Annotated in this window: 42 protein-coding genes and 2 tRNA genes; 38 read left to right on the top strand and 6 right to left on the bottom strand. The window is 68.5% G+C overall.

Going from position 1 to position 40,539, the window contains the following annotated elements; genetic code table 11:
* Nucleotides 1–95: 95 nt before the first annotated feature.
* Nucleotides 96–1,616: a fumarate hydratase gene (locus SPK54_RS11060; protein WP_330947955.1), complete on the top strand. Its 1,521-nt coding sequence runs from the start codon at nt 96–98 to the stop codon at nt 1,614–1,616.
* Nucleotides 1,613–2,008, top strand: coding sequence for a hypothetical protein (locus SPK54_RS11055; protein ID WP_330947954.1), 396 nt, complete (start codon nt 1,613–1,615; stop codon nt 2,006–2,008). Before SPK54_RS11060 ends, SPK54_RS11055 begins: the two co-directional genes overlap by 4 nt.
* An 18-nt stretch (nt 2,009–2,026) precedes the next feature.
* On the opposite strand, the gene phaR is transcribed toward SPK54_RS11055, so the two are convergent.
* A complete protein-coding gene (gene phaR / locus SPK54_RS11050) occupies nt 2,027–2,527 on the bottom strand; it encodes a polyhydroxyalkanoate synthesis repressor PhaR (protein ID WP_330947953.1) in 501 nt (166 codons plus the stop codon).
* Between the two features lie 234 nt (nt 2,528–2,761).
* Here phaR and SPK54_RS11045 point away from each other — a divergent pair, with 234 nt between their 5' ends.
* Nucleotides 2,762–3,559: a tRNA threonylcarbamoyladenosine dehydratase gene (locus SPK54_RS11045; protein ID WP_330947952.1), complete on the top strand. Its 798-nt coding sequence runs from the start codon at nt 2,762–2,764 to the stop codon at nt 3,557–3,559.
* A gap of 159 nt (nt 3,560–3,718) precedes the next feature.
* Here the strand turns inward: SPK54_RS11045 and SPK54_RS11040 are convergent, their stop codons facing one another.
* Both SPK54_RS11040 and SPK54_RS11035 read right to left on the bottom strand, forming a co-directional pair.
* Nucleotides 3,719–4,480 carry a TatD family hydrolase gene (locus SPK54_RS11040; RefSeq protein WP_330947951.1) on the bottom strand — a complete coding sequence of 254 codons (762 nt, stop codon included), beginning with the start codon at nt 4,478–4,480 and terminating at the stop codon, nt 3,719–3,721.
* A gap of 7 nt (nt 4,481–4,487) precedes the next feature.
* Nucleotides 4,488–4,712, bottom strand: coding sequence for a DUF6116 family protein (locus SPK54_RS11035; protein ID WP_330947950.1), 225 nt, complete (start codon nt 4,710–4,712; stop codon nt 4,488–4,490).
* Nucleotides 4,713–4,868: 156 nt separating this feature from the next.
* Here SPK54_RS11035 and SPK54_RS11030 point away from each other — a divergent pair, with 156 nt between their 5' ends.
* The 5 genes from SPK54_RS11030 (at nt 4,869) to SPK54_RS11010 (ending at nt 10,650) form a co-directional block, all read left to right on the top strand.
* Nucleotides 4,869–5,630, top strand: a complete 762-nt coding sequence (locus SPK54_RS11030) for a glycine zipper 2TM domain-containing protein (RefSeq protein WP_330947949.1) — start codon at nt 4,869–4,871, stop codon at nt 5,628–5,630.
* Nucleotides 5,631–5,843: 213 nt separating this feature from the next.
* Nucleotides 5,844–7,007, top strand: coding sequence for an acyl-CoA dehydrogenase family protein (locus tag SPK54_RS11025; protein WP_330947948.1), 1,164 nt, complete (start codon nt 5,844–5,846; stop codon nt 7,005–7,007).
* A gap of 132 nt (nt 7,008–7,139) precedes the next feature.
* Nucleotides 7,140–7,685, top strand: coding sequence for a GNAT family N-acetyltransferase (locus SPK54_RS11020; protein ID WP_330947947.1), 546 nt, complete (start codon nt 7,140–7,142; stop codon nt 7,683–7,685).
* Complete coding sequence (locus tag SPK54_RS11015; RefSeq protein WP_330947956.1) at nt 7,685–8,335, top strand: glutathione S-transferase family protein; 651 nt, start codon at nt 7,685–7,687, stop codon at nt 8,333–8,335. The genes SPK54_RS11020 and SPK54_RS11015 overlap by 1 nt, the downstream gene beginning before the upstream one ends.
* Nucleotides 8,336–8,382: 47 nt before the next feature.
* The gene (locus SPK54_RS11010; RefSeq protein WP_330947946.1) at nt 8,383–10,650 is read left to right on the top strand and encodes a thiamine pyrophosphate-dependent enzyme; all 2,268 of its coding nucleotides are present in this window, start codon (nt 8,383–8,385) and stop codon (nt 10,648–10,650) included.
* A gap of 45 nt (nt 10,651–10,695) precedes the next feature.
* Here SPK54_RS11010 and SPK54_RS11005 read toward each other — a convergent pair whose 3' ends face one another.
* The 3 genes from SPK54_RS11005 to SPK54_RS10995 form a co-directional block, all read right to left on the bottom strand.
* A complete protein-coding gene (locus SPK54_RS11005) occupies nt 10,696–12,354 on the bottom strand; it encodes an acetolactate synthase large subunit (RefSeq protein WP_330947945.1) in 1,659 nt (552 codons plus the stop codon).
* A gap of 3 nt (nt 12,355–12,357) precedes the next feature.
* Nucleotides 12,358–13,965, bottom strand: a complete 1,608-nt coding sequence (locus SPK54_RS11000; protein ID WP_330947944.1) for an FAD-dependent oxidoreductase — start codon at nt 13,963–13,965, stop codon at nt 12,358–12,360.
* A 159-nt stretch (nt 13,966–14,124) separates the two neighbouring features.
* Nucleotides 14,125–14,871: a folate-binding protein gene (locus SPK54_RS10995; RefSeq protein WP_330947943.1), complete on the bottom strand. Its 747-nt coding sequence runs from the start codon at nt 14,869–14,871 to the stop codon at nt 14,125–14,127.
* 136 nt (nt 14,872–15,007) lie between these two features.
* Between SPK54_RS10995 and SPK54_RS10990 the strand changes: the two genes are divergently transcribed.
* The 30 genes from SPK54_RS10990 to SPK54_RS10845 all read left to right on the top strand — a co-directional run bounded on the left by SPK54_RS10990 (nt 15,008) and on the right by SPK54_RS10845 (nt 40,521).
* Nucleotides 15,008–15,199 carry a DUF1674 domain-containing protein gene (locus SPK54_RS10990; protein ID WP_330947942.1) on the top strand — a complete coding sequence of 64 codons (192 nt, stop codon included), beginning with the start codon at nt 15,008–15,010 and terminating at the stop codon, nt 15,197–15,199.
* A 47-nt stretch (nt 15,200–15,246) separates the two neighbouring features.
* Nucleotides 15,247–15,657, top strand: a complete 411-nt coding sequence (gene sdhC / locus SPK54_RS10985; RefSeq protein WP_330947941.1) for a succinate dehydrogenase, cytochrome b556 subunit — start codon at nt 15,247–15,249, stop codon at nt 15,655–15,657.
* On the top strand, nt 15,654–16,049 hold the full coding sequence (gene sdhD, locus SPK54_RS10980; RefSeq protein WP_330947940.1) for a succinate dehydrogenase, hydrophobic membrane anchor protein: 396 nt from the start codon (nt 15,654–15,656) through the stop codon (nt 16,047–16,049). Before sdhC ends, sdhD begins: the two co-directional genes overlap by 4 nt.
* Before the next feature lie 6 nt (nt 16,050–16,055).
* The gene (gene sdhA / locus SPK54_RS10975; RefSeq protein ID WP_330947939.1) at nt 16,056–17,843 is read left to right on the top strand and encodes a succinate dehydrogenase flavoprotein subunit; all 1,788 of its coding nucleotides are present in this window, start codon (nt 16,056–16,058) and stop codon (nt 17,841–17,843) included.
* An 83-nt stretch (nt 17,844–17,926) separates the two neighbouring features.
* The gene (locus SPK54_RS10970) at nt 17,927–18,709 is read left to right on the top strand and encodes a succinate dehydrogenase iron-sulfur subunit (protein WP_330947938.1); all 783 of its coding nucleotides are present in this window, start codon (nt 17,927–17,929) and stop codon (nt 18,707–18,709) included.
* A 42-nt stretch (nt 18,710–18,751) separates the two neighbouring features.
* Nucleotides 18,752–19,009, top strand: coding sequence for a succinate dehydrogenase assembly factor 2 (locus SPK54_RS10965; RefSeq protein ID WP_330947937.1), 258 nt, complete (start codon nt 18,752–18,754; stop codon nt 19,007–19,009).
* Nucleotides 18,960–19,412 carry a hypothetical protein gene (locus SPK54_RS10960; RefSeq protein ID WP_330947936.1) on the top strand — a complete coding sequence of 151 codons (453 nt, stop codon included), beginning with the start codon at nt 18,960–18,962 and terminating at the stop codon, nt 19,410–19,412. The genes SPK54_RS10965 and SPK54_RS10960 overlap by 50 nt, the downstream gene beginning before the upstream one ends.
* A gap of 23 nt (nt 19,413–19,435) precedes the next feature.
* Nucleotides 19,436–20,680, top strand: coding sequence for a lipoprotein-releasing ABC transporter permease subunit (locus SPK54_RS10955; RefSeq protein WP_330947935.1), 1,245 nt, complete (start codon nt 19,436–19,438; stop codon nt 20,678–20,680).
* Nucleotides 20,673–21,377 (top strand): lipoprotein-releasing ABC transporter ATP-binding protein LolD, encoded by a 705-nt coding sequence (lolD, locus tag SPK54_RS10950; protein WP_330947934.1) that lies wholly within the window; start codon nt 20,673–20,675, stop codon nt 21,375–21,377. The genes SPK54_RS10955 and lolD overlap by 8 nt, the downstream gene beginning before the upstream one ends.
* Before the next feature lie 302 nt (nt 21,378–21,679).
* On the top strand, nt 21,680–24,064 hold the full coding sequence (locus tag SPK54_RS10945) for a DNA internalization-related competence protein ComEC/Rec2 (protein WP_330947933.1): 2,385 nt from the start codon (nt 21,680–21,682) through the stop codon (nt 24,062–24,064).
* Between the two features lie 18 nt (nt 24,065–24,082).
* Nucleotides 24,083–24,715: a MotA/TolQ/ExbB proton channel family protein gene (locus SPK54_RS10940; RefSeq protein WP_330947932.1), complete on the top strand. Its 633-nt coding sequence runs from the start codon at nt 24,083–24,085 to the stop codon at nt 24,713–24,715.
* A 5-nt stretch (nt 24,716–24,720) separates the two neighbouring features.
* Nucleotides 24,721–25,164 (top strand): biopolymer transporter ExbD, encoded by a 444-nt coding sequence (locus SPK54_RS10935; protein WP_330947931.1) that lies wholly within the window; start codon nt 24,721–24,723, stop codon nt 25,162–25,164.
* Nucleotides 25,161–26,912: a lipid A export permease/ATP-binding protein MsbA gene (gene msbA, locus SPK54_RS10930; protein WP_330947930.1), complete on the top strand. Its 1,752-nt coding sequence runs from the start codon at nt 25,161–25,163 to the stop codon at nt 26,910–26,912. The genes SPK54_RS10935 and msbA overlap by 4 nt, the downstream gene beginning before the upstream one ends.
* Complete coding sequence (lpxK, locus tag SPK54_RS10925) at nt 26,909–27,979, top strand: tetraacyldisaccharide 4'-kinase (RefSeq protein ID WP_330947929.1); 1,071 nt, start codon at nt 26,909–26,911, stop codon at nt 27,977–27,979. Before msbA ends, lpxK begins: the two co-directional genes overlap by 4 nt.
* A gap of 272 nt (nt 27,980–28,251) precedes the next feature.
* Nucleotides 28,252–29,037 carry a 3-deoxy-manno-octulosonate cytidylyltransferase gene (gene kdsB, locus SPK54_RS10920; RefSeq protein WP_330947928.1) on the top strand — a complete coding sequence of 262 codons (786 nt, stop codon included), beginning with the start codon at nt 28,252–28,254 and terminating at the stop codon, nt 29,035–29,037.
* Nucleotides 29,030–29,509: a low molecular weight protein-tyrosine-phosphatase gene (locus tag SPK54_RS10915; protein WP_330947927.1), complete on the top strand. Its 480-nt coding sequence runs from the start codon at nt 29,030–29,032 to the stop codon at nt 29,507–29,509. The genes kdsB and SPK54_RS10915 overlap by 8 nt, the downstream gene beginning before the upstream one ends.
* Before the next feature lie 4 nt (nt 29,510–29,513).
* Nucleotides 29,514–31,382: an excinuclease ABC subunit UvrC gene (gene uvrC / locus SPK54_RS10910; RefSeq protein ID WP_330947926.1), complete on the top strand. Its 1,869-nt coding sequence runs from the start codon at nt 29,514–29,516 to the stop codon at nt 31,380–31,382.
* Between the two features lie 9 nt (nt 31,383–31,391).
* Nucleotides 31,392–31,964 carry a CDP-diacylglycerol--glycerol-3-phosphate 3-phosphatidyltransferase gene (gene pgsA, locus SPK54_RS10905; protein ID WP_330947925.1) on the top strand — a complete coding sequence of 191 codons (573 nt, stop codon included), beginning with the start codon at nt 31,392–31,394 and terminating at the stop codon, nt 31,962–31,964.
* A gap of 47 nt (nt 31,965–32,011) precedes the next feature.
* Nucleotides 32,012–32,087 (top strand) — tRNA-Gly (locus SPK54_RS10900).
* A 123-nt stretch (nt 32,088–32,210) separates the two neighbouring features.
* Nucleotides 32,211–32,284: transfer RNA gene (locus tag SPK54_RS10895), tRNA-Cys, on the top strand.
* 176 nt (nt 32,285–32,460) lie between these two features.
* Nucleotides 32,461–33,732: an integrase arm-type DNA-binding domain-containing protein gene (locus tag SPK54_RS10890; protein ID WP_330947924.1), complete on the top strand. Its 1,272-nt coding sequence runs from the start codon at nt 32,461–32,463 to the stop codon at nt 33,730–33,732.
* 73 nt (nt 33,733–33,805) lie between these two features.
* The gene (locus SPK54_RS10885; protein WP_330947923.1) at nt 33,806–34,465 is read left to right on the top strand and encodes a hypothetical protein; all 660 of its coding nucleotides are present in this window, start codon (nt 33,806–33,808) and stop codon (nt 34,463–34,465) included.
* Nucleotides 34,466–34,569: 104 nt separating this feature from the next.
* Complete coding sequence (locus SPK54_RS10880) at nt 34,570–34,788, top strand: helix-turn-helix domain-containing protein (RefSeq protein ID WP_330947922.1); 219 nt, start codon at nt 34,570–34,572, stop codon at nt 34,786–34,788.
* Entirely contained in the window at nt 34,785–35,237 is a 453-nt protein-coding gene (locus SPK54_RS10875) for a hypothetical protein (protein WP_330947921.1), read from the top strand. Before SPK54_RS10880 ends, SPK54_RS10875 begins: the two co-directional genes overlap by 4 nt.
* The gene (locus SPK54_RS10870) at nt 35,234–37,165 is read left to right on the top strand and encodes a DUF927 domain-containing protein (RefSeq protein WP_330947920.1); all 1,932 of its coding nucleotides are present in this window, start codon (nt 35,234–35,236) and stop codon (nt 37,163–37,165) included. Before SPK54_RS10875 ends, SPK54_RS10870 begins: the two co-directional genes overlap by 4 nt.
* Nucleotides 37,162–37,665 (top strand): hypothetical protein, encoded by a 504-nt coding sequence (locus SPK54_RS10865; protein WP_330947919.1) that lies wholly within the window; start codon nt 37,162–37,164, stop codon nt 37,663–37,665. Before SPK54_RS10870 ends, SPK54_RS10865 begins: the two co-directional genes overlap by 4 nt.
* Before the next feature lie 42 nt (nt 37,666–37,707).
* Nucleotides 37,708–38,139 carry an HAD domain-containing protein gene (locus SPK54_RS10860; RefSeq protein ID WP_330947918.1) on the top strand — a complete coding sequence of 144 codons (432 nt, stop codon included), beginning with the start codon at nt 37,708–37,710 and terminating at the stop codon, nt 38,137–38,139.
* 628 nt (nt 38,140–38,767) lie between these two features.
* On the top strand, nt 38,768–39,367 hold the full coding sequence (locus SPK54_RS10855; RefSeq protein WP_330947917.1) for a type IV toxin-antitoxin system AbiEi family antitoxin domain-containing protein: 600 nt from the start codon (nt 38,768–38,770) through the stop codon (nt 39,365–39,367).
* Nucleotides 39,364–40,221 carry a nucleotidyl transferase AbiEii/AbiGii toxin family protein gene (locus tag SPK54_RS10850; protein ID WP_330947916.1) on the top strand — a complete coding sequence of 286 codons (858 nt, stop codon included), beginning with the start codon at nt 39,364–39,366 and terminating at the stop codon, nt 40,219–40,221. Before SPK54_RS10855 ends, SPK54_RS10850 begins: the two co-directional genes overlap by 4 nt.
* Before the next feature lie 9 nt (nt 40,222–40,230).
* Nucleotides 40,231–40,521: a type I restriction-modification system subunit M N-terminal domain-containing protein gene (locus SPK54_RS10845; RefSeq protein ID WP_330947915.1), complete on the top strand. Its 291-nt coding sequence runs from the start codon at nt 40,231–40,233 to the stop codon at nt 40,519–40,521.
* Nucleotides 40,522–40,539 lie beyond the last annotated feature (18 nt).

Below are 40,539 nucleotides of genomic sequence, written 5' to 3'. Positions count from 1 at the left end.
AGCAAGTCTGCCCGGTCGGCCGTGCGCCTTTCCCCTCAGTTGGGAGAAGAACCTTAAAATACCCCCAGCTTCCCCCGCCATGACACCGGAACGCCGTGACCATCATCAAGCAGGACGACCTGATCCAGTCCGTCGCCGACGCGCTGCAGTACATCAGCTACTACCATCCGGTCGACTACATCAGGAGCCTTGCCGCCGCCTGGGAGCGCGAGGAGTCGCCCGCCGCCAAGGACGCGATGGCGCAGATCCTGATCAACTCGCGCATGTGCGCGGAAGGCCATCGTCCGATCTGCCAGGACACCGGCATCGTCACCGTGTTCCTGGAAGTGGGCATGGACGTGCGCTGGGAGGGTTTCACCGGCTCGCTGGAAGATGCGGTAAACGAGGGCGTGCGCCGCGCCTACCTCGATCCCGACAACAAGCTGCGTGCCAGCGTGCTGGCCGATCCGGCCGGCAAGCGCATCAATACGAAGGACAACACGCCCTGCGTCATCAACGTCAAGATCGTCGCCGGCGACAAGCTCGACGTGATCGTGGCGGCCAAGGGCGGCGGCAGCGAGGCCAAGAGCAAGTTCGCGATGCTCAACCCGTCCGATTCCATCGTCGACTGGGTGCTCAAGACCGTGCCTACCATGGGCGCCGGCTGGTGCCCGCCGGGCATGCTGGGCATCGGCATCGGCGGCACCGCCGAGAAGGCGATGCTGCTGGCGAAGGAATCGCTGATGGAGGAGATCGACATCCAGGAGCTGATCGCGCGTGGGCCGTCCAATCGCGTCGAAGAGCTGCGCATCGAGCTGTTCGAGAAGGTCAACGCGCTGGGCATCGGCGCGCAGGGCCTGGGCGGCCTGACCACGGTGCTGGACGTGAAGATCAAGGACTTCCCGACCCACGCCGCCAACCTGCCGGTGGCGCTGATCCCCAACTGCGCGGCCACCCGCCATGCGCACTTCACCCTGGACGGCAGCGGCCCGGTGGCGCTGGACCCGCCGTCGCTGGAGGACTGGCCCAAGCTCACCTACAGCCCGCAGAATGCGCGCCGGGTGGACCTGGATACGATCACCCGCGAGGAGGTGCAGACCTTCAAGCCGGGCGAGGTGCTGCTGCTCAACGGCAGGATGCTCACCGGCCGCGATGCCGCCCACAAGCGCATCGTGGACATGCTGAACAAAGGCGAGCCGCTGCCGGTCGATCTGGCCGGCCGCTTCATCTATTACGTCGGCCCGGTCGATCCGGTCCGCGACGAGGTGGTCGGTCCGGCTGGCCCCACCACCGCCACCCGCATGGACAAGTTCACCGAGCAGGTGCTGGCGCAGACCGGCCTGCTGGGCATGATCGGCAAGGCCGAGCGTGGCCCGGTTGCGCTGGAGGCGATCCGCAAGCACCAGTCGGTGTACCTGATGGCGGTCGGCGGCTCGGCCTACCTGGTGTCGAAGGCGATCAAGGCGGCGAAGGTGGTCGGTTTTGCCGACCTCGGCATGGAGGCGATCTACGAGTTCGAGGTCAAGGACATGCCGGTGACGGTGGCGGTGGACAGCACCGGCACCTCGGTGCACCAGACCGGCCCGCGCGAATGGCAGGCGAGGATCGGCAAGATTCCGCTGGCGGTGCTTGGGTGAGCGGTTCCCGCATCGTCGAAGGTCCGGGGTTCAAGATCCGCTACGACGTCGAGCCGGGCTATCTGCGCGCGCACGTGTACGAGGGCACCGATTCGCTGCACGTGTCGCTGGCGATGTGGCGGATGCTGGCCGAGGAGTGCCGCGCGGTGGGGGCCGACCGCCTGCTGGTGCTGGAGGAGCTGGACTCGACGGTCGGCGTCGCGGAGGTGGTGCAGATCATCGATTCGATGGTCGATGCCGGTTTCCGGATGTTTCGGACCGCCTTCGTCGAGCTGCTGGACGATATCCAGGGTAGTGAACACGGCGAGATTCTTTGCCTGGAGCGCGGCATCGTCATCCGCACCTTCTCCGACGAGGACGAAGCCCGGCGCTGGCTGCTTTACGGGGATTGACCCACTGGCGCGGCGTCGTCAGCGCGGCTTGCGCGCGGCGCCGGCCTTGTCCTTGGCGGCCGGTGCTGCGGTGGCGCTGCCCAGCCCGTTGCCGAGGTTCTGCTGGAAGTCCTTCCACAGCGCCATGTTGCGCTCGGTCAGCTGGTTGAGCATCGCCCATGGCGTCTGGCCCAGCATCCCGCCCATCTGCGAGCGGAACTGCTGCTGCTGTTCCAGGAACAGCTGCATCGAGCGTTCCAGGTAGTTGCCCATGAAGCCCTGCAGCGAGTCGCCGTAGAAGCGGATCAGCTGGCTGAGCAGCTGGGTGGACAGCATCGGCTGCCCGTCCTGCTCGTGTTCGGTGATGATCTGCAGCAGCACCTGCCGGGTCAGGTCCTCGCCGGTCTTGGCGTCGCGCACCTCGAAGGATTCGCCGTCCACGATCAACTGGCGCACGTCCTCGATGGTGATGTAGCTGGAGATCTCGGTGTCGTAGAGGCGGCGGTTCGGATACTTCTTGATGACGCGGATCGCGGACATTGAGCACGGACTCGGGACGGCACTGCAGCCAGCATGGCGCAGCGCAGCACGGGTTGCAACTCCCGCGCCGCGCTCAGGAGACGCCGGAATTTTTCCGGCAAGTTGCGGATTTGACGGCGTTTGCCGTCGTCCCCTGCGGACCGGGCGCGCGCTTCGCCGGGCGGCCCCGGACGCGTGTCGACGCGGTGGCGGCCGGAAGGCATGGACCCGGGACCGCCCGATTAAACTTGCCGAATGGAAACCGCATTGAAAGACCGCTTCGGCGGTATCGACCGTTTGTACGGCAGCGGCGCCTTGGCGCGCCTGTCGCGTTGCCACGTCACCGTGGTCGGCATCGGCGGCGTCGGCTCGTGGGCGGTGGAGGCGTTTGCGCGCAGCGGCGTGGGCAAGCTGACCCTGATCGACGCCGACGACCTGTGCGTGTCCAACACCAACCGCCAGCTGCCGGCGCTGGAAGGCCAGTACGGCCGCGCCAAGATCGAGGCGATGGCCGAGCGCTGCCGCGCGATCAACCCCGGCATTGCGCTGGAACTGGTGCCGCAGTTCCTCACGCCTTCGAACATGGGCGAGCTGCTGGAGGCGCCGGGTGAGCTGGTGCTGGACGCCTGCGACAGCTTTCGCACCAAGGTGGAGGCGATCGCGTACTGCCGCCGCCGCAAGCAGCCCGTGGTCACCGTGGGGTCTGCCGGCGGCCGCAGCGACGTGACCCAGATCCGCGTGCGCGATCTGTCGCGTACGGAGCACGACGCCATGCTCTCGCTGATCCGCAAGAAGCTGCGCGGCGAGTTCAATTTCCCGAAGAACCACGACCGCTACTTCGGCGTGCCCGCGGTGTATTCGCTGGAGAACGTGCGCTATCCGCAGGCCGACGGCAGCGTCTGCGGCCTGCGACCGAAGCTGGGCAAGGACGATGCATTGAAGCTCGACTGCGGGGCGGGGCTGGGCGCTGCCACCCACGTCACCGGGGCGTTCGCGTTCGCGGCGGTAGGCAAGGCGATGGAGATGCTGCTGAAGCCGATGAAGTCGGGTTGAGCTTCCTGTGGCCCGCAGCCGGACGCGGGCCGGTTGGTCTCGACTGATGTCCGTTCGGTTCCGAGCGGCCTTGCCGGGCCCGACGCTCGCAAGTCGCTCCCCGATACTCGCTTGGTTGCGAGCGCCGGGCCCGGCAAGGCTGGGCAGTGAGTCGCGCTTTCAGAAGCCGAACAGCCGTTGCGCGTTGGCGCTGGTGGCGGCGGCGATTTCCTCCCGCGGCACCTGGCGCAACGTGGCAACGACGTCGAGGGCTTCCCGCAGATGCGCCGGCTCGTTGCGCTCACCGCGATGCGCCGCGCCGGGCTGATCGGGCGAATCGGTTTCCAGCAGCAATTGCTCCAGCGGCATGGTGGCGACGATACCGCGCAGCCGGTTCGCACGTTCGTAGGTAACCGGGCCGCCGATGCCGAGCAGGAAGCCCAGCCTGTGCAGTTGCGCGGCCTGTTCCGCGCTGCCCGAGAAGCTGTGCACCACGCCACGCACCCCCGGGAAGCGGCGGATCGCGGCGATCACCGCGTCCACCGCCCGCCGCGCGTGCACGATCACCGGCAGGTCGAACTCAGCGGCCAGCGCCAGCTGGCCGTCGAAATAGTACTGCTGGCGCGCGGGGTCCAGCCCTTCCACGAAATGGTCCAGCCCGCATTCGCCGACCGCTGCGGGGCGTTCGCGCCGGATCCAGTCGTGCAGCTGCCGCAGATGCTCCGGGCGGTGCCTGGCCAGATACATCGGATGCAGGCCGTAGGCCGGGTGCAGCCCGGGAAACTGCGCGCATACGGCTTTCAGCTTCGGCCAGCCCGCGGCGTCCACGGCGGGCACGATCTGGACGTCCACGCCCGCAGCCAGAGCGCGCGCATGCGCATCGGCGCGGTCGGCATCGAACTCGGCCGCGTCGAAATGGCTGTGGCTGTCGACCAGCCGCATGGGACCATCAGCGCCGGCTGGCCCGCCCCGCGATGGGCGGCGGCGCGTCGGGCTTCTTCTTCCAGCGCGACAGCAGCAAGGTGCCCAGGCCGAGCAGGATCTCGTCCGCGAACGGAATGAAGTCCGGAACCGCCAGGTCGAGCAGGAACAGCGCGCCAGCCAGCAGGAACAGGCGCGGGAAGCTCAGCCTGCCGAACCAGCGCAACAGCGGCGAAACGAAGGGATTGGCCATGGCAAAAAACTAACATGCACGCCGCGCGCACATCGTGTGTGCGAAGCTGAACACAGCCCGGCGCAGGGCCGGCGCGCTCCGGATCGATTCAGATTGACCGTGGTGCAATCGAACTCGGAACAGGGACCCCCCTCAACCTTCAGCGGGAGAAGAACCATGCCGAAGAACAATACCCTTGCCGTTGCGCTGGCCGCGCTGCTGGTTGGCGGCGTGGCCACCGCGGGTTACATCAACAGCCGCAGCAACGATGCCATTACCGCGCCCGGGGTGTCAGCCAGCACTCGCGCGCAGGTCGATTTCGCGGAGGTGACCGCCGTGAAGCCGGTCACCCAGCGCGAGCCGATGTACGCCACCGTGATCGGCAGCGAGCCGATCCGGGAATCCAATACGACCAGCACGCCGCGAGAGGTCTGCGAGAACGTGACGGTGCAGGAGCGCCTGCCGGAGCGTGACGGCAACGTCGGCGGCACCGTCGCCGGCGCAGTCATCGGTGGCCTGGTCGGCAATCAGGTCGGCGGCGGCAATGGCCGCAAGCTGGCCACCGTGGCTGGCGCGGTGGCTGGTGGCTACGCGGGCCGCGAGGTCGACCGGCGCCACGTCGGCGGCCAGGTGGTAAATCGCACCGATCGCCGCTGCCGCACCGTCAACAGCACCTCCACCAGCGCCCGCACCGTGGCGTGGAACGTGACCTATCGCAACCCCGACGGCACCACCGGCAGCATGCGCACCGACAGCGAGCCCGGCGAGCGGATCGCCCTGGGGGATGCCGAGCGGACGGTGGGATATGACGTGACCTACCGCTGGAATGGCCAGCAGCGCACCGTGCGCATGGACCAGGATCCGGGCACGCAGCTTCCGGTGATCGATGGCCGGGTAGTGACCCAGACGGCCTCGGCTGAAGGCACGACGCTGCGCTGATCCCACGTAGTTCAACCATGCAGTTGCCATGGCGGGGCCGGAGCGATCCGGCCCCGCCTGCGTTTGGCTGCCGGCAAAATGGCGATGCCGGCGAAACGCACGGCTTTTGCGGAAAGCCCGTCGTTACGCCTGGGCGGGATTGGCGAATCGTACGTACCGATTGCGCGGCATGCGCGATTACAATGGCGGTTCGTCCAATTCGACCGTCAAAACATGGCCCTGCATCCGTACGATCTCTACGACGTCCGCTCCCTGCTGAGCGAGGAAGAACGCGCGGTGCAGGACACCGTGGCGCGCTTCACCGACGAACGCGTGCGCCCGATCATCGGCGAGGCCTTCGACGCGGGCCGCTTCCCGAAGGAACTGGTGCCGGAGATCGCCGAAATGGGCCTGCTGGGTTCGTCGCTGCCGGAGAAGTACGGCTGCGCAGGCCTCAACGGCGTCAGCTACGGCCTGATCTGCCAGGAGCTGGAGCGCGGCGATTCCGGCATCCGCAGCTTCGTCAGCGTGCAGAGCTCGCTGTGCATGTATCCCATCTACGCCTACGGCAGCGAAGAGCAGCGCATGCGCTGGCTGCCGGACATGGCCGCGGGCAAGGTGATCGGCTGCTTCGGCCTGACCGAGCCGCACGGCGGTTCCGACCCGGCCAACATGAAAACCCACGCCCGCCGCGACGGTGACGACTGGGTGATCAATGGCAGCAAGATGTGGATCACCAACGGCAACCTGGCCGACATCGCCATCGTCTGGGCGCAGACCGACGAGGGCATCCAGGGCTTCGTGCTGGAGAAGGGCATGCCCGGCTTCACCGCGCAGGAGATCAAGCACAAGATGTCGCTGCGCGCCTCGGTGACCAGCGCGCTGTTCTTCGACAACGTGCGCGTGCCGGACAGCAGCCGCCTGCCGAACGTGAAGGGCCTGAAGGGGCCGCTGGGCTGCCTCACGCAGGCGCGCTACGGGATCACCTGGGGCCCCATCGGGGCGGCCATTGCCTGCCTGTCGGAGGCCGTGGACTACACCAAGGAACGCATTCTGTTCGGCCGCCCTGTGGCGGCGACGCAGAGCGCGCAGATCAAGATGGCCGACATGGCCCGCCGCATCACCTTGGCCCAGTTGCTGTCGCTGCAGCTCGGCCGGTTGAAGGACGCCGGCACCATGCAGCCGCAGCAGGTCTCTCTGGCGAAGTGGAACAACTGCCGGATGGCCATCGATATCGCCCGCGAATGCCGCGACCTGCTGGGCGGCGCCGGCATCACCACCGAGCACGCGGCGATCCGCCATGCGCTGAACCTCGAATCCGTCATCACCTACGAAGGCACCGAGACCGTGCACCAGCTGGTGATCGGCCGCGAGCTGACCGGCATCAACGCGTTCTGATTCCGTTACCTCCTCCGCGCCCCGCGGAGGCGGTGTGTTTCACCGAGCGGCTTGGTTCCCGGACGCCGGCTGGACAACCGGCCCTGTCACAGCGGCCCGCCTTCGCGGGAGGGACGAGCGGAGGATTTCGGCATGGCGCAATTCCCGATGATCGAAACACCGCGCCTGCTCCTGCGCGTGCCGGAGATCGGCGACTTCGTGCGCTACGCCGAGACCCTGGCGCACCCGAGCGCATTGCATATCGGCGGTCCGATGGGGCGGCACGAGGCTTGGCGGCGTTTCCTGCAGATGCCGGGCGCATGGCATGTGCAGGGCTTCGCGATGTTTTCGGTGATCGTAAAGGCCAGCGGCCGCTGGATGGGCCAGGCCGGCCCGTGGTGTCCGGCGGACTGGCCGGGGACAGAGATCGGCTACAGCTTCCATCCGGATGCGCGCGGCAAGGGCTATGCGACCGAGGCCTGCGCTGCCGCGATGGACTACGCGTTCGACGTACTGGGCTGGGACGACGCGATCCATTCCATCGCGCCAGCCAACGCGGCGTCGCAGGCGGTGGCGATGCGGCTGGGGTCGCGCAATCGCGGACCGGGCACGCTGCCGCCGCCGCTGGATCAGCATCCCATCGAGATCTGGGGCCAGACCCGCGACGAATGGCGGGCCAACCGGGAGCGTTTCGCATGATGCGCGTCCACGGGTTTTCGCCGTCCGGCAACTGCCACAAGGTGCGCCTGCTGCTGGCCCAGCTGGGGCGGCAGGAAGGCCGCGATTACCGCTGGATCGAGACCGACAGCGCGCGCGGCCAGACGCGCACGCCGGAGTACCTGGCCAAGAATCCCAACGGCAAGGTGCCGATGCTCGAACGCGACGACGGGCGCATCCTCGTCGAATCGAACGCCATCCTGTGCTGGCTGGCGGAAGGCAGCGGCTTGCTGCCGGCCGATCCGTGGCAGCGGGCGCAAGCGCTGTCGTGGATGTTCTTCGAGCAGTACAGCCACGAGCCCTACATCGCCGTGGCCCGCTTCATCTGCGGCTGGACGCCGCTGGACTCGCCGCGTCGCGCCGGGTTGCCGGTGCTGCGGCAGTGCGGGCATGCGGCGCTGGCGGTCATGCAGCGGCACCTCGCGTCCACGCCGTGGTTCACCGGCGACGATTACGGCATCGCCGACATCGCGCTGTTCGCCTACACCGGCGTCGCCCCGCACGGCGGCATCGCCCTTGACGCCTATCCGGCGGTGCGCGACTGGCTGGCCCGCGTCGCGGCCACGCCGGGGTTCGTCCCGTTGCCGGCGCCGGATGCCGAGGCGCAGGCACGCATCGACCAGTCCAACTGATTTCCCATCCATCGACCTGCCCATCGCGACGGGCAGGGGAGACCCGCATGTTCGCCACCGTTCCCAACCCCATCCCGGCCCGCATGAAGGGCCTCAACCGCGCCGAGATCTGCGACGTCAACTTCCAGGAGTTCGTGCGTGGCTGGAACGGCGCGGTGCAGCCGAAGCCGGCACCGGACGAGGCGATCCTGGACGGCAGCGCGCTGGACGCCCGCGGCTTCCGCGAGCTGTTCGAATCGCAGCTGATCTCGCGCCACCTGGACCTGATGGCGCGCGTGCTGCGGGTGCAGAACAAGGTCTTCTACACGATTGGCTCCAGTGGCCACGAAGGCAACGCGATGGTCGCGCGCGCCGCCCGCCACACCGACCCGGCGTTCCTGCACTACCGCAGCGGCGGCTTCATGGCCGAGCGCTTCCGCAAGCTGCCGGGCATGGATCCGATAATGGATTCGGCGCTGTCGTTCGCCGCCAGCGCGGAAGACCCGGCCAGCGGCGGCCGCCACAAGGTCTGGGGCAGCAAGCCCTTGTGGGTGCTGCCGCAGACCTCGACCATCGCCTCGCACCTGCCGAAGGCACTGGGCACCGCGGTGGCGATCGAGGCCGGCAAGCGCCTCGGCGTGGGCCTGCCGATCCCGGACGATTCCATCGCGATCTGCTCGTTCGGCGACGCGTCCGCCAACCACGCCACCGCGCAGACCGCGTTCAACGCGGCCAGCTGGACGGCCTACCAGAAGCTGCCCGCGCCGGTGCTCTACGTCTGCGAGGACAACGGCATCGGCATCTCGGTGAAGACGCCGACCGGCTGGATCGGCGAGAGCTTCCGCAACCGCCCCGACCTCGATTATTTCTTCGCCGACGGCCTCGACCTTGCCAATGGCTACGGCGACGTGCGGCGCGCGGTCGAGCATTGCCGCACGACCCGTCGCCCGACCTTCCTGCACCTGCGCACCAACCGGATCATGGGCCACGCCGGCACCGACTTCGAGATCGAGTGGCGCAGCATCGAAGAGCTGTGCGCGGTGGAGGCGGCCGATCCGCTGCTGCGCTCGGCTGCGATCGCGCTAGAGTCCGGTGCGATGACCAAGGACGAGATCCTCGCGCTGTACGAGGAGACGCGCAGGAAGTGCTTCGCCGCCGCCGAGGACGCCGACAGCCGCCCGCGCATCGAGACGCTGGAACACGTGATGCGTCCGCTGGCGCCGTACACACCGGACAAGGTGCAGGCCGAGGCCACCCGCGCGCCGTCGCATGAGGCCCGCGTCAAGGCGTTCGGCGGCGAGGACAGGCTGCCCGAGAAGCAGGTTCCCAAGCACCTGGCCATCCAGATCAACCAGGCCCTGCACGACCTGTTCGCCAAGTACCCGGAAACGCTGCTGTTCGGCGAGGACGTGGCCCAGAAGGGCGGCGTGTACACGGTCACCAAAGGCCTGCACAAGGCGTTCGGCAACCGCCGCGTGTTCAACACGCTGCTGGACGAGACCATGATCCTGGGCATGGCCCAAGGCTTCGCCAACATGGGCATGCTGCCGATCCCCGAGATCCAGTACCTGGCCTACCTGCACAACGCCATCGACCAGTTGCGCGGCGAGGCCTGCTCGCTGCAGTTCTTCAGCGACGACCAGTTCCGAAACCCGATGGTGGTGCGCATCGCCGGCCTGGGCTACCAGCGAGGTTTCGGCGGACACTTCCACAACGACAACTCGGTGACCGCGCTGCGCGACATCCCGGGCCTGGTGGTCGGCTGCCCGTCGCGCGGCGACGACGCCGCGATGATGCTGCGCACGCTGGCGGCGCTGGCGAAGGTGGACGGGCGCGTCACCGCCTTCCTCGAGCCCATCGCGCTGTACATGACCAAGGACCTGTACGAAGCGGGCGACGGCCAGTGGCTGACCGAGTACCCGGCGCCCGACCAGGCGCTGGTGCTGGGCGAGGAGCGCGTCTACAACGCGGATGCCACCGACTGCGTGATCTTCAGCTTCGGCAACGGCATGCCGATGAGCCTGCGCGCGGCGCGCCAGATCGAGCAGCAGCACGGCTGGAAGGTGCGCGTGGTCGACCTGCGCTGGCTGGTGCCGCTGAACCACGCGGCCATCGCCAAGCATGCGGGCGAGTGCGACCGCATTCTGGTGGTCGACGAAGGCCGCTTCAGCGCCGGTATCGGCGAGGGCGTGCTCACCGCGATCACGGAAGGCGGCTTCGGCGGCAAGCCGATCAAGCGCGTAGTGGGCGCGGACACCTACACGCCGCTGGCCGGCGCGGCCTTCCTGGTGATCCCGAAGGACGAGGACATCGTCGCGGCGGCCGCCGCGCTGTAATCCCGGGCGCGCGGCCCGGCGGCCGCGCGTGACGGTGCGACCGGGTCAGGGCGCGATCTTGCGCTTCAACGCCCGCGCCACCGGCAGCGGCAGGTTCGGCAGCGAGTGCAGCAGCCACGGCAGCACGCGGCGCTTGGCGCCGCCCAGCGACTCCGGCACCACCGCCTCGATCAAGTGCGGGCCGGGGTGCGCCAGCGCGTACGCCAGCGCCTTGCAGAACGCCTCCGCCGTGTCCGCGCGCGCGGCGTGCACGCCCATGCCCTGCGCCAGCCGGCAGAAGTCCAGCACCGGACCATGCAGGTCGAGCTGCGCCTTGGCCTTGCTCCCCGGCGTGGCCTCGGCACCCACCCGCTCCAGCTCGACGTTGAGCACTGAATACGACGCGTTGTTGAACACGATGGTGGTGACGTCGAGGTGCTCGCGCGCCATCGTCCACAGCGCCTGCAACGTGTACATCGCGCTGCCGTCGCCGACCAGCGCGATGACCGGGCGGTCCGGGCAGGCGATGGCTGCGCCCACCGCGTTCGGCAGGCCCTGGCCGATCGCGCCGCCGGTGAGGGTGAGCAGGTCGTGGCGAGGCGCGCCTGCGGTCATCGCGCCCAGCAACAGGCCGGAGGTGATCGCCTCGTCGACGACGATGGCCCGCTCCGGCAGCAGGTGCCCCACGGCCTTGCAGACCTTGGCGGCGGTCAGGCGGCCGCGCGGGCGCGACGGGCGCGTGGCCGGCTGCAGCGCGGGCACGGCCTGCACGGCGCCCAGCGCGCCGGCGAGTTTCTCCAGGCTTGCCGTCGCATCCTGCGCCGGCGTCGCCAGCACATGCACGGTGCAACCTTCCGGAACCAGCTCGCTGGCCTTGCCGGGATAGGCGAAGAACGACACCGGCGGTTTGGCATCCACCAGCACCAGGTGTTCGATGCCGGTGAGCTGCAGCGTGGCCAGTTCCGCCAGATAGGCGATGCGCTCCACCGCAGGCAACCCGGCGCCGCGTTCCAACCGGGTCGGGAAGACTTCGCAGAACAGCTTCACCCCGCACTGGCTGGCGATGCGCGCGGCGGCCAGCAGCGCCGGTTCGCGCAGCGCCTGCCCCCCCAACAGCAGGGCGGTCTTGCCACCACCCTGGACGGCACCCGCGATGGCGGCAACGGTGGCGTCGTCGGCAGGCAGCGGCGCGGGCGGCGGCGGAGGCGGGCAGGGCATGGCGCCTTCGCCCCAGCTGACGTCGGCAGGCAGGATCAGCGTGGCCACCTGGCCCGGCAGGCCGCGTGCGGCCCGGATCGCGTCTGCGGCATCGGTGCAAAGTGCCGGCGTACTTTGCGAAGTGCGCACGAAACCGGGCGAGACGTTGCGCGCCACCGTCTCGATGTCGGACTGCAATTGCGCGTCGAACGGCACGTGGTAGGTGGCATGGTCGCCCACGATGGTCACCACCGGCACCTTGCCCTTGCGCGCGTTGTGCAGGTTGGCGAGGCCATTGCCAAGCCCGCAGCCCAGGTGCAGCAGGGTGGCGGCCGGCTTGCCGGCCATCCGCGCATAGCCGTCGGCCGCGCCGGTGGCCACGCCCTCGAACAGCGCCAGCACCGCGCGCATGCGCGGTTCGGAATCCAGCGCCGCGACGAAGTGCATCTCGCTGGTGCCGGGGTTGGAGAAGCAGACTTCGATGCCGGCGTCGGCCAGCGTTTTCATCAGGGCTTGCGCGCCGTTCATGGCTCAGGCTCCGGTGGCGATGGAGCGCGCGGCGGCGCGCGCGGTGAGGATGCAGCCGGGCAGGAAGGTGCCCTCCAGCGAACGCCTGCCGCAGGCGCCGCCGCCGCCGAAGCCGGCCGCTTCGCCCACGCAGTACAGGCCTGGGATCGGCGCACCGACGGCGTCCAGCACGCGCGAACGCAGGTCGGTGCGCAGCCCGCCCAGGCTCTTGCGGGTGATCAGCTGCATGTGGATGGCGATGAACGGCCCGGCGCCGGGCTGCTGCAGCGGCGCGGGCTTGCAGGTGCGCAGGCGGTCCGGCCCCCACTGGCGCGCGTGCAGGATGCGGCGGATCTGCAGGTCGTTTTCGGGATTGGCACCCGCGGCGAAATTCGCGTCGAAGGCATCGGCGGTGGCCTGCAGCGTGGCCGGATCGACGTCGTGCGAGCAGGTCAGGGCGTTCATCCGGTCCGCCAGCCCGGCCAGCGTGTCGTCGACCAGGAAGTGCGCGCTCTCGCGCTGCATCTGCCGCACCAGCCGATGGTTGCCCAGCAGCGTCTCCTTGAGGAAGCGCAGGAACTGCCTGTCGCGGATGCGTGGGTTGTGCTCCGCGCCGGAGATCGCGAACTCCTTTGCCGCGATGCGCCAGTTCAGCAGGTGCCAGGTCCACGGCTTTTCCTGCTCGGCCACGCGCTGGCACAGCCAATGCGTGTCGAAGCCGGTCACCAGCGGTTCCGGGCCGATGCGCCGGCCGGCGTGATCCAGCCACAGCGCCGATTTGCACGGGATCGCCGACAGCCCGTGACCGTCGAAATGCGGGAACGGATGCGGGAAGCCGGCGGCGTAGTTCCACATCTCGCCGGCGCGGACCAGCTGCGCGCCCAGTCCTTCGGCGGCGTGGTGCATGCGGCCGTCGGCGTAGGGGTGCGCACCGTTGAGCATCGACGCAGGCATCGGTCGATCCGCCGGCCAGTTGCGGCGCGCCTCCTCGTGGCCCCCGTTGATGCCGCCGGTCGCCAGCACCACGACGGCCGCGTCGATGCGGACCTCATTGCCGGTGGCTTCATCGACCGCCATCGCGCCGGTCATGCGGCCATCGGCGGTTTCCAGCGCGGTGACGCGGTGACGATGCAGCAAGGTGAGCTTGCCACCCGCGCCGGCATCATGCAGCGCCGCGATCATCCGCCGGGTCAGCTCACGCGAGGTGCCCCAGACGACGTGGTAGCGCGGCACCGAATTGCCTTCGCCATCGCGGCCGCGCTCCACCCAGTTCACCGCCGGCATGAACGTGATGCCGTGCGCCAGCAGCCAGTCGTGCACGTCGGGGCGCGAACGCTCGACGTAGTGGCGCGCCCACTGCACGGCGTGCGTGTCCTGCGGGTCGAGTTCGCCGAAGCGCATCCAGTCGTGCAGTGCGATCTCGGGCGTGTCGATGATCTTGCGGCGCGCCTGCAAAGGCGTACCCACCAGCGCCATGCCGCCGAACGCCCATAGCGCCAGCCCCCCGAAGCGCGCCGGGGTGTCGTGGTCCACCAGCACCACACGCTGGCCGGCGCGCAGCGCTTCCAGCGCCGTCACGATGCCGGCAAGGCCGCCGCCGACGACCAGCACATCGGATTTCAACAATGCCATGCGGCTCTCCCCCCGGATGCCAGGGCCGCGTGCCGGTGGCCGCGGCCGCCGCCACCATAGCGGTTCGGGCGGGGAATTGGCGACGCGGTGACTGCCCGCGCGCGGCGTGCGGTGCCGCAGGCGGAGACCCACGGCCGCGACCGGGAAGTCGCCGGAGGGTCAGCGCGCCAGGCCGTCCAGCAGCGGGCGCCGATGCAGCGGCAGGCCGGCCGCGGAAATGTCGGTACCCGCATGCTCCAGCGGCACCACCGCCAGCGACAGGTTGCCGGCGCTGGCGATGAGGGTGCCGATGCCGCGACCGTCTTCGCTCACCTCGCTGCCCACGGGCAGGGGCGCCTCGCTTTCGAACAGGCCAAGACCGCGCTTGGCCTGGCCGAGGAAATGGGTGCGGGCGACGATTTCCTGGCCCGGGTAGCAGCCCTTGCTGACGCTGAAGGCGCGAAGCCGCTCCAGCGACAGCTGCTGCGGCGTCCACTGGCCGGCCTGCGAGGCCGGCAGGCGGGGCAGCCCATGGGCGAGGTCGAACGCATCCCAGTGGGCACAGGCGCCGGTGTCGTCGGGGGCGGCGATAGGGCCGATGCGCAGGCTTCGCGGCGCGTCTTCGCCGCCCATGTCCAGCTCGATCCAGCCTTCCCCGAGTGGGGCGAAGCGGTTCCCCGCCGCGTGCGACGGCGCCGAGAACCGGCCTGCTACTGAAACGTCCTTCGGACTCAGCGTGACCTTGCTGCGGAACACATAGCGCTGCAGTTGCGCGGCCAGCTCGGCCGGGTCTGCATCGGGCAGCAGCAGCCACAGGGTTTCCGCGTCCAGCCGCAGCAGCGCAAACAGCGCGGTCACGCGCCCCTTCGCGGTCAGCCAGCCGTTCCACTGCCAGTGGCCATCGGGCAGCGCGGCCACGTCGTTCATGCACTGCGCCTGCGCGAATGCGATTGCATCGCGTCCGCATATGGACAGCAGGCGATGGCCGGGCAGCCGGAATTCGTGATCTGGCGCGGGTCGTGGCTTGTCGTGCATCGGTTGCGGGGCGTAAACTGAGCGGGTTGTGAATACGTCGATCATAGGCCAAACCAGCCCCGCACCCGAGTCCGCGCCTGCCCAGGCCGCGCCCGGAACGCTCCCGCCGCCGCCGGTTCCGGACGTTCAGCCCGTCGCCGAAGAGCATGGCGGACGCGGTGGTCTGGATCCCACCCGTTACGGGGACTGGGAAAAGAACGGCCGCTGCATCGACTTCTGATCCACCGCCACGCGGCGCAAGCCGCCCAGCCCGGAGAAAGCACCCCCATGGCTGCTCCAGAACCTCGCGTCCGCGAACGTCCGCTGTCACCGCACCTGCAGGTCTACCGCTGGCAGGTACAGATGGTGACGTCGATCCTGCACCGCGCCACCGGCGTGATCCTCTCCGTCGGCGCGCTGGCCCTGGTCTATGGGCTGCTGGCGCTGGCCGGCGGACCCGCGCGCTGGAATGCATTCGCCCTCTGCCTCGCTTCGCCGCTGGGCAAGCTGCTGATGTTCGGTTTCAGCTGGGCGCTGGCCTACCACCTCATCAACGGCATCCGCCACCTGCTGCAGGACGGGGGGCTGGGTTTCTCGATCCCGGACTTCATCCGCAGCAGCTGGATCTCGATCATCGGCAGCGTGGTGTTGACCGTGCTGGCCTGGGGCATGGTGCTGACGCGCTGGGGGCAGGCATGAACGGAAACGCGAAGGATCTGCGCACGCCGCTGAAGCGCGCGTACGGCTTGGGCTCGGCGAAGGATGGCACCCACCATTTCATCTGGCAGCGCATCACCGCCGTGGCCACCGGACTGTCCGGGCTGTGGCTGCTGGGCATGCTGCTGAGCATGCGCACCGCCGAATACGCATTCGTGCACGGGCTGGTGGCCGATCCGGTCAACGCCACCGCGCTGATCGCCTTCCTGATCGGCATTTTCTGGCACGCCAAGCTCGGCCTGCAGGTGATCGTCGAGGATTACATCCATGCGCCGCTGGCCGGCGCCGTCGCCCACCTCGCCATCCTTTTCATCTGCGCGCTGGCGGCCATTGCCAGCGTGCTCGCGGTGCTGCGCATCGCGCTCGGGAGCTGATCCGCGATGTCCGCCTACAAGATCCAGGAACACAAGTTCGACATGATCGTGGTCGGGGCCGGCGGCGCCGGCCTGCGCGCCACCTTCGGCCTGGCCCAGAAGGGCCTGCAGACTGCCTGCATCAGCAAGGTCTTCCCGACCCGCAGCCACACCGTGGCGGCGCAGGGCGGCATTTCGGCCGCGCTGGGCAACATGGGCGAGGACGACTGGCGCTTCCACTTCTACGACACCATCAAGGGGTCGGACTGGCTGGGCGACCAGGACGCGATCGAATACATGTGCCGCGAGGCGATCCCGGCGATCATCGAGCTGGAGCACCAGGGCGTGCCGTTCAGCCGCACCGAGGATGGCAAGATCTACCAGCGTCCGTTCGGTGGCATGACCACGCACTACGGCAAGGGCACCGCGCAGCGCACCTGCGCCGCCGCCGACCGCACCGGCCACGCGATCCTGCACACCCTGTACCAGCAGGCGCTGGCGCACGACGCGCGCTTCTTCATCGAATACTTCGCGCTCGACCTGATCATGGACGAAGAGGGCGTGTGCCGCGGCGTGCTGGCGCTGGACATGGCCGAGGGCACGCTGCACCTGTTCCGCGCCCAGGGCGTGGTGCTGGCCACCGGCGGCTACGGCCGCGCGTATTTCTCCGCGACCTCGGCGCACACCTGCACCGGCGACGGCGGCGGCATGGCCCTGCGCGCCGGGCTGGGCCTGCAGGACATGGAGTTCGTGCAGTTCCATCCCACCGGCATCTACGGCGCCGGCTGCCTGATCACCGAGGGCGTGCGCGGCGAAGGCGGCATCCTGCGCAACAGCAACGGCGAGCGCTTCATGGAACGCTACGCGCCGAACGCCAAGGACCTGGCCTCGCGCGACGTGGTGTCGCGCTCGATGACCATCGAGATCCGCGAAGGCCGCGGCGTGGGCGAGCACAAGGACCACATCTTCCTCGACCTGACCCACCTCAACCCGGCCGACATCCACGAGAAGCTGCCGGGCATCGCCGAGAGCGCGCGCATCTTCGCCGGCGTGGACGTGGAGAAGCAGCCGATCCCGGTGATCCCGACCGTGCACTACAACATGGGCGGCATCCCGACCAACTACCACGGCGAAGTGGTGCAGCTCGCCGGCGGCAACCCCGATGCCGTGGTGCCGGGCCTGTACGCGATCGGCGAGGCCGCCTGCGTGTCGGTGCACGGCGCCAACCGCCTGGGCTCGAACTCGCTGCTCGACCTGGTGGTGTTCGGCCGCGCGGTGGCGAACCGCTGCGCGGAGACCATCAAGCCGGGCGCGCCGCACAAGGAGCTGGCCGGTGACGCCTGCGACCGGTCGCTGGCCAACCTCGACAAGCTGCGCAACGCCCACGGCGACACCCCGACGGCGGTGATCCGCAACAACATGCAGCGCGCGATGCAGCGCGATGCCGCGGTGTTCCGCACCGGCGAGACCCTGGCCGAGGGCGTCAAGGCAATCAGCGACATCCATGCCAGCTTCGCCGACGTCAAGGTGGCCGACCGCTCGCTGGTCTGGAACTCGGACCTGGTGGAAACGCTGGAGCTGCAGAACCTGCTGGGCCAGGCGCTGGTGACCATCGTCTCCGCCGAGAACCGCAAGGAATCGCGCGGCGCCCACGCCCGCGAGGACTTCCCGGAGCGCGACGACGACAACTGGCACAAGCACACCATCTGCTGGGCCGACGACGCGGGCAACACCCGCATCGACTACAGGCCGGTGCACATGTACACGCTCAGCAGCGACGTCGAAGTGGTGCCGCCGAAGAAGCGCGTCTACTGACCCTGTAGGGGCGGCCGCGGCCGCCACCGCAAGCAAACCGAGCGTCGCGCCTTGGGCGCGCCTACGAAGCAGGAATCCAGCAAATGGCCGAATTCAACCTCCCGAAGAACTCCCGGATCCAGAAGGGCAAGCACTTCCCGGCGCAGGGCGCCAAGCAGCCGCGCACCTTCAAGATCTACCGCTGGAATCCCGATGACGGCCTGAACCCGCGCACCGACACCTACGAGGTGGACATGGCGGCGTGCGGGCCGATGGTGCTGGACGCGCTGATCAAGATCAAGAACGAGATCGACCCGACCCTGACCTTCCGGCGTTCGTGCCGCGAGGGCATCTGCGGTTCGTGCGCCATGAACATCGACGGCACCAACACGCTGGCCTGCATCTGCGCGACCGACAGCGTGAAGGGCGGCGAGGTGGCAATCTACCCGCTGCCGCACATGCCGGTGGTCAAGGACCTGGTGCCGGACCTGACCCACTTCTACGCCCAGCACGCCAGCATCCGCCCGTGGCTGCGCACGCAGACGCCGGCGCCGACGGATCGCGAGCGCCTGCAGAGCAAGGAAGACCGCGCCAAGCTGGACGGCCTGTACGAGTGCATCCTGTGCGCCTGCTGCAGCACGGCCTGCCCCAGCTACTGGTGGAACGGCGACCGCTACCTCGGCCCGGCGATCCTGCTGCAGGCCTACCGCTGGATCGTGGACAGCCGCGACGAGGACACCGGCGCCCGCCTGGATGACCTCGAGGATCCGTTCAAGCTCTACCGCTGCCACACCATCATGAACTGCGCGCGGACCTGCCCGAAGGGCCTGAATCCCGCCAAGGCGATCGCCGAGATCAAGAAGCTGATGCTGGCGCGCAAGGCCTGATGGAAGCTCGCCCATCCGCAACTGCGGAAGGGCGTTCGCCGCATGGACAATCTTGACGACGACACCGAACTGAAGAAGCTGCGCTGGCGCTGCCGGCGCGGCATGCGCGAACTCGACCAGCTGCTGGAACGCTGGCTGGATCGCGCCTGGCGCCAAAGTCCGACCGGCGAGCGCGCCGTTTTCCTGCGGCTGCTGGACACCGAAGACGACAGACTCTGGCGCTGGTTCCTTGGCCATGAGGTGCCCGGCGATGTCGAAATCGCGGCGCTCATCGAACGCATCCGCGCCCTGCCGGCTTGACCCGGCGCCCTCGCGCTGGCTGACCGCCGCGCTGCTCGCACTGGCGCTGCTGGCGCCGCTCTCGCTGCTCGCCTCCGACCTGCCCGCCGTCGTGGCCCTGCCGTTGGCGCTGCTGGCTGGCATCCGGGGCGTCCGCGAGCTGCGCCGGCATGCGCGGCAGCCGCCGCGTGCGCTGGTGGTTCCGGCCGGTGCCGGCGTAGCCCGCTGCGACGAAGTGCCCATGGCGTCGCTGCACGTGCGCTGGCGCGGACCGCTCGCCTTCCTGCGCTGGCGCGATCCCGACGGACGGGTCCAGCGCCTGGTGTTCTGGCCGGATACCCTGCCGGCCGCCGCCCGGCGTGAACTGAAGCTGGCGATGCACAAACGCGAGGCTGCCGGTGGCGGCGCATCGATGGCAGGATAGGCGGTCACTGCAAAGGGCCTTCGATGTTCAAACCCATCCCCGTCGCCATCGGCCTGCGCTACCTGCGCGCCAAGCGCCGCAACGGCTTCATCTCGTTCATCTCGCTGGCCTCGATCCTTGGCATCGCGCTGGGCGTCACCGCGCTGATCACCACGCTGGCGGTGATGAGCGGGTTCCAGAAGGAAATCCGCGACCGCATGCTGGGCATGGCCGCGCACGCCACCGTCAGCGGTTATGGGGAGCCGCTGCAGGACTGGCGGCATGCGGTGCAGGTGGCGATGGCCGATGCCCGCGTGGCCGGCGCCGCGCCCTACATCGAGAAGGAAGCGCTCATCTCCGGCGCCAACAACCAGCCGGCGATGCTGCGCGCGGTGGATCCGGCGCAGGAAGGCAAGGTGTCGGAACTGCCCGACAAGATGGTGCAGGGCAGGATCGCCGACCTGGCGCCCGGCAGCTTCAACATCGTGCTGGGCAAGGAACTGGCGATCTGGCTCGGGGTGGGCGTGGGCGACGACGTCATCGTCACTTTGGCCGAGTTCCGCAGCACACCCGTCGGCGGCGTGCAGACCATGAAGCGGTTCAAGGTCAGCGGCATCTTCGAGGCCGGCTACAACGAATTCGACAAGGGCCTGGCGGTGGTCAACCTGTCCGACCTGCAGCGGGTGCTGCGGATGGGCGATGGGGTCACCGGGGTACGCCTGAAGCTGCACGACATGGACCGGGCGTTCGAGGTGGCCCGCGACCTGGCGCTCACGCTCAAGGGCCCGTACCGGGTCAGCGACTGGACCCAGGACAACGCCAACCTGTTCCGCGCGCTGAAGATGGAGAAGACGGTGATGGCCATCCTGCTGTCGCTGATCGTGGCGATGGGCGCCTTCAACCTGGTGTCCTCGCAGGTGATGCTGGTGACCGACAAGCAGGCCGACATCGCCATCCTGCGCACGCTGGGCCTGACCCCGGGGCAGGTCATGCGCACCTTCATGGTGCAGGGCGGCCTGATCGGCCTCATCGGTACCTTGGCGGGCGTGATCGGCGGGGTCGCGTTGACCTTCAACCTCAACCGCATCCTGCAGAGCATCGAACAGGTTTTTGGCGTGCAGCTGCTGCCGGAAGACGTGTACTACATCACCGGCCTGCCCACCGACATGCAGCCGGGCGACGTCGTCGCGATTGTCTGCGCGGCGCTGCTGATGGCGTTCCTGGCCACCCTGTATCCCGCCTGGCGCGCCTCGCGCACGGCCCCGGCGGAGGCGCTGCGCTATGAATGAGCCGATGCAGGACGTCATCCGCGCCGAGCGCCTTGGCAAGACCTACGCCGAAGGCAAGCTGCACACGCCGGTCTTCGACGGGCTGGACTTCGCCGTGCAGGCGGGCGAAACCGTGGCCATCCTCGGCGCGTCCGGCGCCGGCAAGAGCACCCTGCTGCACCTGCTGGGCGGGCTGGACGTGCCCAGCGCGGGCGAGGTGTATGTCGCCGGCCAGAAGATGAGCGCGCTGTCCGACGCCGCCCGCGGCCGCCTGCGCAACCGCGCGCTGGGCTTCGTCTACCAGTTCCACCACCTGCTGCCGGAGTTCACCGCGCTGGAGAACGTGATGATGCCGGTGCTGCTGGCCGGCGGGTCCACCGCGGAAGCGCAGCGGCGCGCGCAGGTGCTGCTGGAGTCGGTGGGGCTGGGGCATCGGCTGGCCCACAAGCCGGGCGAATTGTCCGGCGGCGAACGCCAGCGCGCCGCCGTCGCACGCGCGCTGGTCAACAACCCCGCCTGCGTGCTCGGCGACGAGCCCACCGGCAACCTCGACGAGAAGACCGCGGCCGTCGTGTTCGAGCAGATGCTGGCGCTCAACCGCGCGCAGGCCACCAGCCTGGTGCTGGTGACCCACGACCGCCGCCTCGCGCGCCGGCTGGATCGGGTGATGGAACTGCGCGAGGGGCGGCTGCACGCGCTGGCCAAGGCGGACGTTTGACCGCGCCGCTTTTCGAGCTGCCCGGCGGGTTGCCGGCGCTTGATGCAGGTTGCCGATTGGTGCTCGGCGCGGTGCAGGTCGAATCCGCGGGGCGAGGCGTTGCGGCGCGACAAGTCGCCCGGGGCGTTGCGGGGTCCGGTCGCAGTCCCCCGCCTGCTGCGCTGCAGGCCGTGTTCTGACAGCCGTGGAACGGGCTGAAACCCGACCCTGAGGCGCGGCCTGCGCCGACTGGCAGGGCGGGCCCCGGTCGCCACCCTGTGGGCATGGCGGCCATCCTTCGATTCCCGCGAATGCATCTGGCGGTGGCGTCATTCCGCGGCACTGCCGCGCCGGTGTTCCCGCTGTTCGGTCCCGCCTGTGCAGCCGCGCTGTTGGCCGGCGTTACCGCTTGCCTGTTATTGCCGGTGCTGCCGCCACGCTGGCTGTCGGGGTTGCTGCTGGTCGCCATGATTCCGCTGCTGCGCGCCGCGCCTTCGCGCCCGCTGGGCATGCTCCTGGCCGGGCTGGCGTTGGCCGGCTGGCAGGCCGGCGCCGCGCTGGATGCGCAGTTGCCGCGGGCCCTGCAGGGCGCGGTGCTCACGGTTGAGGGACGCATCGTCGAACTGCCGGTACACGAGCCGCGCCGAACCCGCTTCCGCTTCATCGTCGATGACGTGGCGACGCAGCCCGCCGCGCTGCGCGGCCGCACCCTCCAGCTGGCGTGGTATGACGAGGAGCCGCAGCCACGCGCGCGCCTGCAGGCGGGCAGCCGCTGGCAATTCCCGCTGCGCCTGCGCGCCCCGCGCGGCCTGCGCAATCCGGGCGGCGGGGACGCGGAAAAGTTCGCGCTGGCGGCGCGGCTGGCCGCCACCGGCTTCGTGCTGGAGCCCGCGCTGGCCGTGCGGTTGGCGGCACCATCCGGGATCGACGCATGGCGCGAAGCGATGAGCGCACGTATCGCCGCGGCGGTTCCCGGCGCTTCTTCGCGCTATGTGCGCGCGCTGGCCCTGGGCGATACCCGCGCGCTGGACGATGCCGACTGGGCGCGGCTGCGCGCCGCCGGGCTGACTCACCTGATCGCGATTTCCGGCTTCCACGTCGGGCTGGTGGCCGGGTTCTGCGCGCTGTGCGCGGCGGCCCTGTGGTGGCTGTGGCCGCCGCTGGGGCGCTGGTTGCCGCGTCCGTTCGCGGCTGGCGCCGGCGCGCTGCTGGGTGCGTTCGGCTACGCGCTGCTGACCGGCATGGCAGTGCCGACCCTGCGCACCGCGGTGATGATCGCGGCGCTGGTGGCCGCGCGCTGGCTGCGGCGCCGCCTGCGGCTGGTCGATACGCTGGCGCTGGGCTGCAGCGTGCTGCTCCTGCTCGACCCGCTGGCGGTGCTGGGGGCCGGTTTCTGGCTCAGCTTCGCCGGCGTCGCCTGGTTGCTGTGGTGCCTGCCGGAGGCCGGCGGCAAAGGGCCGCGTGCGGTCGCAGGAGGCTTCATCGCCGCGCAGGCGGTGGCCAGCCTCGGGTTGCTGCCGCTCACCGTGCTGCTGTTCGGGCAGGCCTCTTTCGCCGGCCCCGTCGCCAACCTGGCCGCGGTGCCGTGGTGGAGCCTGGTGGTGGTGCCGCTGGCGCTGCTGGGCGTGCTTGCCGACACCTTGCATGCCGGTTTCGGGCAGTGGTGCTGGCAGGGGGCAGCATGGTGCTTCGACCTGCTGTGGCCGCTGCTGGCGCGTATCGCCGACAGCCCGTTGGCGATGGCCTGGCTGCCGGCGCCGCGCTGGCATGCGCTGCCGCTGGCGCTGCTGTCCGCATTCTGGCTGCTGCTGCCACGCGGCCTGCCGGGGCGCGGGCTGGCGTTGCTGCTGTGGTTGCCTCTGCTGTATCCGCCGCGGGAGCTGCCGGCGCCGGGCGAGGTGGAGCTGACGGTGATCGACGTGGGGCAGGGATTGTCGATGCTGGTGCGCACCGCCCACCACAGCCTGCTGTACGACATGGGGCCGGCGATCCCGGAGGGTTTCGATGCCGGCGAGCGCGCGGTGATTCCGGCGCTGCACGCGCTGGGCGTCAGGCGGCTGGATCTGGCCGTGGTCAGTCATGGCGACAACGACCACGCCGGCGGCCTTGGGGCGGTGGCAGCGGCGTTCCCGATGCCGCTGGTGCTGGCGCCACGCGGCAGCCCGGTGGCCGGCAATCGCGACTGCCGGGCCGGGCTGGCCTGGGAATGGGATGGTGTGCGCTTCCGCGTCCTGCATCCGGGTAGAGATTTCCCTTATCTGGGCAACGAGGCGGCTTGCGTGCTGCGCATCGAGAGCGCCCATGGCAGCGCATTGCTGGCCGGCGACATTGGTCACTACGTCGAGCGGAAGCTGCTGGCCGAAGCCGGCGCGGAACTGCGCAGCGACGTGGTGCTGGTACCGCACCACGGCAGCGACGGCTCTTCCGATCCCGGCTTCGTGGCGGCGACCGGGGCGAAACTGGCGCTGGTGTCGTCGGGTGCCGACAACCGCTTCCGCCATCCGCGCCCGCCGGTGGTGCGACGCTGGTGCGATGCCGGGGCCGAGGTGCTGGACAGCGCCCGCTCCGGAGCGATCCGGGTCTGGCTGGGCCGGGATGGCCTGCGGCTGCGCGAGCAGCGTGCGTTCCAGCCGCGGCTGTGGGACGCGGTGCGCAGGCGCGGGGAAACGGCTGGGCTATGCTACGCGCCGGAGTTTTCGCGGCCATGACGGCCGGAAGGATGATGCGTGCTGGAACTCGTCAAGGCCGGAGGCTGGCCGATGATCCCGCTGCTGCTGCTGACCGTGGCGGCGCTGGCCATCATCGTCGAACGGTTCTGGAGCCTGCGCCGCGAGCGCGTGCTGCCGCCTGGCCTCGGCGATGAGGTGCGCGCCTGGGTGGCGCGCGGCAAGCCGCTGGAGCCGGCGCATATCGAGTCGCTGCGCGCCACGGCGCCGCTGGGTGCGCTGCTGGCGGCCGAGCTGGACGTGCGCCACCGCGGCCGCGAGGTGATCCGCGAGCGGGTGGAGGACGTCGGCCGCCACCTGGTCCACCGGATGGAACGCTTCCTCAATGCGCTTGGCACCATCGCCGCCGCCGGCCCGCTGCTGGGCCTGTTCGGCACCGTGGTCGGGATGATCGAAATGTTCCTCGGCATCCTCGACCATGGCCTGGGCGATGCCGGCCAGCTGGCCGGCGGCATCGGCAAGGCGCTGATCTGCACCGCCACCGGCATGGTGGTGGCGATCCCGGCGCTGGCCTTCCACCGCTATTTCCGCGGCCGCATCGCCGGCTACATCGTCGACATGGAGCACGAGGCCATGCGCCTGCAGGACGTGCTGGACGAAGCGAGCGGGGCCGGCCGCGGCCGCCAGGACTGAGGCCGATGCGGATCGCCGACCGACGCGACGACGACATCCCCGAGATCAACCTGGTGCCGCTGATCGACGTGGTGCTGTGCCTGCTGATCTTCTTCGTCGTCACCACCACCTTCGACGCGCGTTCGGTGCTCAAGCTCGAGCTGCCGCGTGCCGACGGCCAGCCCGTCGAAGCGCAGGCGCAGCCGCTGGGCATCCTGATCAATGCCGACGGGCGCTATTTCGTCGGCGACCGCGAGGTGCTGCGCACCGACGTGGACTCGCTGAAGCAGGCGCTGCGTGACGTCGCCGGCGACGACCGCCAGCGCGTGGTGCTGATCCGCGCCGATGCGCGCACGCCCTGGCAGGCGGTGGTGACCGCCTACGAGGCGCTGGCCCAGCTGGGCTTCCGCAAGGTGGCCAATGCCACCACCCCGGCCGCGGCCGGGGCGCGCAAGGACAAGGGCGCATGAGTGAAGCCGCGTCTCCGTGGGCGATCTACCGTCGGCTTCGCGGCCTGGCCACGCCCTACCGCGGGGTGCTGCTGGTGGCGCTGCTCGGGCTGGCGCTGGAGGGCGCCGCCGCCGGTGCGTTCGGGCTGCTGACCAAACCCATGGTCGACGAGACCTTCGTCGCCCGCAACCAGGACTACGGCCTGCTGCTGCCGCTGGCCATCATCGGCATCTTCGTCGTGCGCGGCGTGGCGGGTTACGCCACCGACCTGTACATGGCCCGGGCGGCGCGCGGCATCGCCCGCGACATGCGGGTCAACGCGCTGGACAAATACCTGCGGCTGCCGGGCCTGCGCTTCGACGCCGAGCCGGTGCCGTCGATGCTGGTGCGGCTGGGCTCCGACAGCGACCAGGTCGCGCAGGCGGTGGTGGATTCCGCCAAGGTCATGCTGCAGCAGTCGCTGCAGGTGGTGGCGATGCTGGCGGTCATGCTGTACGCCAGCTGGCGGGTGACGCTGGCGGTCTTGCTGCTGGGCCCGCTGATCGCGTGGATGATGGACAAGGTGGGACGGCGCTATCGCCGCTTCGGCCACCGCGTGCAGGAGACCTCGGCGCAGATGATGCTGGCCGCCGACCAGGCCCTGTCCAACCAGCAGGAAGTGAAAGTCTACGGTGCCCGCACCGCCGAGCTGCAGCGCTATACCGAACTGGCCAACCACAACCTGCGCCTGAGCCTGAAGGTCGAGGCCACCCGCAGCATTTCATCCGCCGTGGTGCAGCTCACCGGCGCGGTGGGCCTGGCCGTGCTGCTGTTCTTCGCCGGCCGCGAGGCGCTGGAGGGGCGGCTGACCGCAGGCGGCTTCGTGCAGCTGATGATCGCGATGCTGGCCATCATCCCCGCGCTCAAGCAGCTCACCAACGTGCAGGGCATGCTCCAGCGCGGCGTGGCTTCCGCCGAACGCCTGTTCTCGGTGCTGGATGCCAGCGACGAGATCGATGCTGGCACGCGCCCGCTGGCGCGCGCGCGCGGACTGATCGAGTTCCGCGATGTCCGTCTGGCTTATCCGGACCAGCCGCGGCCGGCGTTGGACCGGATCAGTTTCACCGCGCGCCCGGGCACGGTGACCGCCATCGTGGGCCGTTCCGGCAGCGGCAAATCCACGCTGGTCAAACTCATTCCGCGCTTCTACGAGCCGGACGGCGGGCAGATCCTGCTGGACGGCCATCCGCTGGCGGACTATCCGCTGGCCGACCTGCGCCGGCAGCTGGCGATGGTGGGCCAGCAGGTGATGTTGTTCGACGGCACCGTCGCCGCCAACGTCGCCTATGGCGAGTTGGGCGGCGCGCCGGAGGCGGGCGTAATGCGGGCGCTGCGCGATGCCAACGCGATGGAATTCGTCGAACGCCTGCCCGGCGGCATGCAGGCGCAGATCGGCGTCAAGGGCGGCAAGCTGTCCGGCGGCCAGCGCCAGCGCCTGGCGATCGCCCGCGCGATGCTGAAGGATGCGCCGATCCTCATCCTCGACGAGGCCACCGCCGCGCTCGACAATGCGTCCGAGCGGCTGGTCCAGGAAGCGCTGGCGCAGCTCATCCCGGATCGCACCACGCTGGTCATCGCCCATCGCCTGTCCACGGTGGAGCATGCCGACCAGATCCTGGTGCTGGACGAAGGCCGGCTGGTGGAGCAGGGCACCCATGCCGGATTGCTGGCGCAGGGCGGGGTGTACGCCCAGCTGCACGCCGCGCAGTTCCGGGAGAGCGGGGCTTGAGCCGTTCGCGGTTGCCGCAGACGCCCGCGTGGTGGTTCGACGGTAGCACCCCGCCGCTGTGGGCGCGCGCGCTCGCGCCGCTGTACGCCGGTGCGGTGGCGCTGCGCCGGCTGGCCTATCGCCGCGGGCTGCTGCGGCCCCGGGATGCCGGCGTGCCGGTGGTGGTGGTGGGCAATCTGGTCGCCGGTGGCAGCGGCAAGACGCCGCTGGTGCTCGCCCTCGTGGAACGCCTGCGTGCGGCGGGGTGGACGCCGGGCGTGGCCAGCCGCGGCTACGGGCGCGAGGATGCGTCGACGCCCCGCTGGGCGGAGGCAGGCATGGATCCGTCGCTGTGCGGCGATGAGCCGCTGCTGATCGCCCGCGCCAGCGGGGTGCCGGTGCGGGTGGACCGTGACCGCGTGGCTGCTGCCCGCGCGCTGGCCGCGGCCGGCTGCGACATCGTGGTCTGCGACGACGGCCTGCAGCACTACCGGCTGGCGCGCGAGGTCGAGATCGAAGTGCAGGACGCGCGCCGCCGATACGGCAACGGCCTGCTGCTGCCGGCCGGCCCGTTGCGCGAGCCGTTGGAGCGCGCAGCGGACTGCACGCTGCGCGTGCTCAATTTTGGCGCCGAACCGGGAGCCCAGGCGTGGGCATCGGACTCGGAGCCGAAGGCGCACACGCGGACCTGCAGTCACCAGCCCGCGCACGCCGCCACCGACGAATGGCCGATGCGCCTCGGCATCGGCAGCCTGCGCCCGCTCGCAGGCGGTCGCAGCCTGGCGCTGGCGGCGTTCGCCGGCCAGCGCGTGCATGCGGTGGCCGGCATCGGCGAACCGGAACGCTTTTTTTCGATGCTGCGTGATGCCGGCATCGGCGTTGTGCCGCATGCCTTCCCCGATCATCACGCCTATGTGCCTGCGGATTTCGATTTCGGCAGCGCGCTGCCGGTGCTGATGACCGAGAAGGACGCGGTGAAGTGCGCGGCATTTGCGCGGCCTGGCTGGCACGCGGTGCCGGTGACCGCCCAGCTGCCGGCGGGATTCTGGCAGGCGCTTCTGGAGCGGCTCCCCGCGCGCGATGCCTGAACCGCTGCTGCCGCTTCGGCTTCGGTGCAAGCGCGCAGCCGGTCCGGCCTGCATCACGGCCGCACGCTGCGTCACGCCGGCCTGCGCCCACTGTCCGCGATGGATTTCCCGGAAGGGGCTCTCATCGGCGGACGTGGGCGTATGGCGGCCGGCTGGCTTCCCGCCGTGAATGTCGCCGACGCCTGCCTTCGGGCGCTGACGGCAGCGGCCCGGGCCCGCGCCGGGCGGCCACGCTCACCCCCGGCAGTCGCCGACCGGCGATAATCGCGACCATGCAGACTCCCGATTTCATCGTCGCCATCCCCGCGCGCTACGCCGCCTCGCGCCTGCCGGGCAAACCGCTGCAGCCGATTGGCGGCGATCCCATGGTGCTCCACGTCGCGCGCCGGGCGCTGGCCGCGGGCGCGCGCGAGGTCTGGGTGGCCACCGACGATGCCCGCATTGCCGAGGCCTTGCAGGACAGCGGCGTGCGGATCGCGATGACCTCGCCCGCGCACGCCTCCGGCACCGACCGGTTGGCCGAATGCGCGGACAGCGCCGGCTGGGCCGACGACGCCATCGTGGTCAACCTGCAGGGCGACGAACCATTCGCGCCGGCCGATGGGATCGCCTGCGTGGCGCGCGCGGTTGCGGACAGCGGCGCCGGCATCGCTACTCTGGCAACTCCCATCGACGCGGTGGAAACCCTGCTCGACCCGAACGCGGTCAAGGTGGTGCGCGGCGCCAGCGGCGACGCCCTGTATTTCAGCCGCGCGCCGGTGCCGTGGCCGCGCGATGCCTTCGCCCGCGACCGCAGCGCGATGCCGGCAGGGCAGTGGCTGCGCCACATCGGCATCTACGGCTATCGCGTGGCCGCACTGCGCGCGTTCGCGGCGCTGCCGCCGGGCCGGCTGGAACAGGTCGAAGCGCTGGAACAGCTGCGCGCGCTGGAAGCCGGCTGGCGCATCGCCGTGGCGCTGGCGCCGTCGCCTTTCCCGCCGGGCGTGGACACGCCGGAGGATCTGGCGCGCGCGAACCGCATCTTCAAGCAACAGAGGTCAGGAATCGATCATGGCTAGAGCCACCGGCATCCTCATGGTGTGCCTCGGCAACATCTGCCGCTCGCCCACCGCCGAGGGCGTGCTGCGCCTGCGGCTGGAGGAGGCGGGCCTGTCGGCGCGCGCGCGGGTGGACTCCGCGGCCACCGGCAGTTCCCACATCGGCCACCCGCCGGACGAGCGCGCCATCGCCTGCGCGGCGAAGCACGGCGTGGACATTTCCGCGCTGCGCGCGCGCCGGCTGGCGCTGGAGGACTTCGACGAGTTCGACACCATCCTGTGCGCCGACCGCACCATCCTGCACGACGCGCGTATGCGCAAGCCGCGCACCTCGCATGCGCAGGTGGAGCTGCTGCTGGAATGGAGCGGGGTCGGCAAGAAGGACGTGCCCGATCCGTACTACGGCAACGCACGCGACTTCGAACACGCGTTCAAGCTGGTCGATGCGGCCGCGCAGGGCATCGTGGAGCGGGTGCGCCAGGGCCGGTTCTGAGCGGATGGGCAAGCGCAAGCCGCCAGCACCGGAATTCGACGGCCGCGCCTTCGCGGCGGCGCAGCCGCTGGCGCCGGGGGTGTACCGGATGTTCGACGCCGCCGGCGGCCTGCTGTACGTCGGCAAGGCGCGCGCCCTGCGCAACCGCGTGGGCAGCTATTTCAACGCCACCCCGAAACCCACCCGCATCATGGCGATGCTGGCGCAGGTGGCGCGCATCGAAACCACCGTCACCCGCAGCGAGGCCGACGCGCTGCTGCTGGAAAACCAGCTGATCAAGTCGCTGCAGCCGCGTTACAACGTGATGCTGCGCGACGACAAGAGCTATCCCTTCGTCCTGCTCACCAAGGAGCAGTGGCCGCGGCTGGCCTTCCATCGCGGTCCGCGCGCGATCCCGGGCCGCTATTTCGGCCCCTATCCAAGCGCCGCATCGGTGCGCGAGACGCTCAACCTGATGCACAAGTTGTTCCGCCTGCGCAGCTGCGAGGACAGCGTGTTCCGCAACCGCAGCCGGCCCTGCCTGCAGTACCAGATCGGCCGCTGCAGCGCGCCCTGCGTGGGGCTGGTGGATGCGGGCGACTATGCCGAATCGGTGCGCCGCGCCACCCTGTTCCTGGAGGGGCGCAGCCAGGAGCTTGGCGATGAGCTGGCAGCAGCGATGCAGGCCGCCAGCGACGCGCTGGAGTTCGAGCAGGCCGCACGCCTGCGCGACCTGATCGCCACGATCCGCAAGCTGCAGGCGCGCCAGTACGTCGACGGCCGCAGCGCCGACCTCGACGTGCTGGGCGTCGCCATGCAGGGCGCCTCGGCCTGCGTGCTGCTGCTGGCGTTCCGCGACGGGCGCAACCTCGGCACCCGCGCCTTCTTCCCGAAGACCAACGGCGAGGACAGCGCCGCCGAGGTGCTGGCCGCGTTCGTGTCGCAGTACTACGCCGAGCAGCCGCCGCCCGCGGAAATCGTGCTGGACGGCGACATCCCGGAGCGCGAGCTGATCGAACAGGCGCTCACCGAGCATGCCGGGCGCCGGGTCGAGCTGCGCACCAGCGTGCGCGGCGAGCGCGCGGCGCATCTGGAGCTGGTGCGCCGCAACGCGCAGTTGACGCTTGCCACCGAGCTGGCCAGCAGCAGCGCGCAGCAGGCGCGCGCGCAGGCGTTGCAGGCACTGCTGGGCCTGCCGGCGCTGCCGGCGCGGATCGAGTGCTTCGACATCAGCCACACCATGGGCGAGGCGACCGTGGCCTCGTGCGTGGTGTTCGACGCGCAGGGGCCGGTGCGCAAGCAGTATCGCCGCTACAACATTGCCGGCATCGAGCCCGGCGACGACTACGCTGCCATGCACCAGGCATTGCAGCGACGCTTCCGTCCCGCCGCCGAAGGCGAGCCCGATGCGGTGCTGCCCGACGTGCTGCTGATCGACGGCGGCGCGGGGCAGGTGGCGCAGGCGCGCGACGTGCTCACCGATGCCGGGATTACCGGCATCGCTCTGGTGGGCGTGGCGAAAGGCCCTGAACGCAAGCCCGGCGCCGAGACGCTGCTGTTGCCGGACGGGCGCGAGGTGCAGCCCGGCGCGGCGTCGCCCGCGCTGCAGCTGGTGCAGCAGGTGCGCGACGAGGCCCATCGCTTCGCCATCACCGGTCATCGCGGCAAGCGCCAGAAGGCGCGCAGCTCCAGCCGCCTGGAGGACATCGCCGGCATCGGCCCGCGCCGGCGCGCGGCGTTGCTCAAGCACTTCGGTGGCCTGCAGGGGTTGAAGGCCGCGCCGGTGGATGCGCTGGCCAAGGTCGAAGGCATCAACCGCGCGCTCGCGCAGCGCCTGTGGGACAGCCTGCATGGGCTCGCCACCGATGCCGCCAGCGGCGGGGACGGCAAGTAGAATGCGCGCATGACCCTGACCATTCCGACCTGGCTGACGCTGGCGCGCATCGCCTTGATCCCGGTGCTGGTGGTGATGTACTACCTCGAGTACCGCTGGTCCAACGTGGCGGCGACCGCGGTGTTCGTGGCGGCGGCGGCAACCGACTGGCTGGACGGCTGGATCGCCCGTCGCTACCGCCAGTTCTCCAAGTTCGGCGCCTTCCTCGACCCGGTGGCCGACAAGCTGATGGTGTCCACCGCGCTGGTCATCACCGTGCAGCACCACCACACGATCTGGATGGCGCTGTGGGCGAGCGTCATCATCGGCCGCGAGATCGCGGTGTCGGCGCTGCGCGAGTGGATGGCGGAACTGGGTCAGCGCGCCAAGGTGGCGGTGGCGTTGGTCGGCAAGATCAAGACCACGGTGCAGATGATCGCGCTGGGCTTCCTGCTCTACCGCGAGCCGCTGCTGGGCATCCCCGTCTTCGTGATCGGCGAATGGCTGCTGGCGGCGGCCGCCATCCTGACCCTGTGGTCGGGTTTCGAGTACGTGCGCGCGGCCTGGCCGGCGCTGCGCGCGGATGACGAAAAAAGTTTGTGAGAGGGTGTTGACGCACTGAAAAAAGCCCGTAGAATGGCGGGCTCAACGCGGGAATAGCTCAGTTGGTAGAGCACGACCTTGCCAAGGTCGGGGTCGCGAGTTCGAGTCTCGTTTCCCGCTCCAGATTCAAGAAGCCCCGTTCGCGGGGCTTCGTTTTTTCCGGGACATGTCCCGGTGCGCACGCAGGTTGTCCGATGTCGCCAGAGGTCGCGCGATGTGGAAGAATCGAAGTGCGAAACGTCATCCGGCCGGGTGGCAGAGTGGTTATGCAGCGGACTGCAAATCCGCGTACGCCGGTTCAATTCCGACCTCGGCCTCCAAATCGACTTCCCGTAACTCCACGGAAGTACCTGAAACCCCGCTCTGGCGGGGTTTTTTGTTGTAGGCTCGCCACGTAGTGTCACCTCCATACCGTCAAGATCACCCAATTTTGACGGTACAGGTGACGGTAGTTGGGCTGGTAAGGCAGTGACCTACCGCCAAAACGGGGTGAGTGATGCCGAAACGAATACTGCCGCTGTCTCCGTCTCAGGTCGCCAACGCGAAGCCCAAGGCTGGGGCGTACAAGCTGCGGGATGGCGGGGGGTTGTTCCTCCTCGTTGAACCCAGCGGATCCAAGGCATGGCGCTTGGACTACCGTCGCCCCGTTACGGGCAAGCAGAACACCTTGTCACTGGGCACCTACCCTGAGGTCTCCCTCAAGCGTGCGCGTGAGAAGCGCGAAGAGGCTCGCGCGCTGCGGGCGGATGGCATTGATCCGGGGGCGCAGCGCGTTGCTCACAAGCGTGCAGGACTCGATCGCGCAGCCAATTCATTCGAGGCCGTCGCGCTAGAGTGGCTTGAGGTGAAATCCACGGAATGGGTGGAGGAGACCACCAAACGCGCCACAGCATGGCTGGAGAACAACGTGTTCCCCATCATCGGCAAGCGGCCTATGGCGGAGTTGGAGTACGACGCACCCGCACTCCTGGATGTGCTGCAACGGATGGTGAAGCGAGGCGCAGTAAATTCGGCCCATCGGGTCCGCGAGCACATGGGTGCCGTGTTCCGTTATGCGATCGCAACGGGACGGGTGAAGCACGACCCTGTTGCAGACCTGCGCGACGCCTTGCCGAAGTCCCAGGGTAAGAACTTCGCGGCGTTGACCAAGCCCGATGACATAGCGGCGCTGCTTCGCGCCATTGACGGCTATCAAGGCTGGCCGGTCACGCGGGCGGCACTCCTCCTGTCGCCGTTGGTGTTCCAGCGACCGGGTGAATTGCGCCAGGCTGAGTGGGAGCACATTGACCTCGAAGCGGCAGAGTGGAAGGTGCCTGCCGCCGTGCAGAAATTGAAGAAGGCGCAGAAGGAAAGCGCGCGAACCCCAGACCACATCGTCCTGCTCTCGACGCAGGCGGTGGCAATTCTGGAGGAGCTGAAGGCGTTGACCGGGCGGGGGCGCTATGTGTTTCCGGGTGCAAGGGACCGCAACCGCCCCATGTCGAACAACGCCGTGCGCAGCGCCCTGCGTAGGCTGGGCTACACCGGCGATGAAATGACGCCTCACGGATTCCGCCACATGGCAAGTACGCGCCTAAACGAAATGAGCTACTGGAACCCCGATGCCATCGAAGCCGCATTGGCGCACAAGATGCCAGGAGTTCGAGGCGTATACGCCGGTCGGGCCCAGTTCCTGGAGGAGCGCCGTCGGATGATGCAGGCATGGGCCGACTACCTGGACGGGTTACGTGCCGGTAGCAACGTGGTACCCATCCGAAAAGCAAGCTGACCGAAACCCCCTGGGGCGAAGTCGCTTTGCTCGCGCGCCGCTACGCGTCGCAGTTCAGGACGGAGAAAATGCGATGGGGAAGCATGATGGCGAACGGGCAAAGCTCGTCCGCAGACGGAATCAGGATTTGATTGACGTCCTCAGGGATGTCATTCGTAGCGTGGCGCACCACGTGCCTGATGATGATTTGATCTGCGCGGAAATGGAGCTCAAGAAGGCGATCGAGCTCTATCGATCTGATTTTCCATATGCGGATAGTGTTGAAGACACTCGCTCACGGGGACCCGGAATAGGAAGCACACGAACGGCGTTGGCTAGCACGGTCGAATCGTTACGCAGTGCTCTCTCGGAGGTGAACAGGATTAACGAAGATCTTGTTGCCATGCGCTTGTTTTGTAAGAAAGTCGGCGCTCTGGGCAAGGTTAAGCGCGACTTGAAGCTGTGGGCCGATGCCGCGGCCCAAGCCTACCTAGAAGCATGTCGCCTGCCTGATCACCCCCATGATCTTGCGTCGAGGTATCTGGCAGCATCGGTTGCGCGTGTCCTGCGGGATGTGTTGAAGGGTCGCATCACAATGACCACGGACCGTAAGGCCAACGGGACGCGAGGCGGAGCGGCCTACTGCCGACTGCTGCGCGCCACGCTGGAGGCCGGGGGTGCTTCGCCGCCAGAAGACTTGTTGCCGTTGATGCAGGACGGCAGGGCCTGGCTGAGGGAATTCGACGGGGAATAGACAGATTCACCTGTCGATTAAATGGTGGGTGAACCTGTCTACTCGCCTGCCGCTACAGGCTGATGCTTCCCGGCAAGCCCTAGGGCGACACCGAGGAATGTTCAATGACCCGCAGCAAACTGACCGCGCACCCCGCTGAACCCATCCAGCCCGGTGACCTCCTGACCGAAATTGAAGCCGCTGAGGCAATGCACGTCGCCGTGCGGACCTTGCGGAACTGGCGTGCGCTGCACAAGGGCCCCCGGTTTCGCAAGATCGGACAGCGTCTTGTGCGATATCACCGTGTCGACCTTGCCGCGTTCATCAATGGATGTGAGTCGTGAATCCGGGCGCGCGTATGGGCGCCGACTTGCTGTTGTCCCGGCTGGAACGGGTGAAGCGCAGCGGCACTGGCTGGCGCGCGGATTGCCCGAACGGCCACCGAGACGCGCGGGGAACTCTGAGCATTGCCGAGGCCGAGGATGGCCGCATCCTTCTGCACTGCTTCGCCTGTGGCGACGTGGGCGCGATCCTGGCCGCGCTGGAGTTGGCAGCCGCCGACCTTTTCCCCGAGCGGGTCAAAGATCCGTCACCGGAAGGCCGTCGTGCGACCCGTGAGGAGTTCAAGCGCAATGCTTGGGCGGCAGCGCTGCGGGTGCTGGATCGCGAGGCGTGCATCGTCGCCGGCGCTGCGCGTGCGCACTTGGACGGACTGAACCTGCCGCCGTCGGACATCGAACGTCTGGCGCTGGCCATCGAGCGGATCGGGCGGGCGCGGGAGGTTCTGGCATGAACGCGTCCATCGGGTCATTGCCCGCATCCATTCGCCAACACGAAGAACGTGCAGAGCGAGACTTGGCGCTGTTGGACAGGACGAAACCGCTTGCCCCACTGCGGCGGAGCGGGGACAAGGGGGACAATGGGGACAGGGCGCCAGACTTGACATGGGAGTGCCCCCGCACGTCTCCCACGGCTGGGGGCGCTGGGGACGCCAACCCACCGCACGCACGGTTCGAGTTGCTGGAGCGTCGCGAGGGTGATCGGGCGCCAGGGGTCTACTGGCATGACGTGACGCGTGATCGGGAGGGCGCTATCACCGGACAGGCTTCGCCGGTCTGGATCTGTTCTCCTTTGAGAGTGGCGGCCATGACCCGTGATGCACAAGGCGGCGAATGGGGGCGACTGCTGGTGTTCCCCGATCGCGACGGGCAGGAGCATCGCTGGACGATGCCAATGCGGATGTTGGCGGGAAGCGGCGAAGAACTGCGGGCATCCTTGTTGTCAGAAGGATTGACAATCACAGCTTCAGGCAAGGATCGCGCCCGCCTGGTCGACTACATACAACGAGAGCGACCAAAGGTGACGGCGCGCTGCGTAAAACGCACCGGTTGGCAAGGTGATGTATTCGTATTGCCGCGCGAGACGTTCGGTGACACCGATGCCGAACCGGTGTTGTTTCAAGCGGCAACCCTGGAAGGAGTGGCGCTTGGGCAATCCGGCACGTTGTCTGGATGGATCGAACGCGTTGCCGCCCCCTGCGCCGGCAACTCCCGCCTGGTACTTGCCATCTGCGCAGGCTTTGCCGGCCCTTGTTTGGGCCTGCTTGGCCGCGAGGGGGGCGGCATCCATTTGCGAGGTGGCAGCTCAACGGGGAAGACAACGGCATTGGCGGTGGCGGCATCGCTGTTCGGTCCACCGGAATACCTGCGGACGTGGCGGCATACCGCCGTTGCCTTGGAGGGGGCTGCTGCAATGCACTCGGATCTCCTGCTTGTGCTCGACGAGATTGGTGAGTTGGAGCCGAAATATGCAGGGCAGGTGGCCTACATGCTGGCGAACGGGCAGGGCCGAGCGCGCGGCGCACGAGATGGTTCTCCCCGTGCGGTTGCCACCTGGCGCGTCCTGTTGCTGTCATCGGGCGAGGTGGCGCTGTCCGATCTGGTGACGGAATCTGGTGGCAAGGTGCGCGCGGGCCAAGAAGTCAGGGTGATCGACCTGCCAGCAGATGCTGGGGCCGGATTCGGCCTGTTCGAGGGCCTGCCCGATGGAGTGGCGCCTGGTGTTTTTTCGGATTCGCTCAAAGCCGCGGCGGCCTGCCATTACGGTCATGCGTTGCCGGCTTTCCTGCGGGCACTGACTGCAGATCCGGCGAAAGCGCGCGGGATTCTGCGTGACATGCAGGAGGTCATTGCCGAAAATTTGGCGGGTTCGGATGCCGCAGGACAAGTTCGACGCGTGGCGCAACGGTTCGCGTTGGTGGCGGCTGCCGGCGAGTTGGCATCCACGTATCGCCTGACGGGTTGGGCGACGGGTGAAGCGCAACTTGCGGCGACCGTGTGCTTCCATGCTTGGCTTGGCGCTCGCGGAACGGCTGGCGCTTCGGAACCCGCGGCGATGCTGGCGCAGGTCCGCGCGTTTCTCTCTTCTCACGGCGAGGCCAGGTTCACTGACTGGTACGCTGAGCGCACCGCGACACGCACGATCAATCGGGCGGGATTCCGCAAGTCTGGCGACAACGGGCCAACGTACTTCATCGAGACAGAGGCCTTCAGGCGCGAGGTGTGCGCCGGCTTTGATCCTGCCGCAGTAGCCGCAGCCTTGGCTGATGCTGGCGCGCTGCATCGCACGGGTGACGGGCGTCATACCTGCAAGCCGCGTCTGCCGGATGGTAGGAGCGCGCGTGTCTATGTTGTAACGCCGGTTCTGTGGAGTGATGCGTGAGCGTGGCCAATCTTCTGCGGGCGCACGGTTTCATCCCCGCCGTCCCCATTGGCGGTCAATCTCTGGGGACGCTGGAACCCTTGCAGCACGCGGTGCCCCCGCTGTCCCCAGCGTCCCCGGCCGAAGATCTGATCGACGCAGCTTCGATGTCACCGGTTACCCAGGTGCGTACCAAGCTGCTGTTGTTGGCGGCTGCGGATGATCTGCCAGCCGATCTGGTGCACGGACTGGTTGATGACGACTTGTCCACATGTAGTGGTGAAACGGATGTCACGCTGACCGCCTATCTCCGCGCGATCGCGGCTTCGCGGGCGATGGATGCCCGGCAGGTGCCTCCGGGTTGGGGTGGAGCTGCGGAAGCCATCTGCGAGGGTTGCGGGCCGGTCCTCTTGTGGCCTGGGTCGCCTTCGATGGTGAAGGCTTGCCCGTGGTGCTTCAAGCGCAAGGCTGGCAGGGAGATTCCGCGACCCGGTAAGGACGCCTTGGGGCCTGTATCGTGAAAGAGTGGCTTCCCGGAAGCCGCGAAGTTCAGCGGGGGTCCGATGCGCAAGATCATTTTTCTCGACTTCGACGGGGTGCTGCATCCCGATGGCGTCGGTTTGTTCTCCAGGCTGCCGTTGCTCGAGAGCTTCCTTTCACGGATGCCGGAGGCGGAGATTGTGGTCAGCTCCACCTGGCGAGAAGACCATACGCTCGACGAATTGCGGCAGTTCTTTTCCCCAGAACTTCGGCAACGGATTTCCGGTGTCACACCCTCGTTGGACGACGGCTATGAGCTGGGCGGCAGGCAGAAAGAGATCCAGTCCTACCTCGAGACCCAGAATCTCGATCACGATGCTTGCAGTTGGATCGCATTGGATGACATCGCGCTTTTTTTCGAAGAGGCATGCCCAAACCTTGTGCTCACTGACTCCAGCCAAGGCTTCACGGAACGGGAGGGCCAGAAGCTCCTTGAGTGGTACAGCCGCTCATAGCGCAGTCAAGCAACTCGCCGCTCGGTTGCCGGTTGCCGGTTGCCTAAAGAGGCGGATCACCGGCTGGACGGTGATTACACGGGGACGCGCGCGTGTGCGCGCATCATGGGGTTCGGCTATGACGTTACAGATCACAACCGGATGCGGACCAGTCACCTGTGGCGCCAAGACACGGGCGGGGCTTCCGTGCATGCGGAGGCCGATGCCGGGTAAGGCGAGATGTCGGAACCATGGCGGCTGCTCTACGGGACCACGAACAGCGGAGGGCAAGGCGCGGTCTGCCATCAATGCCCTGGGGCTGAATGCACGCAGATCAGCGCGAACTGCCGGCAACTGAGGTTGAACAACGGCGGACGTTGCGCGTGCAGTCGCACACCCTGCGACCACCCGGCATTACCTTCGTAGCTCGGAAGAGATCCTGGCAGGCACCATATCTACCTACAACGAGGGTATTTACGGGTAGGGTTCCGGCCAGACCACTAGGAGTTCAAGATCGAGGTGCGCTCAGGCGGGCTGGATGATGACGCCTACAAAGTGATCCTCGACGCCCTGCAAGCGGTCCGGCGATAGTCGTTCCTTTTTGTCGGTAAATGTTCAAAATCTACCTACGTTATGGAACAATGCCGGTATGTCCACGCCAAGCGCCATCGCAAAGGCACTGATCCGTCGCCAGGGAACCGCGCGTTCGCGGGAGCTGGTGGCGGCAGGTGTGGCGCGCGCGCAACTCTCCAGGCTGGTGGCCGCCGGGGAGCTGGCCCGTCCGGCGCGTGGCGTGTACGCGCTGCCCGGACAGGTTGGCAACACCGAGGACAGCGTCCTGCTGGTCGCGCGGCGCCTGCCCGAGGCGACATTCTGCCTGCTCACCGCGCTGCGCCTGCATGGGCTGAGCACCCAGGCGCCGTTCGAAGTCTGGATTGCCATCAACAACAAGTCGCGGATGCCGCAATCCAACTGGCCTCCGCTGCGGGTTGTCCGGTTTTCGGGCGCGGCGCTGACCGCGGGGGTGGAGACCCGCAAGCTCGGCAAGCAGCGCGTGCGCGTGACCAATCCCGCCAAGACCGTTGCGGATTGCTTCAAGTTCCGCAACCTGGTCGGGCTGGATGTCGCAATCGAAGCCCTGCGGGAGGCTCTGCGCGCGCGCGCGGCGAGCGTGGATGACCTGTGGAACTACGCGCAGATCTGCCGCGTGACAAAGCTGATGCGCCCTTATCTGGAGGCGCTGGCGTGAGCAAGCCGGTACCTGCGGCGAGTCGTATCGCCTCGATTCGGCAACGCCTGCTGGATCGTGCCCGCGCCCGTGGCGAGGACTTCCAGCTCGTGCTGGACCGCTTCGCTGTCGAACGGCTGCTGTATCGCCTGTCGATCTCGCCGTACCGGGACCAGTTCCTGCTCAAGGGCGCCATGCTGTTCGCGCTGTGGTTCAACCAGCCGCACCGGCCTACCCGCGATGCAGATTTCCTCGGCTTCGGCACCCCCGAGCCGGAACGGCTGGCCGGCATCATGCGGGAGTTGTGCGCCATCACCGGCGACGACGGGTTGACGTTCGATGCCGATTCGATCGACGTGGCGGCCATCCGCGAGCAAGCCGAATACGATGGCCTGCAAATCACACTGCGCGCCACGCTGGGAAGCGCGCGCTGCCATGTGCAGTGGGATGTTGGCTTCGGCGACGCTGTCACGCCTGGGCCGCAGCAGGCCGACTATCCGGTACTGCTGGACGAAATGCCGCCGCCGCGGCTGCGGACCTACCCGCGAGAGACCGTGTTTGCCGAGAAGTTAGAGGCCATCGCCACCTTGGGGATCGCCAACAGCCGGATGAAGGACTACTTCGACCTGCACGCGCTGGTGCGGGAAGGCGCGATGGACCATGCAACCTTGGTCGACGCGATCCGTGCCACGTTCCAGCGCCGCGCCACTGCGTTGCCGGATGGCGTGCCCTTCGGCCTTACCGTGACTTTTTCCAAAGACACCCAGAAGCAGGTGCAATGGGCCGCATTCCTGCGCCGAAATCGCCTTTCCGCACCTGACCTGGCGGATGTTGTGGCAACCATCCGCACCACAATCAATGCATTGCAGCTATAACCGGACCCCATGACCGACGCCATCAACAAGACCAAGCTCAACAACCTCGCCGATGACATCTGGAAATCGGCCGAACGCCTACGCGGCAAGTTCAAGGCGTACGAATACCAGAGCGTCATCCTGCCGATGATCGTGCTGCGCCGGCTGGAGTGCGTGCTGCTGGCGTGGCGCGAAGCCAAAGCCACGGAGCTCCGCAAGGAGCGCCCCGGCATCACGCCGGCCGAACTGGACAAATTGGTCAAAGGCTTGGAGCGCGCTCCAGGCGTAAGCTTCCCCGTCAAGCAGACATTTCAAAAGTAGAACCTTCGGCGGCTTGAC

Source organism: Thermomonas sp. LB-4 (genome assembly GCF_036409385.1).
In the GTDB taxonomy this organism is placed as follows: domain Bacteria; phylum Pseudomonadota; class Gammaproteobacteria; order Xanthomonadales; family Xanthomonadaceae; genus Thermomonas.
The sequence above is the reverse complement of the archived record's forward strand: the minus strand, read 5'-3'. Positions and strand labels throughout refer to the sequence as shown.

Bases quoted from the DNA above. Each gene is read 5' to 3' on its own strand.
- SPK54_RS10955 (WP_330947935.1), top strand. From the start codon at position 19,436: ATGTTCAAACCCATCCCCGTCGCCATCGGCCTGCGCTACCTGCGCGCC.
- phaR (WP_330947953.1), bottom strand. From the start codon at position 2,527: ATGTCCGCGATCCGCGTCATCAAGAAGTATCCGAACCGCCGCCTCTAC.
- SPK54_RS10915 (WP_330947927.1), top strand. From the start codon at position 29,030: ATGGCTAGAGCCACCGGCATCCTCATGGTGTGCCTCGGCAACATCTGC.
- SPK54_RS11045 (WP_330947952.1), top strand. From the start codon at position 2,762: ATGGAAACCGCATTGAAAGACCGCTTCGGCGGTATCGACCGTTTGTAC.
- SPK54_RS10845 (WP_330947915.1), top strand. From the start codon at position 40,231: ATGACCGACGCCATCAACAAGACCAAGCTCAACAACCTCGCCGATGAC.
- sdhC (WP_330947941.1), top strand. From the start codon at position 15,247: ATGGCTGCTCCAGAACCTCGCGTCCGCGAACGTCCGCTGTCACCGCAC.
- SPK54_RS10855 (WP_330947917.1), top strand. From the start codon at position 38,768: ATGTCCACGCCAAGCGCCATCGCAAAGGCACTGATCCGTCGCCAGGGA.
- sdhD (WP_330947940.1), top strand. From the start codon at position 15,654: ATGAACGGAAACGCGAAGGATCTGCGCACGCCGCTGAAGCGCGCGTAC.
- SPK54_RS11015 (WP_330947956.1), top strand. From the start codon at position 7,685: ATGCGCGTCCACGGGTTTTCGCCGTCCGGCAACTGCCACAAGGTGCGC.
- SPK54_RS11025 (WP_330947948.1), top strand. From the start codon at position 5,844: ATGGCCCTGCATCCGTACGATCTCTACGACGTCCGCTCCCTGCTGAGC.
- SPK54_RS10965 (WP_330947937.1), top strand. From the start codon at position 18,752: ATGGACAATCTTGACGACGACACCGAACTGAAGAAGCTGCGCTGGCGC.
- lolD (WP_330947934.1), top strand. From the start codon at position 20,673: ATGAATGAGCCGATGCAGGACGTCATCCGCGCCGAGCGCCTTGGCAAG.
- SPK54_RS10860 (WP_330947918.1), top strand. From the start codon at position 37,708: ATGCGCAAGATCATTTTTCTCGACTTCGACGGGGTGCTGCATCCCGAT.
- uvrC (WP_330947926.1), top strand. From the start codon at position 29,514: ATGGGCAAGCGCAAGCCGCCAGCACCGGAATTCGACGGCCGCGCCTTC.
- SPK54_RS11000 (WP_330947944.1), bottom strand. From the start codon at position 13,965: ATGGCATTGTTGAAATCCGATGTGCTGGTCGTCGGCGGCGGCCTTGCC.
- SPK54_RS11030 (WP_330947949.1), top strand. From the start codon at position 4,869: ATGCCGAAGAACAATACCCTTGCCGTTGCGCTGGCCGCGCTGCTGGTT.
- SPK54_RS10970 (WP_330947938.1), top strand. From the start codon at position 17,927: ATGGCCGAATTCAACCTCCCGAAGAACTCCCGGATCCAGAAGGGCAAG.
- SPK54_RS10935 (WP_330947931.1), top strand. From the start codon at position 24,721: ATGCGGATCGCCGACCGACGCGACGACGACATCCCCGAGATCAACCTG.
- pgsA (WP_330947925.1), top strand. From the start codon at position 31,392: ATGACCCTGACCATTCCGACCTGGCTGACGCTGGCGCGCATCGCCTTG.
- SPK54_RS10870 (WP_330947920.1), top strand. From the start codon at position 35,234: ATGAACGCGTCCATCGGGTCATTGCCCGCATCCATTCGCCAACACGAA.
- SPK54_RS10885 (WP_330947923.1), top strand. From the start codon at position 33,806: ATGGGGAAGCATGATGGCGAACGGGCAAAGCTCGTCCGCAGACGGAAT.
- SPK54_RS11035 (WP_330947950.1), bottom strand. From the start codon at position 4,712: ATGGCCAATCCCTTCGTTTCGCCGCTGTTGCGCTGGTTCGGCAGGCTG.
- SPK54_RS11010 (WP_330947946.1), top strand. From the start codon at position 8,383: ATGTTCGCCACCGTTCCCAACCCCATCCCGGCCCGCATGAAGGGCCTC.
- SPK54_RS10960 (WP_330947936.1), top strand. From the start codon at position 18,960: ATGTCGAAATCGCGGCGCTCATCGAACGCATCCGCGCCCTGCCGGCTT.
- SPK54_RS10995 (WP_330947943.1), bottom strand. From the start codon at position 14,871: ATGAACGACGTGGCCGCGCTGCCCGATGGCCACTGGCAGTGGAACGGC.
- SPK54_RS11040 (WP_330947951.1), bottom strand. From the start codon at position 4,480: ATGCGGCTGGTCGACAGCCACAGCCATTTCGACGCGGCCGAGTTCGAT.
- SPK54_RS10880 (WP_330947922.1), top strand. From the start codon at position 34,570: ATGACCCGCAGCAAACTGACCGCGCACCCCGCTGAACCCATCCAGCCC.
- SPK54_RS11005 (WP_330947945.1), bottom strand. From the start codon at position 12,354: ATGAACGGCGCGCAAGCCCTGATGAAAACGCTGGCCGACGCCGGCATC.
- SPK54_RS10890 (WP_330947924.1), top strand. From the start codon at position 32,461: ATGCCGAAACGAATACTGCCGCTGTCTCCGTCTCAGGTCGCCAACGCG.
- SPK54_RS11020 (WP_330947947.1), top strand. From the start codon at position 7,140: ATGGCGCAATTCCCGATGATCGAAACACCGCGCCTGCTCCTGCGCGTG.
- msbA (WP_330947930.1), top strand. From the start codon at position 25,161: ATGAGTGAAGCCGCGTCTCCGTGGGCGATCTACCGTCGGCTTCGCGGC.
- sdhA (WP_330947939.1), top strand. From the start codon at position 16,056: ATGTCCGCCTACAAGATCCAGGAACACAAGTTCGACATGATCGTGGTC.
- kdsB (WP_330947928.1), top strand. From the start codon at position 28,252: ATGCAGACTCCCGATTTCATCGTCGCCATCCCCGCGCGCTACGCCGCC.